Genomic DNA, 57,671 nt, shown 5'->3' on the forward strand with positions numbered 1-57,671 from the left:
TTCAGACTGAAACCGGCAAACACCGGCCCGGCGGCCAGGGTCAGGAGCGATGCCAAGGCAATACCGCGTGAAATCTTCATTCAGACATCCTCTTGCGCTGTGAAAACCACCCGTTGCACGAGCAGTGAAACTGCCGGTTTGACCGGGTATCCGCCGGCATGTTCCGGCGCGGCGCATCCATTTTCGTCCGGCCTGCGTATATAAAACGTGAAATCCCGGACACCTTCGCGATGAATGGCACAACCGCTGTCGCTGAACTAGCCTGTGAACAGTCCGAGCCCAGCCCTCGTCGCTCGACCTTTGCCTGGAGAGTGGTCATTTCCATCGCCGACACCGATCAGTTGCGCCAGCTGTTGGCCCAGTGTGCACTGGGCGATCGTCGCGCCTTCGAAACGCTGTACCGCAGCGTCGGCCCGCGTCTGCATGGCGTCGCCCTGCGGTTTATGGGCCGCACCGATCTGGCGGAGGAAGTGCTGCAGGAAAGCTTCGTGCGCATCTGGAACAACGCCTCGCGCTACGAAGCGCACCTGTCGGCGCCGCTGACTTGGATGATCAACATCACCCGTAATCAGGCCATCGATCAGTTGCGTAAACATCGCGAAAGGCCACTGACCGATCTGGAACAGGACACACTGCCGGACGAAAGCCCCTCGGTTCACGAGCAACTGAACAGCGCCCGTGAGGCCAACGCGCTGAACCGATGCCTCGAAACCCTCGAAAGCATGCAGCGCCAGTCAATCACCGTGGCCTACTTTCAAGGATTGTCGTGCACGGAACTCGCCGAACATCTCGCCACGCCACTGGGGACAGTCAAATCTTGGATTCGCCGTGGCCTCGAACGTCTGCGCCGGTGCCTTGAATCATGAACTACCAGACCCCTGCCCTGCGCCGCGCCCTCGCCGCCGATTACGCGATTGGCCTGATGTCTGCACCTGCGCGGCGGCGCTTTGAACAGTTGCTGCTGGATGACGCGGCATTAAGGGCTGAACTGGCGCAATGGCAGGAAAGCCTCGTCTCTCTCACCGAAGCGCTGCCGGAACATCCGGTGCCCGACCGCGTGTGGCAAGGCATCACCGCGCGCATCGAACCGCAGGTGCTGCATGTGCCTGAGAAACGGCCATTCTGGAACTGGCTGCGACTCACCGCTGCGATCTGCTCCATTGCCGTGCTGGTGCTCCTCGGCTCGCTGTACAACCGCGACGACGCCCGCTACCGCGCCACGCTGCTGACCGCCGATGCGCAACCGGCGCTGAAGGTCGAAGCGCATGCGGATTATCTGCAAGTTGAGCCGCTGACGCTGGCGGCGGTTGATTCGGATCGTAGCCTGGAGCTGTGGGCGATTCCGGCGGATGGCAAACCGATTTCCCTCGGCGTTATTCCGGCGGGCGGCAAAGCCAAGGTTGAGTTGAACGAGGCGCAGAAGGTGTTGATCGGCAAACCGATTGCGCTGGCAGTGAGCCTGGAACCGAAAGGTGGTTCGCCGACCGGGCAGCCGACGGGGCCGGTGCTGTATCAAGGGACGTTGGCGGCCTTGTAAAGCCCCTCACCCTAGCCCTCTCCCAGAGGGAGAGGGGACTGACCGTGGTGTTCTCTCGAGTTTCATCGACCTGAATTACCGAGCCGATTATGGATTCACAGCGGTATTTTCAGGTCGGCGTAAATTGTGAGCATCCCTCGGTCGGCCCCCTCTCCCTCCGGGAGAGGGCTGGGGTGAGGGGTAGCTTTTGACCTTGGCTCTAAACAAAAAAACGGCGCCCCTGAAGTCGCCGTTTTGTATCGAACTTAAGCCTTACGCCGCACTAAACAACTTATGCGGATCAATCACAAACTTCTTCGGCACGCCGGCATCGAACTCGCCATACCCTTCCGGCGCCTGATCGAGGCTGATCACCTGCACGCCCACCACTTCGGCGATGTTGATGCGATCCCACATGATCGCCTGCATTAGCTGACGGTTGTATTTCATCACCGGCGTCTGGCCGGTGTGGAAGCTGTGCGACTTGGCCCAGCCCAGACCGAAGCGAATGCTCAGGCTGCCCATTTTCGCGGCGGCATCGACAGCGCCCGGATCTTCGGTGACGTACAGGCCGGGAATACCGATCTTGCCGGCCACGCGCACCACACCCATCAGTGAGTTGAGTACGGTGGCCGGAGCCTCGGCTTTCACGCCGTCGTGGCCGTGGCCGCGTGCTTCGAAGCCGACGCAGTCCACTGCGCAATCCACTTCCGGCTCGCCCAGCAGTGCGGCGATCTGTTCGTGCAGCGGCGTGTCCTTGGACAGGTCGACGATTTCAAAACCCTGCGCCTTGGCGTGGGCCAGGCGGATGGTGTTGACGTCGCCGACGATCACCACCGCCGCACCGAGCAGACGCGCGGAAGCGGCAGCGGCCAGACCGACCGGGCCGGCGCCGGCAATGTAAACGGTGCTGCCCGGGCCAACGCCGGCAGTGACGGCGCCGTGGTAACCGGTAGGGAGGATGTCGGAGAGGCAGGTCAGGTCGCGGATTTTCTCCATGGCCTTGTCGCGGTCCGGCAGTTTCAACAGGTTGAAGTCGGCGTATGGCACCAGCACGTACTCGGCTTGGCCACCGGTCCAGTCGCCCATGTCGACGTAACCGTAAGCACCGCCGGCACGGGCCGGGTTGACGGTCAGGCACACGCCGGTGTGTTGCTCTTTGCAGGAACGGCAGCGCCCGCAAGCCACGTTGAACGGTACGGAGACCAAGTCACCGATTTTCAGGTTTTCGACGTCGGAGCCTTTTTCGATCACCTCGCCGGTGATCTCGTGCCCCAGCACCAGACCGGTTTGCGCCGTGGTACGGCCGCGCACCATGTGCTGGTCGGAGCCGCAGATGTTGGTGGAAACCACTTTGAGAATGACCCCGTGCTCGATCTTGCGACCGCGCGGGTCCTGCATTTTCGGATAGTCGATTTTCTGTACTTCGACCTTGCCAGCGCCGAGATACACCACACCACGATTGCCAGACATGCTTTCACCTCGCTGTTGTTTTTATGGAACCGCGTTGCCCAGGCAGGCAGCGCGTTGAGTGCTCGGGTACAGATGCTGTTTATGTGTTGCCTGTCAGGGCCTCATCGCTGGCAAGCCAGCTCCCACAAGGTTCGGATTGGATTCAAATCCTGTGTACGACACAAATCCCTGTGGGAGCTGGCTTGCCAGCGATGGCGGCCTAAAGAACGACCGTACGATTGGCGTTGAGAAACACCCTCCGCTCAATGTGATACCCAACCGCCCGCGCCAGCGTCAGGCCTTCAATATCGCGCCCCTTGGCAATCAGATCCTCAGGGTAATGACTGTGATCCACCGCCTCGACACCCTGGGCAATGATCGGCCCTTCATCGAGGTCGTTATTGATGTAATGCGCCGTCGCGCCAACCAGTTTCACGCCCTTGTTGTAGGCCTGGTGATACGGCTTGGCGCCCTTGAAACCCGGCAGCAGCGAGTGGTGAATGTTGATCGCCTTGCCATCGAGCTTGCGGCACAGCTCCGGCGACAGCACCTGCATATAGCGGGCGAGGATCACCAGTTCGGCGCCGGACTCTTCGATCACCTGCCACACCTGACGCTCCTGCGACGGTTTGTCGTTGGGGTCGAGGGGGAAATGGTAGTAGAGAATCTGGTGCCAGTCGGCCAGCGGTTTGAGGTCCGGGTGATTGGAGACCACCGCCGCGACGTCCATCGACAACTGGCCGATGCGCTGGCGGTAGAGCAAGTCGTTGAGGCAGTGATCGGCCTTGGAGACCATGATCACCACTTTCGGCCGGTAGTTCGGCGCGGTCAGTTCGAAGATCATGCCGAAGGCCTGACCACGTTCGGCTAAACCGGCGCGGAAGGATTGTTCGTCGAAGCCGTCGGGCTGACGGAATTCCACGCGAATGAAGAAACGCCCGGAGAGGCGGTCATCGAACGAGTGGTGCTCGGTGACGTAGCAGCCCTGCTCGAACAGAAAACGCGTCACCGCGTCCACGGTGCCGAGGACGCTGGGGCAGTCGGCGGTCAGAATCCATGTGTCTGGGGCGCGGCTCATGGTGCGGTGACTCCTGTTCTTTGTGCGGGGTGTCAGGTTTTTCCCTCACCCTAGCCCTCTCCCAAAGGGAGAGGGGACTGACCGAGGTGTTCATTCGAGCTACGCCGACCTGAAATATCGCGTCGAACTCAAGCTCGAAAAACACACAAATCCGCTCCCTTTCCCCCTCTCCCCCCTGGGGGGAGAGGGCTGGGGTGAGGGGGTGGCTTTTGATCAGGCCTGAACGCTCAACCCGTACTCAGCCGAAGCATCCTGCAACCACAACCACCAGTAATCCGAGAAGCTGCGACGAATCAGCAATTCCCAAGTGTCTTCAGCGGTGTGGCGAATCATCAGCTGCGACTTGGCGAACACCGTGCCCACCGCTTTACCGACCGGGAAGTTATTCGGATGCACGTCATAGCTGGTCGATTTCATCAGCACTTGACGCACGTTCGGGCCGCTCAGTTCGAGCACCTGCTGGCCACCGCTGACGTTGACGATCGCGATGTGCAGATCGCCCAGGGCTTCACGCAGTTTCTGTTCGGCGGCGAATTCTTCACCGCTCGGCACGATCAGTAGCCACTCATCCGGGCCCATCCATTGCAGGCTGGTTTCGCCTTTGACGATCACGCTCAGAGCGCCGGGCAGTTCGATACCCAGGGCCTTGTGCACACCGGCGGCGAACGCGGCATCGTGGCCATCGCCACGAATGGTCAGGTGGCCGAGGAGTTTCTTTTCCCGCACGATCACGCCGGCGTTCTTGCGGCCCTTGCCGACCAGGCTGGCGAGGTCGGCATGGTGCAGCGACGACTCGGCCTTGGCGCCGGTGGTCGGGCGTTGTTGGTAAACATTGGCTGTGGTCATAAAGCACCTTCCTGAATTCTTGATCGTTCCCACGCTCTGCGTGGGAATGCCGCCATGGACGCTCTGCGTCCGCTCTTGGGACGCGGAGCGTCCCGGGATGCATTCCCACGCAGAGCGTGGGAACGATCAGTGTCAGATGTTCTGGCGATCACCCTTCGGATCAAAGAACACCGAAGAAACAATCTCCGCCTCGATCACGCTGCCATCGGCCAGCGGTGCAAACACCCGCTCACCCATGCGCTTCAGACCGCCCTTGACCACACCCATGGCAAACGAATAACCGAGGGAGTTGTGCGCGTAGCTGGACGTCACGTGGCCGACCATGGTCATCGGGATCGCCTGCTTGGTGTTGAACACCAATTGCGCGCCTTCCGGCAGCCAGACATTCGGATCAATCGGCTTCAGGCCGACCAACTGTTTACGCTGATCCTTCACGCAGTCTTCACGGTTCATCCCACGCTGGCCGATCCACGAGAACGGTTTGGTGCGACCGACGCACCAGCCCATGTTCAAGTCATCCGGGGTCATCGAGCCGTCCGTGTCCTGACCGACAATGATGAAGCCCTTCTCGGCACGCAGGACGTGCATGGTTTCAGTGCCGTACGGGGTCAGGTTGTACTGCTTGCCGGCCTCGACGATTTTCTCCAGCACGCCCATCGCATAGTCGGCCTGCACGTTGACTTCGTACGACAGCTCACCGGTGAACGAGATGCGGAACACCCGCGCCGGCACGCCGCCGACCAGACCTTCTTTCCAGGTCATGAACGGGAACGCTTCGTTGCTCAGATCAATGTCGGTCACGGCGCTGAGCAGCTTGCGGCTGTTCGGCCCGGACAGGGTCATGGTCGCCCAGTGGTCAGTCACGGAGGTGAAGTAAACCTTCATGTCCGGCCATTCAGTCTGGTGGTACAGCTCCAGCCACTGCAGCACGCGCGCCGCGCCGCCGGTGGTGGTGGTCATGACGAAATGGTTGTCGGCCAGGCACGCCGTCACACCGTCGTCGAAGACCATGCCGTCTTCTTTGCACATCAAACCGTAGCGAGCCTTGCCCACGTCAAGTTTGGTCCAGGCGTTGGTGTACACGCGGTTGAGGAACTCGCGGGCATCCGGGCCTTGAATGTCGATCTTGCCGAGGGTCGAGGCGTCGAGCAGGCCGACGCTGTCGCGCACAGCTTTGCATTCACGCTTCACGGCGGCATGCAGGTCTTCACCGTTTTTCGGGAAGTACCATGGACGCTTCCACTGACCGACGTCTTCAAACTCGGCACCGTTCTTCACATGCCAGGCATGCAGCGCGGTGTAACGCACCGGCTCGAAGATGTGCCCACAGTGACGACCGGCCACGGCGCCGAAAGTCACCGGCGTGTAGTTCGGACGGAACATGGTGGTGCCCATCTGCGGGATGGTCACGTTCAGCGAGCGGGCCGCGATGGCCAGACCGTTGACGTTGCCGAGCTTGCCCTGATCGGTGCCGAAACCCAGCGCGGTGTAGCGTTTGACGTGTTCGACCGATTCGAAACCTTCGCGGGTCGCCAGTTCGATCGCAGCAGCGGTCACATCGTTTTGCAGATCGACGAATTGCTTCGGCGCCCGTGCGGTGTTCTTTTCATGCGGCACCTGGAACAGCGCCAGCGTCGGCTCTTCTAGACGGCTCAGGGCTTTTGGCAGCACGCCTTCGACGGTCTGGAAACCGGCTTCAGCGGCAGCGCGCACGCCACCTTCAAAACCGTCAGCGAGCGAATCGCCGAGACCGTACACGCCGTTGATGCCACCAACGCACACGCGCTTCTGCGGTGCTTCGCCCGGAACGAAACCGAGGATGTCTTCACGCCAGGTCGGCTTGCCACCGAGGTGCGAGGCCAAGTGAACGACCGGGCTGTAACCGCCGGAACTGGCGATCACATCGCAGTCGAGCCATTCGCCCGGGCTGGTCACGGCGTGCGCTTTGACATCGATCGCGGCAATACGAGCAGCGGTGACGCGCTTGCTGCCACGGGCTTCGATCACGGCGCTGCCGGTGAGAATGCGGATGCCTTTGGCGCGGGCTTCTTCCACCAGCGCACCACGCGGATTGCTGCGCGCATCGGCGATGGCCACCACTTGCAGACTGGCGTCGAGCCAATCCAGTGCCACGCGGTAGGCGTGATCGTTGTTGGTGCTGAGGACAAGCTTCTTGCCCGGTGCTACGCCGTAACGACGCACGTAAGTCGACACCGCACCGGCAAGCATGTTGCCCGGCACATCGTTGTTGCCGTAAACCAGCGGACGCTCGCAAGCACCGGTCGCCAGCACGACACGCTTGGCGCGAACACGGTGAATACGCTGACGCACCTGACCGATGGGCGCACGGTCGCCGAGGTGATCGGTAAGGCGTTCGTGAATGGTCAGGAAGTTGTGGTCGTGGTAACCGTTGACCGTGGCGCGCGGCAACAGCAGCACGTCCGGGGTGTTCTTCAGTTCCGTGATGACGCTGGCGACCCAGTCCATCGCCGGTTTGCCGTCGAGGCTTTCGCGGGAATCGAGCAGGCTGCCACCGAACTCTTCCTGCTCATCGGCCAGAATCACTCGGGCACCGCTGCGCGCAGCGGCCAGGGCAGCGGCCAGACCGGCCGGGCCAGCGCCGACGATCAGCACGTCGCAGTGCTGGTTCATGTAGTCGTAGGTGTCCGGATCATTCTCGGTCGGCGAACGGCCCAGACCGGCAGCCTTGCGAATGTACTTCTCGTAGGTCATCCAGAACGACTGCGGGTACATGAAGGTTTTGTAGTAGAACCCCGGCGGCATCAGCTTGCCGCCGACCTTGCCGAGAATACCCATCATGTCGTTGTTGACGCTCGGCCAGCCGTTGGTGCTGGTCGCAACCAGACCTTGATACAGCGCCTGTTGCGTGGCGCGCACGTTGGGAATCTGCGTGGCTTCGGTAGCACCGATCTGCAGCACCGCGTTCGGCTCTTCGGCACCAGCAGCGAAAATCCCGCGAGGACGCGAATACTTGAAGCTGCGGCCGATGATATCGACGCCGTTGGCGATCAGTGCGGCGGCCAGCGAGTCACCCTCGAAGCCTTTGTAGCTCTGACCGTTGAAGGTGAAGCTCAGCACTTTGTTGCGGTCGATCCGTCCACCATTGGACAGGCGATTGGTCTGGCTCATACCTTCTCTCCCAGCGCCGTCGTGGCTGTTTTCGCCGAATCAGCCTTGTCGGTGAATTGCGGCTTGGTGCCGATCTTGTAGGTTTCGAGAATCTCGTAAGTCACGGTGTCGCGGGTGACGTTGAAGTACTGGCGGCAACCGGCGACGTGATCCCACAGTTCGTGGTGCAGTCCGCGCGGGTTATCGCGGAAGAACATGTAGTCGCCCCACTCCTCGTCGGTGCAGGCGCCTGGATCCAGCGGGCGCGGAATGTGCGCCTGGCCGGATGCGTGGAATTCCTCTTCGGAGCGCAACTCGCCGCAGTGAGGACAGAAGATATGCAACATGGGGATTTCTCCTGTTAGTGGGCGACGGCAGCAGCGCCGTGTTCGTCGATGAGTGCGCCGTTGTGGAAACGGTCGATGGAAAACGGTGCGGCCAACGGGTGCATTTCACCCTTGGCCAGACTCGCGGCAAACACGTTGCCCGAGCCAGGTGTGGCCTTGAAGCCACCGGTGCCCCAACCGCAGTTGAAGAACATGTTCGGTACCGGGGTTTTCGAAATGATCGGGCAAGCGTCCGGGGTGGTGTCGACGATGCCGCCCCACTGGCGGTTCATGCGTACGCGGGACAACACCGGGAACATCTCGACGATGGCCTGAATGGTGTGTTCGATCACCGGGTACGAACCACGCTGGCCGTAGCCGTTGTAGCCGTCGATACCGGCGCCGATCACCAGGTCGCCCTTGTCGGACTGGCTGATGTAACCGTGCACGGCGTTGGACATGATCACGCTGTCGATAATCGGTTTGATCGGCTCGGACACTAGCGCTTGCAGCGGGTGGGATTCGATCGGCAGGCGGAAACCGGCGAGTTTGGCCATGTGCCCGGAGTTACCGGCCGTGACCACGCCGACGCGCTTGGCGCCGATGAAGCCCTTGTTGGTTTCGACACCGATGCACACGCCGTTTTCCTTGCGGAAGCCGATCACTTCGGTCTGCTGGATCAAGTCGACACCGAGGGCGTCAGCGGCACGGGCAAAGCCCCAGGCCACGGCATCGTGACGGGCAACGCCGCCGCGACGCTGAACAGTCGCGCCCAACACTGGGTAGCGAGTATTTTTCGAGCAGTCGAGGTACGGAATCTCGTCAGCGACTTGCTTGGCGTTGAGCAGTTCGCCATCGACGCCATTGAGGCGGTTGGCGCTGACCCGACGCTCGGAATCACGGATGTCCTGCAGGGTGTGGCACAGGTTGTAGACGCCACGCTGGGAGAACATCACGTTGTAGTTGAGATCCTGCGACAGGCCTTCCCACAATTTCATCGCGTGTTCGTACAGGTGCGCCGACTCGTCCCACAGGTAGTTGGACCGCACGATGGTGGTGTTGCGCGCGGTGTTACCGCCGCCCAGCCAGCCCTTCTCGACCACGGCGACGTTGGTGATGCCGTGTTCTTTGGCCAAGTAGTAAGCCGTCGCCAGACCGTGCCCGCCGCCGCCGACGATGACCACGTCGTAGACCTTCTTCGGCGTCGGCGTGCGCCACATGCGCTGCCAGTTTTCGTGGTGGCTGAGGGAGTGTTTGAAGAGGCCGAAGCCCGAATAGCGTTGCATAGTCAGTTACTCCAGAACACTCAGCGATAAACCGGGAAGTCTGCGCACAAGGCCGACACTTGCTGGGCAACATTGGCCTCGACATCGGCATCGCCGAGGTTGTCGAGGATGTCGCAGATCCAGCCGGCCAACACTTCGCACTGGGTCACCTTGAAGCCACGAGTTGTGACGGCCGGGGTGCCGATGCGCAGGCCCGAGGTCACGAATGGCGACTGCGGGTCGTTCGGCACGGCGTTCTTGTTGACGGTGATGTGCGCACGGCCAAGGGCGGCGTCGGCGTCTTTGCCGGTCAGGCCCTGACGGATCAGGCTGACCAGGAACAAGTGGTTGTCGGTGCCGCCGGACACTACATCGTAGCCACGTTTGATAAACACGCTGGCCATCGCCTGAGCGTTGTCGATCACTTGTTGCTGATACGCCTTGAAGCCGGGCTCCAGCGCTTCCTTGAAGCACACGGCTTTACCGGCGATGACGTGCATCAGCGGGCCGCCCTGGGCGCCGGGGAACACGGCAGCGTTGAGCTTCTTCTCGATCTCTTCGTTGGACTTGGCCAGGATCAGCCCGCCACGTGGGCCACGCAGGGTTTTGTGCGTGGTGGTGGTGACCACGTCGGCGTACGGCAGCGGGTTCGGGTACAGGCCAGCAGCGACCAGACCGGCGACGTGGGCCATGTCGACGAACAGCAGCGCGCCGACCTTGTCAGCGATTTGACGGAAGCGCGGGAAGTCCAGGGTCTTCGAGTAAGCGGAGAAACCGGCGACGATCATTTTCGGCTTGGATTCGACGGCGAGACGCTCGACTTCGTCGTAATCGATCAGCCCGGTGTCGGTGTTGATGCCGTACTGCACGGCGTTGTAGAGCTTGCCCGAAGACGACACTTTCGCGCCGTGGGTCAGGTGCCCGCCGTGGGCCAGGCTCATGCCGAGGATGGTGTCGCCTGGCTGGATCAGCGCCAGGTACACGGCGCTGTTGGCCGAAGAACCGGAGTGCGGCTGGACGTTGGCGTAATCGGCGCCGAACAGTTGCTTGGCGCGTTCGATGGCCAGTGCTTCAACTTTATCCACATGCTCGCAGCCACCGTAGTAGCGCTTGCCCGGGTAGCCTTCGGCGTATTTGTTGGTCAGGCCGCTGCCTTGCGCTTGCATCACGCGTTTGCTGGTGTAGTTCTCCGACGCGATCAGCTCGATGTGATCTTCCTGACGTTGCTCCTCGGCATTCATCGCCGCCAGCAGTGCATCGTCGTAACCCTGGATCTGGTCTTGCTTGCTGAACATCGCGTCTCTCCCAGCGGCATCTGTGCGCCATTCGTCTCGGTAAGGCACTGGCAATGAAGGCAGTGCCCTTTGATGCCGATGGTATGACCGGCGCAGACAGCTCAAATGCCTGCGCGCGCCACGCAAAGGTGCGTTTACGACATGGCCTGAAATGCCATTGCCAGACTCGATCTCGAAAACACTGGAGAACCTTGTGGGAGCTGGCTTGCCAGCGATGGCGGCGGCACATCCGGCATTGATGGTGGCTGACCCACCGCTATCGCTGGCAAGCCAGCTCCCACAGGGTTATGCGGCGACCTGGCGGATAAGTAGCAAGAGGAGAAAATGCGCGGGATAAAGGGTATAGGCCCAGCGCCGCATCGGTGTCGGCTGGAGATATCGCCCATGTCGCAACAGGAACATTCCTAGCATTGGCGCAAACAGGCATGTCGCAATACCGAGAATGGCGACGCTACTGCCGAACCTCGCCGAGTCGTACAGCACTTGCCATTGATTCGCTGCGAGGCATATCAAACCCGGCAGGAAGCTGAAGTACCACGGACGGCGAAACACCAACAGCATTGCCAGCGGTAGCAGAATCCCGAAGAAACCGAACATCAGCCGTTCCGGAAACATGGCGGCCAGCACCAGCACAGCAACACCGAGCAATCGCGACATGATCGAGGGATCCTGCCACCCCCGCGCCACCAGCAAGCCCAACGCCAGCGTCGGCATCACGTTCAACGTATCGGGCTCAGGAATGTACAGCCGATAGGGAATCTCACTGACTGCACTGAACAGCATCAACCAGCCCAGATAGCGCCATTCCATCCTCCGCGACCCGGCGCGCGCCAGATTCGCCGCCATCGCCAGGCAAAACCACGGAAACGCCAGCCGCCCAGGCACATACAGCCAATCGGCGGAGAACCCGGCATATCGCAGGTGATCGAGCAACATGCACAGCAGCGCCAGCCACTTGAGCAGATCCAGTGCGCCGTCGCGTTTGCTCAAGTGCATAATCGTCCTACAAACTGGTAATTTCCTGAACGTGACATCCCGTGTGCTCCCCGGAAGATCTTCGGTAAAGTGCGCACCCTCATTGACCACGAGCCTTCACAAGAGTCTCGACCACGGAAGCCGGCCATGACCGACAAGAGCCAACAATTCGCCAGCGACAACTACTCCGGTATCTGCCCTGAAGCCTGGGCTGCAATGGAACAGGCCAACCACGGCCACCAGCGCGCGTATGGCGACGATGAATGGACCGCACGCGCGGCCGACCATTTCCGCCAATTGTTTGAAACCGACTGCGAAGTGTTCTTCGCCTTCAACGGCACCGCCGCCAACTCGCTGGCCCTGTCGTCGCTGTGCCAGAGTTACCACAGCGTGATCTGCTCGGAAACCGCCCACGTCGAAACTGACGAATGCGGCGCCCCGGAATTTTTCTCCAACGGCTCGAAACTGCTGATCGCCGGCACCGAAAACGGCAAGATCACCCCGCAATCGATCCGCGAAGTCGCGCTCAAGCGCCAGGACATTCACTACCCGAAACCGCGTGTGGTGACCCTGACCCAAGCCACTGAAGTCGGTAGTGTCTACACCCCGGAAGAAGTCCGCGCCATCAGCGCCACTTGCAAAGAACTGGGTCTGCACCTGCACATGGACGGCGCGCGTTTCTCCAACGCCTGCGCCTTCCTCGGCTGCTCGCCGGCGGATCTGACCTGGAAGGCCGGTGTCGATGTGCTGTGCTTCGGCGGCACCAAGAACGGCATGGCCGTGGGTGAAGCGATCCTGTTCTTCAACCACAAATTGGCCGAAGATTTCGATTACCGCTGCAAACAGGCCGGACAACTGGCGTCGAAAATGCGTTTCCTCTCGGCACCCTGGGTCGGCATTCTCGAAAACGGTGCCTGGCTGAAATACGCCCGCCACGCCAACCACTGCGCGCAACTGCTGGCCGAGCTGGTCAGCGACATTCCAGGCGTCGAACTGATGTTCCCGGTCCAGGCCAACGGCGTGTTCCTGCAACTGTCGGAACCGGCCATCGCCGCGCTGACCGCGAAGAACTGGCGCTTCTACACCTTCATCGGCAAGGGCGGCGCGCGCTTCATGTGCTCCTGGGACACCGAAGAAGAACGCGTCCGCGAACTGGCCCGCGACATCCGCGAAGTCATGTCCGCCTGATCCCCCTGCACTGATCGTTCCCACGCTCCGCGTGGGAATGCCTCCCGGGACGCTCCGCGTTCCCGCCTCACCACTGTCGACATGCTTAACACCGCTATGACGCAGAGCGTCGACGGCTGCATTCCCACGCAGAGCGTGGAAACGATCTTCGATCGGGAATGATTTTTCCCACCGCAACACCAGACTTCTCTTCTAGCGAGAACATGCCACCCGCCTCATCCTGATCGTTCCCACGCTCCGCGTGGTAACGCACCCCGGGACGCTCCGCGTTCCATCTCCAATGCACCGCAAGATTCAAGGAAGAATCCCATGGGCCGCAGCCGCTACACCCTTACCGAAACCGACAAGCCACATTTTCTGACCTGCACGGTCATGGAGTGGTTGCCGCTGTTCATCCGTCCCTACATCGTCGACCACCTGCTCAACTGCTGGCGTTATCAACAGACCCACCATGACTTGAAGCTGTACGGCTACGTGATTCTGGAAAACCATCTTCACTTCGTCGCTCAGGCGCCCGACCTGAGTAAATGCCTCAGCCAGTTCAAATCTTTCACCGAGCGACAAATCATCGATGATCTGCAAAGCAAAGGTGCAGACAAAGCCCTGCAACGTCTGCGCTTTAGCAAACGTGCGCACAAGCAAGACCGGGTTTACCAGTTGTGGCAGGAAGGCTCCCACGCTGAGATGGTTTATAGCGAATCGGTCATGCGCCAGAAGCTTGAATACATCCACAACAACCCGGTGAAACGCGGGTATGTGGATTTGCCAGAGCATTGGCGTTATTCGAGTGCCAGAAACTACACGGGAATGCCGGGGCTGATTGAGGTTCAGTGCTGGTATTGAAATGGGACGCGGAGCGTCCCGGGCTGCATTCCCACGCAGAGCGTAGGAACGATCAGATCCGACTCCACCCCACTGATCGTTCCCACGCTCCGCGTGGGAATGCCTCTCCGAACGCTCCGCGTTCCAGCCTCACCACTGTCGACATGCTTAACACCGCTATGACCCGGAGCGTCGACGGCTGCATTCCTACGCGGAGCGTGGGAACGATCAAACGCCTTCCTTCTGCCCTGAAAGACTTGGTCTACATTGTCTGTCGAGCCCTCCGCTCACATAACAATAAGCAGGAGCATCGGCATGTCGTTACAAGGCAAAACCCTGTTCATCACCGGCGCCAGCCGTGGCATTGGCCGTGAGATTGCGCTACGGGCCGCCCGGGACGGGGCCAATATCGTGATTGCGGCGAAGAGCGCCGAACCCCACGCAAAGTTACCCGGGACCATTCACAGCGTCGCAGCGGAAGTCGAAGCAGCGGGCGGCAAGGCTTTGGCCCTGCAAGTCGATGTGCGTGATGAAGACGCCGTACGCCAGGCACTGGCTCAGGCCAACGAACATTTCGGCGGCATCGATGCATTGGTGAACAACGCCGGGGCGATCAAACTCACCGGTGTGCAACACATCGAGCTCAAACGCTTCGACCTGATGCACCAGATCAACACCCGCGCGGTGTTGCTGTGCAGCCAGGCCGCCCTGCCTTATCTGAAAAAGTCCGCCGGGCACATTCTCAACCTGTCGCCGCCGCTAAATCTGGCGAGCAAATGGTTTGCACAGTTCAGCCCTTACACCGTGACCAAATACGGCATGAGCATGCTGACGATCGGGATGAGCGAGGAATTTGCCAGTTACGGGATCAGTGTCAATTCGTTGTGGCCGCAGACGATGATTGCGACGGCGGCGATTGAATTTCAGTTGGGTAATCGGGAGTCGTTCAAGCAGGCGCGAACGCCAGCGATCATGGCGGATGCGGCGCATGTGATTCTGGATAGCAGCGGGCGGCAGATTACCGGGCGGTTGTTGATTGATGAGGAGATTTTGCGGGAGAGCGGTGTGACGGAGTTCGGTCAATATCGCTTTGATCGAGAAAGCGACGCGGCACTCATGCCGGATTTGTTTATCGACTGAAAAGCCCCTCACCCTAGCCCTCTCCCGGAGGGAGAGGGGACTGACCGTGGTGTTTATCAGAGCTACGCCGACGTGAAATTCCCCGCCGAACTCACATTTTGAAAAGCCTAAAAATCGGCCCCCTCTCCCTCTGGGAGAGGGCTGGGGTGAGGGACAAGCCGTACGCAAAAATTCGCCCCACTCAAAAATCGATTCGCACATCCCCTTTAGGCACACTGCAGCAAGACAAGATAAAACCTTCCGCCTCATCGTCCTCGGTAATCCCGCCGTTGTGCTCCATCTCCACCTCGCCGCCCAGCTTGAGCACCTTGCACGTCCCGCAAATGCCCATCCCGCACGCCTTCGGAATCATCAACCCCAGCTTGGCCGCCGCCGCATGCACCGTCTCGCCCGGTGCAACACGAATGCTCTTGCCCGACGAAGTGAATTCGACCTGATGCAGATCCGCTGCATCGATTTCTGGCGCATCGGCTGCCTGTTCGGCTTGCTCGACCGCATCGGCACGAGCTTCCGGTGGCGTAGCACCGAAGGATTCCTCGTGATAACGCGACATGTCGTAACCGGCCACTTCCAGCAGGCGCTTGACCGCGTTCATGTACGGCGTCGGGCCGCAGCAGAACACTTCGCGCTCAAGGAAGTCCGGCACCATCAACTCAAGCATCTTGTGATTGAGGTAGCCGCGATACCCGGCCCACGGCTCGCCCAAGCCGTGCTTCTCGCAAATCAGGTGCAGGCTGAAGTTGTCAATCCGCGACGCCATGTGTTCCAGCTCGCGGTGGTAAATGATGTCTTTCGGCGAGCGCGCGCTGTGGATAAAGGTCATGTCGACGTTGGCGTTAGTGTCGTAGAACCAACGCGCCATCGACATGCACGGCGTGATCCCGACGCCGCCGCTGAGGTACAGCACTTTCGGGCTCGGAAAGTCGATGGCATTGAACAGCCCGACCGGCCCGTGCACCGCCAGCTCCTGGCCTTCATGCAGCGTATCGTGCAGCCAGTTGGAAACCTTACCGCCCGGCACCCGTTTGATCGTCACCGAAAAGCTGTACGGCACCGACGGCGAACTGGAGATCGTGTACGAGCGCATGATCGGCTGGCCTTCGATTTCCAGCTCCAGGGTCACGAACTGCCCGGGCTTGAAGAAGAACAGGATCGGCTGATCGGCCATAAAGCAGAAGGTGCGCACGTCCCAGGTTTCCTGGATGACTTTGACGCAACGGACGATGTGTCGGCCATTGGCCCAGGTCTGGGTGGTGACCGGATTCAGGAAGCTGTTGGACATGCTGTTCTCCACGGCCGACTGTCGGCCTCATGTCGGCGATTCTGCGTATAGCGCGAACCGCCCGTTTACCTATCCGCGACATCGGCATACTTATCGCGACCAGCCCCCAACCACCGGGGGTTGCGCGTCGGGAACAGATTGCACCATGTCGCCCATGGATAAGGTTCGCGGCAGCGCCGGCCCCACACTCGCCCCAACACCAATACAGATTCTTTACACCTTGCGTAGCAACCGTTAGCAGCACACCTGATCAGCCACTTTTCGCCGGCCACGCAGATGGCCATGAGGATCACATCGATGGACGTCACCGCAAAAATCAGCCTGGGCGATCCGCTGGAACCCGCACGCAAGGCCACCGCACAAATGCTCCAGGAGCGCGAGCGCACGTTTTCGCTGCCGCAACCGTTCTATAGCGACGAGCGGCTGTTCGATATCGACATGCAGGAGATCTTCCAGAAAGAGTGGTTGATCGCCGGCATGACCTGCGAGATCCCGGCCAAGGGCAACTACCTGACCCTGCAGATCGGCAAAAACCCGATCATCGTTATCCGTGGCGCCGAAGGCGTGGTGCACGCGTTCCATAACGTCTGCCGCCACCGTGGTTCGCGACTGTGCACCAGCGAAAAAGGCAAGGTTGCCAAACTGGTCTGCCACTACCACCAGTGGACGTACGAGCTGGACGGTCGCCTGCTGTTCGCCGGCACCGAGATGGGCGCCGACTTCGACATGAAGCAATATGGCCTCAAACCGGTGAACGTGAAGACTGCTGGCGGCTATATCTTCATCAGCCTAGCGGAGAATCCACCGGCCATTGATGACTTCCTGGCGACGCTGAACCACTACATGGAACCGTACGACATGGAGAACACCAAGGTGGCGATCACCACCACCTTGATGGAAAAGGCCAACTGGAAACTGGTGCTGGAAAACAACCGCGAGTGCTACCACTGCAACGCGTCTCACCCGGAACTGCTGAAAACCCTGCTGGAGTGGGACGACGTCACCGACCCGCGCGCCGATCAAGCGTTCAAGGATCACGTTGCTGCGTCCGCTGCTGCCTGGGAAGCTGAGAAAATCCCTTACGCCCACGCCAGCTTTGGCCTGCGCAACCGCATCGTGCGCATGCCGCTGCTCAAGGGCACCGTGTCGATGACCCTCGACGGCAAACAGGGCTGCGCGAAACTGATGGGCCGGATCAAGAACCCGGATCTGGGTTCGATGCGCATCCTGCACCTGCCGCACTCGTGGAACCACTGCATGGGCGACCACATCATCGTCTTCACCGTGTGGCCGATCAGCGCGCAGGAAACCATGGTCACCACCAAATGGCTGGTGCACAAGGATGCGGTTGAGGGTGTCGATTACGACGTGGAGCGTATGCGTCAGGTGTGGGACGCGACCAACGATCAGGATCGTCGCCTGGCCGAAGAGAACCAGCGCGGGATCAACTCCACCGCCTACCAGCCCGGGCCTTACTCCAAGACCTATGAGTTTGGCGTGGTTAACTTCGTCGACTGGTACAGCGAGCGCCTGTTGAGCAACCTCGGCGCCGAGCCTGCGCCGTACCTAAAAGGTGTCCCGGTCCAGGGCTGATGTCTTCTGCTTGATCGTTCCCACGCTCTGCGTGGGAGTGCAGCCCGGGACGCTCTGCGTCCCAAAAGGCCGAACGCGGAGCGTCCGTTGAGGCGTTCCCACGCAGAGCGTGGGAACGATCAGTCAGTGTGATGACCACCTCACCGATCCATCCTCACCAATAAACTCCTCAAATATCTCCTCCCCCACCAACCTGATTTTCGCGTACCCGTTCAACACCCGCAGCGGATATGCCGGGTCCTTGGCATCCTGCGTCTCCGACCACAACACCCGCGAATGCCCGTCCAGCTCGCTGGCATTGCCATAGGGAATCGCCCCGTGCCCGGCACAACGCGCATGCAAACCACCCTGCTGCGCATACACGATGCCGTTGTGCAGATGCCCCCAATACCAATAATCCGGCTCGCGCCCCAGCGCATCGCACACCGGTTGATACAGCGCGGTCTTGTTGTGCCCGGAAATATCGAAGCCCTGATGATGGCTGAGCACCATGAGCTTTTTGCGTTTTGGCAGGCCTTTCATCCACGCGATCTGCGGCTCGTTCAAAGTGCCGTCCATGTACAAATTCATCGCATCAGACGCGTACGCAGAATCCAGCCCTACCACCAGCCAGTCATCGTTGATCAAGGCGAAGTAACTGGTGCCCTGCTGCCCCGGAAAACGCTTGGCCAGTTCCTTGAAGTAGCCGTGGGCGCCGCTGTACATCTCGTGGTTGGAATTGAGGGTAAACGAGCCATGCGTACCCATCGGCCAACCGGCCATGTCGACGTCTTCCTGGGAATGACTGCCGGCGTAATACACATCGCCCAAATGAATGGTGAAATCGGCCTGGGCCAGTTGCATCTGATTGGCCACCGACACCGCCGGCGCATGACTGTCGAACGGCCCGGTGCCCCAGTCGCCGGCAATCGCCAGGGTCACGTCGCGATCCATTTGCACCACCGCCGGGTCAGTACCGAAGGTCGCGTGATGGCGCAGGTTTTCGATCCACTTCAGCAGCGCCTCGCTCCACAGCAGATCCAGCAGTTCCCACTTGCGACAGCCGAGCAGGCTGCCGTCCTTGAGCACCCGGGTCGCCAGTTGATCGGTGGACTGCGGCAACGGTGCGGCGTTGCCGATGCGCAGGATCGACAGACCGTGGGACAGCTCCCAGGGTACGCTCGGTTCGTCGTCCGGCAACTCGCCGTTCTTCAGCACGTACTGCGCCTGATCATGCCCGCGTTGCAGCAGCTTGATGATCGCCTGAAACTCCTGCGGCTCGAGCTCGCTGATGAGTTTCATCCAGGCCATTTCCATGCGCGTGAACAAGCCGTGAATGCGCACTTTGACCTTGTCGTATTCGTGTTCCCAATGACTGACCAGTGACATGGTGTAATCCTCTCTCCGTAAGGGTTCACAGGGTTTTCATGAATTCGATCAATGCACGCTTGTCGTCGTCCGACAGGGTTGTGCCGTACAGGTGACCGCTGTTGTGGTTGCCCTCCAGCCGCGTGTCGTATTTGAAGTCCGCCGAGGCTTTGGCCTGGGCGCCGCTGGTGACGAAACCGACGTTGACCGGGTCGTAAATATCCGAGCCGGTGATGAACACCTGCGGACGTTTTTCCGGCGGTTGCAGTAAGTCCCATAGGGTCGGCACCGAGCCGTTGTGCAGGTACGGCGCGCGCAACCAGACGCCGTCGGTGGGCGTGTTGCTGTAGCTCTGGGTCTTGCGGTAGGCGCCGAAATCGAACGGCGGTTTTTTGAAGGTGTGGAACGCGGCCACCAGACCGGTGGTGAACGAGTCGAGCCGGTGCGGATCAGTGCCGAGCTGATCGATATTGGTCGTGACCTGCCCGGTATCGGCGCGCCCGAAGTCATGACAAGCCGCGCAGTTGGCCTCCCAGATCGGTTTGCCCTGGGCGACCTTGGCCTGATCCAGCGCCCACGGCCACGCAGGCGCCTTGTGCCCGAGCAGCCAGTTGGTCACGCGGTTGAAGCTCGGCGGCAACACCGATTCTGGCGTTGCGCCCACGGCCATCGCGGCGGCGTAGTTGCGTTCGTGGATCTTGTTGTTATTGCCGTCCCAGTGCAGGTACATCGATTCGCGGGGTTTCTGGTTCCACACTTGCGGCAGGTCGACGGTGCCGATGGTCGAGTCATCCGGGAAGCCGAACACCACCATTTTCGTCGGATTGAAGGTGTCGGTGCGGCCCGGGCCTTGTTGCGGACGCAGCTTTTGCCAGGCGTAAGCCTGCTTCTGCTTGAGCAGTGCGCTTTTGGCCATCGGCATGATCAGGTAGCGGTTGTAGAGCTTCTCAAAGAAGCCCAACTGAAACTTGCTGTTGATCGCCGCCATCACCGCGTCGGTGGTGAATTTCGGATCGCTGGCGCAATCGTAAGCGAACCACTGGAAGGCTTGCAGTTGCAGGGTGTTGGCCGGCGCGCTCGGCACATTGACGGCGACGTCGCTGGCATTGGCGCGGTAGGAGCCGGTATGGCACAGCGCGCAGTTCGGCTCTACCGTCGGGTAGCCGATCTGCCGCTTGGCCATGCCGATCGGCAGATCCTTGCCGTTTTCAAAGAGGAAACCGAAAACCTCCCAGCCACCGGGTTTGGGCATTTTCTCCGGGCACATCTGCGGCAGCACGGCGAACAGGTAATACGGGATGCGCGCTTCGATGCCGAGGCCGATGGCAGCGTACTTGTAGTGGTCTTCGTCGGAGGCATATTGCTGTTCAGGCACGACGCGGAGCATCTGATACCAGGTCTCGTAACCGATGAAACCGAGTACCGCGACGACAATCAGCGTGCCTACCTTGAAGGCGTGACTCTGCCATTGCCGCTGCCATGCCGCGCGCCACTCGCGCCAGCCATCGCAAAGCAATGCCCAAGGGCGGTTCTCCGGTGCGGTGCCGAGGTAGAGCAGAATGCCGAGGATCAGAAAGAAGCTCAGATCGCCCATCAACATCGGCACGAATACCGAGCCTTGAGAGCTGGTGTTGATCAGGTAAATCCAGAAAATCACCGCGATCAATCGCGTCAGCACACACAACCAGGAATGCACCACGTAACGCGGCGCGTTGAAACCCGACGGCATGTAAAACACGCTGATGCCAACCAGCAGCATCCCAGCGTTCTCCAGCCATGGGTCAGAGAGTTGCGGCGGCAGCCCGACCACCGATGTCAGCAACCCCGGCGCGAACAGCGCAGGGAGGGCGAACACCATGTTCATCGCAATGCCTATCCAGATGAAGCGTTGAAACCAGCGGATGTAGCTGTCCATATCAGTTCCCCTGATCGTTCCCACGCTCTGCGTGGGAATGCATCCCGTGACGCTCTGCGTCACACAAGCGGACGCAGAGCGTCCATGGCGGCATTCCCACGCGGACGGTTCGACGCCTCGACGTGGGAACGATCAGTGACTACCCGAGGGCGGTTTTCTCCAGGTGTGCAAGGATGATCGGGTAGACATCGACCACCGCGTTCTTGCCGAACATGCAGTCAATGTGGCCGTAGCCCGGCACCACTTGCCGGCTATAGCGCTCCGGCCCATGCATTTCGCACAAGCGCTGGTAGGTCTTGAGGGTGCTTTCCGGCAGGTAGCACTGGTTGTCGGCACCGCTGATAAAACAGATCGGCATGGTCAGTCGATCAAAGTGCGGCATGTACACATCGTTGCCTTTGAAATCCACCAGGTGCCCTTTGCGCACGATCAGCGCCAGGTGCTCGAAGGTTTCGATGTTCGACTCACCGAACAACTCGTGCAGGTTGTCGTGCAGGGTTTCGTTGAGGGTGTCGTGGCGATACAGCGACGCGTACATGAAGGTGATCCGGTGGCACACCGGATTGGTGCAATAGCCCTGCGCCTCGATCCGCGCGTAGCCGTTGAGGGCCTTGTCGTAGAGTCTGTTGAACCAGTTTTCCTTGCTGTCGGCGTAAGCGGTCATCGACTTGATGCCGATCGCATCGAGCATCCCCGGCAGGTGCAATCCGGCCTTCAGCCCTGTGGCAGTAGCAACTACGGTGTCAGCGGCAATCTGCGAGCAGACCACCGAACGCACACCCTGCAAACCGGCGAGCAACGACATGAAGAAGGTCGTTGCGCCGTAGCAATGCACCACGCACTGCACGTCCTTGGCCTGGGTCTGCTGCTGAATCTGCGCGATGGCAGCCTTGAAATCGTATTGGGCGATCTGGTCGCCGTTCCACTCTTTCTTGCTCGCCGGCAACAGGATACTCACGCGAAAATCCAGCAACCACACGTCGTAGTCGTGCTTGCACAGATATTCCAGCAGATTGGTCTGGATGGTGTCGGTGGAAAAGATATTCGAACCCACGCCCAAGCCATGCACCAGCATCACCGGGCCTTTGCTCCCGGCCTGATACCGGGTCAGGCGCAATTCAACGCCGTCTTCGGTGGGGAAGAAATGCACCGCCGGCGTCGGCGCATCCAAGGGCCGTTTCAACCGTGGCGGCGCGTCGGGATTGAAGTAGATATCGCCGGCAAACACCCCGCCGTAACTTTCCCAGAGGATCCCGGCGAAGAACTTGCCGAACCGCGCCAGGCCTTCAATGCGCTCGCGCTCGTTGCGCGCATTGAGGACTTTCATGGTGGTCATCTGTTTGGCGAAATCGGTCGGATGAATATGCATCACCCCGGAACCGATCACCTCACCGGTCTTGTCCGGCCCGCGATACAGCGTCACGTACAGCGTGCTGGTGTCATGCCAGATATTCAGCACGCCGTTGTCTTCCGGCACGGTTTTGAAGGCGCTGAAGAAATAGTCGTTACCGTCCTCGGCGGTCAGTTTCATGTCGTACTGCATGTGGCGCGTATCGACCTGTTGCTCGAATTGTTCGAACAGGTTGAACACGCCGTTGCTCGCGGTCAGCGGCTGCGGTGACAGCGCTGGGGCGATGACAGTGCCAACGATGGTCGCCGCGTGCTCGGGTTCCTTGATCATGCGGTTGAGGTCGTTGGCGGTGATGGTCAGGGTGAAGTCGATCGGCGAATTGTCCGCCTCGCCGCGTTTGGCCGCTGCTTCGTAGACTTTCAGGTCGGTGCTTTGCGCCTCAGTGAAAGCCCGGGAGAAATAGCCCTTCATGGTTTCGGTGAACTGCACGCCGAGGGTTGGCGGTGCCACTGGTTTACGCGGTGCGGATGGCAGCGTGTAGTCGATCTGCCAGCCACGGTCGGCGGCAAGCAGGCCCATGTTGCGCTCACTCACAGCAGAGATGGTCAGCAGCGGATTGACCGCCAGCGAGGTCGGAATCACCGCACCGTCCGTCACGTACAGGTTGGCGTAAACATCGCTGCCACTGGCACCGCTGAACACCTGCCCCTTGTGATTGACCACGCCTTGCGCCGCGTCTTCACCCATCACGCAACCGCCCAACGGGTGGACTGAAACGATGCTGTGCTTGAGCAATTTGGTCCAGATCGGGTTCTCCACCCACACGCCGCCGAGCGCCTTGGTGCTCTGGTGCAAACGCTCGTTGCCGAGCTTGAAGTTCTCCTGCTCGCCAACGCCCGGCCAGTCGATACGCAGTTGATCCTTGTTGTCGAGGACCATCCGTCCCTGGCCGCTGTCGTGGCTCATGATCAGGTAAGTCTGCATGTTGTGCAGTGCGCCGTAATACGGGCCGCGCAGAAAGCTTTCCGCTTCACGCGCCTTGTATTTGACCTTGCCGCTGAAGCTGTCATCCGTGGCGACGCCTATCATCTCGGCAAACCCGGCCATGGCCGGCACCATCGGCCGGCCGAGCGCGCCGGGGATCGAGCCCTCCTCGATGACCATGCGGCTGCGCCAGTCGCCTTCCGTGCGCATGTCGATCACCGAGGTGATGCACGGGCCGACCGGGTGCAGTTCCTTGGCCGGGTGCGCACCGAAACCGATGCCGTTGATGGTCTGCTCGCAGTTGTGGCCGAAGCCGAGGATGTCGCCGTTGCCGCTCATGTTCTCGCCGAGCTGGGCGGACATCACCACGCCTTTGTCGCGCGTGCGCAGAAGAATTTCCGTGGAGCCGAGGGTGCCGGCGGAGACCACGACGATGTCGGCCTTCACGAACAGCGTCGGCGCGTTGAACATCTCCCGCCCGCTGTCGAGGTACTGGAAGTGCACGATCCAGCCTTCACCATCACGCTCCAGGTGCCGCACTTCGGCCTGGCAGAAAATCTCCGCGCCGTAGTTCCAGGCGTCCGGCAGATAGTTCATCAGCGTGGTGTTCTTGGCCTTGTTGTTACAGCCCGACACGCAGTCGCCGCACTGGTTGCACGGCAGTTGCTCGACGCCGACATGGTTGAGGTTGTTTGGCAGCTTGTCGAAGGTCACGTTGATCGGCGGCTTGTAGAAATGCGCGCCCTGCTTGAGGTATTCCGCGGATTTCTTGTTGGCGTCGAGTTTGGGCAGGTTGGGTGCAGTGCTCGGGTAGGGATTGGGTTTGAGCATTTCCCGGGCGCGGGCATAACCGTCCTTGAGCAACGTATCGCGGTGCTCACGCACCGCTTGCGGCCAGCGCGGATCGTCGAATACGCCCGGCTCCGGTTCGAGGGCCACGTTGGCATTGATCAGCGACGTGCCGCCGAGGCCGCAACCGACCACGACGTTCTGCTGGGCATTCACATGCAAGTCGAACAGCCCGGTGCGCGAGCCGATATGGCCGTCCGGGTCATGCACCTGCAGTTCCTCGGTGGCGGCGATCATGGTGTTGGGGTATTCGCCGGGCTGGATTTCCCGACCGCGTTCGAGCAGGCACACACGTTTGCCGGCACGGGACAGGCGCGAGGCAGCAATGCCGCCGCCGTAGCCTGAACCAATGACAATCACATCGTAGTGTTCCTTGATCTCGCTGATGGGCGTTGCGATCCGTGTCATGAGGTGGTTCCTCTAATCAGGCAGATGGGGCAACTCTGCGGTTGCCTGCAATCAATGGGCGGACGGGCACCTGGCCACCGGATCAAGTCCGGCGACAGCACAGCGGTCTGGCGGGTGGGGCGCGCTACAGGCGAGCGTGCTGATTGGCGGCGCGCCGTAGCGTGCGCTTGCGTGGCGAGGGCGGGGGGCGGTGCGGCTGACTATCCATCATGCGTTCTCCCAGAACCTGATGTGGATAAGTGACGGCTGTCCTTGTGCCATTGCAGTGAAGACAGCGCAGGAATCGAAGTCAAGGCAACGTCTTAGAACTGTATGAAATGTGATCAATTGCCATTTGGACTATGCCGGACGGGGCTTGCGGGGTTTGACGAACAAGTTATCCACATAGCCACCCACAGCAAATGGGGGTAACTGTGGATGATTAAAAAAATAACTTGCTGATTTGTAGAGAAAAATCGTGACTTATCCAGAATGACGGTTTGCCAGACGTATTGGTTGTTTTTTGATCACATTCTTGCAAGCCACGTTCTGTAAGGCCTGTAGGGGATGGCAAACACGTTATCCACAGAAGCGCCAACAGAGATCGGGGGTAACTTTGTCTTGTCTGTGGAAAAGCGTTGAAGGCTGTGTGAAATCGAGGTTTGTGCGGGAGTTTTTCGTTGAAACAGATGATTTGATTGTTTTTTGATCGATCCTTCGCAGGCCACGTTTAGTAAGGGTCTCAGCGGATAGCGAACATCTTATCCACAGAAACGCCAACAGAGATTGGGGGCAACTTGCTGAGTTATCCTGCCGAAAAAGCCCTGAAAATCCGTGACTTAGGCTGGTTGTTTTTTGATCAAAGGGCTGTAGGGCTTGATTGGCGCGGGGTGCAGGGATGGGCGAACACGTTATCCACAGATCCGCCAACAGGGATTGTGGGTAAACAGCCCCCCTCACCCCAGCCCTCTCCCTCCGGGAGAGGGAGCCGACCCAGGTGTATTGGAAATATGCAGCGACTTGCGACTTATGCGGTTTCCTTAGCTTGGCCAGACCTGAGTTCACGCCGATCTCTCAGGTCGATGTAACGCTTGAGTACGCCACCCTAGCCCTCTCCCTCCGGGAGAGGGCTAGGGTGAGGGGCTTTTCAGCGAACCACACCTTCTTCAATCAGCAACTTGAGAATCGCTTCAGCGCCAGCCTGTGCAGTAACACCCTTGAGCACCTGCCCCCCGCCGCCACTGGCCTTGGCCGTCGCGGCCTTCATCCGGTCCGCCCCACTCTTGGCCTTGATCACCTTCAAGCGTTTCGGCCGTGGCTTGGCCGGTTGCAAAGTAGCAACCGCGAGCAACTCATCGTCCACCACTTCGACGTCGTCAGCCTGCAAGACCCCGCGTCGCGCCGGCCCGTAGGCACTCTGCCGAGGTTTCGGCGCGGCGTTATCCACAGTCGCCAGAAACGGCAGCTTCACTTTCAACCGGCGCCGTTGCCCGCGCGGCAACGCTTGCAGCACCAGTGCTGAACCGTCATTGATCGACTCGACCTGCGCCAGTCCCACCACCAGCGGCCAGCCCAGACCTTCCGCCAGCAAGAACGGCAACATCCCCGAACCTTCACCGGTCTCTGCCTGGCTGCCGGTCAGCACCACCTGCGCACCGGCATCACGCAGATACGCGGTCAGCGCCGGCAGCGCATCGGCACCAGCCGGTTGCTCCAGCACATGCATCTGCTCAAGACCCATGCCCAGATAGGCGCGCAACGCCGGCTCCGCAACGTCGCCGGAATGCAGCACTTGCAAGTTATCCCCAGCCAGTTGCAAACCCAGTTCCACGGCGCGCGCGTCCTGATCAGCGCGGCGTGGCCGCCCGGAAGTAGGGTGAGCGCCGATTGAAACCAGACTGATTACTTTCGTGTTCATAGCGTTTCCTTAAGCCGCATCGCGCTTGGCTTCGTTGCGGTAAGCCGCCACCGCCTCGATCAACGCCTGAAGAATCTCTGCGCTCTCGCCGATCACAGAGAGGTCTGCACGCTTGATCATGTCGCAACCCGGATCGAGGTTGATCGCCACCACCTTGTCACAGGCACCAATGCCTTGCAGGTGCTGGATCGCCCCGGAAATCCCCACCGCAACATACACCCGCGCGGTAACCCAGGTGCCGGACGCACCGACCTGGCGATCACGGGCCATGAAGCCATCGTCCACCGCCACCCGCGACGCACCTTCGGTAGCGCCGAGTGCCGCCGCCGTTTCGTGGAACAGTGCCCAGTCCTTGACGCCGTTGCCGCCGGAGAAAATGAACTCCGCTTCGGCCATCGGAATCGCTGCCGGGTCGACCGCAACGGCGCCGAGATCTTCAATCCGCGACAGGCTACGAGCGACACTTGTGGATAACTCCACCGGCAACGCTTCGTGACGGGTTTCACTGACCGGCTCCGCGCATTCGGCCGCCGCCAGAATCAACCGTGCGACGGGACGGGCAAGGTCTTGCAGCCCCGCGCCAGCGCGGCCGATGCATTCCTGATCCTTGACCTGCCAGACCCGTGTCGCCGGGCGCTCGCCCAATGCCGCCGCAAAGCGTCGACCGAGTTCACCGCCACCGCTGCGGCTGTCCGGCAGCAACCAATGACGCGGGTTGAACTGGTTATCCACAGCGCGCAAACCTTGCACCCGTTGCTCCGGTGCATAACCACTAAAGGCTTCGCCCTCGAGTACCAGCAAGCGATCGACGCCAGCGGTCGCGAAAGCGTTTTCCTTATGCTCGCCAAAGACCACCGCCAGCACCGCGCCGTCATTGCCGGCGAGCTGATGAGCGAGGCCGAGCAAGTCGCGATCGTGGCTGCTCAGGCGGCCGCCGACCATGTCCGGAACCACACTGATATAGAACGCCGGCGCGGGCACCTGATGCAGCGGCAATTGCACTTCCACAGCCGCCGAGCGTTTGACCGCCCCGCCCTGTTGCGCGCCGCTGCGGTCGATACGCTTGATGCCGTTGGGGCCGATAAAACCGATGCCATGCAGATTCTTGCGAATGACGCCGTTGGGCCCCATCCAGCTGTGTTGCGCCGGTTGCATGGCCGCGTGCAGCGGGTGCAGGCGGTTACGCGCAATCCATTCGGCGCGCGGGTCGCGGCGGATAATGTCGCTCATCAGTGGGCCTCCGCAGGTTCACGTTTGGCCGGAGTGGCAGGCTTGCTTGGCGCGGCGTCTTCGAGCAGCGCGTCGGCGACCAGTTCGGCGATGTCCTTGATCAGCGGCCGCGGTTCGACCACGCCTTCGAGCATCGCCGTGCACTGTGGACAACCCACCGCCACCAGTTCGGCGCCGGTCTCGCGGATGTCTTCCATGCGCATATCAGGAATCCGTTGCTTACCCGGAATGTCGGTGATCGGCGCCCCGCCACCGCCGCCGCAGCAGCGCGAACGGAAGCCGGAACGTTGCATCTCTTTGACTTCAATACCGAGGGCACGCAGCACTTCGCGCGGCGCTTCGTACTCGCCGTTGTAACGACCGAGGTAGCACGGGTCGTGATAGGTCACGCTGTTGCCTTTGTGCTGACCGAGGTTCAACGCACCGGCCTGAATAATTTCCGCCATGTAGGTGCTGTGGTGTTGCACCAGATAGTTGCCGTCGAACGCGCCGTACTCGTTTTTCAACACATGGAAGCTATGCGGATCGCAGGTAACGATGCGGTTGAAGCTGTATTTGGCCAGGGTCTGGATGTTGCGCTTGGCGAGCAACTGGAAGGTTGCTTCATCGCCGAGACGGCGGGCCACGTCGCCACTGTCACGTTCTTCCAGCCCCAACACGGCGAAGTCGATTTTCGCCGCTTTCAGCACTTTGACGAACGCGCGCAAAGTGCGCTGGTTGCGCATGTCGAAGGCACCGTCGCCGACCCAGAACAGTACGTCGGTGGATTTCTTCTCGCTAAGCAGATTGAGGTTCAGATCCGCCGCCCAGTTCATCCGCCCGCCCGGGGCGAAACCGCCTGGGTTGTCGGTGGCGATCAGGTTTTCGAGGACCTCGGCGCCCTTATTCGGGGTCGCGCCTTTTTCCAGGGTCAGGTGCCGGCGCATGTCGACGATGGCGTCGACGTGCTCGATCATCATCGGGCACTCCTCGACGCAGGCACGGCAGGTGGTGCACGACCACAGGGTTTCGGCGTCGACCAGACCGTTAACGATCGGTTGATGTGGATTACCGCTGTGTTCGCCCACTGGTTTGCCGGGATACGGGCTGCCGGCGAACTTCGCATCGGTGCCACCGGCGAGACCGACGACCATGTCCTGAATCAGTTTCTTCGGGTTCAGCGGCTGACCGGCAGCGAACGCCGGGCACGCCGCTTCGCACTTGCCGCACTGCACGCAGGCGTCGAAACCGAGCAACTGGTTCCAGGTGAAATCCTTGGGTTTCTCTACCCCTAATGGCGCTGAAGGATCATTGAGATCCAGCGGTTTGAGGCCGGTGGAACGACCACCACCAAAACGTTCAGCGCGACGGTGCCACGCCAAGTGCAAGGCACCGGCAAAGGCGTGTTTCATCGGCCCGCCCCAGGTCATGCCGAAGAACAGTTCCGACACGCCCCACAACACGCCGATCCCGAGGATGACCGCGAGTATCCAGCCGCCAAAGTTTTCCGGAAGAATCCCGGCCACCGGCAAGGTCAGCAGAAAGAACGACGCCGAGAACGCCAGCAGGCTTTTCGGCAGGCGCATCCACGGGCCTTTCGACAGCCGCGCCGGCGGGTTGCGCCGACGCAGATAAACGAAGATCGCACCGACGAACATCACCGCCGTCATCAGCAGCAAGGCGTAACCGAGTATGCGGTTATGCAGGCCGAAACCGTGCACCAGCAGCGCCAGCACAATCGACGCCACCGCACCGCCGGCCGTGGCCACGTGGGTGTTGGCGATGTATTTGTCCCGCGCCACGACATGGTGCAAATCGACCATGTAGCGCTTGGGCATGGCGAACAGGCCGCCGATCAGATCGACCTTCGAGGCCCGGCCCCGGCGCCACATCGCTACCCGCCGCAACGCGCCGAGGACACCAAGCCCGATAGCTGCGAACAACAGGATTGGAAGAAGGGTGTTCAACATGGTGAAGCTCCCACCAGTACAACCTGGAGAAACACGGCGTTCAATGATCGTTCCCACGCTCTGCGTGGGAATGCATCCCGGGACGCTCCGCGTCCCAAGCGGACGCAGAGCGTCCATTGCGGCATTCCCACGCAGAGCGCGGGAACGATCGGTTCACTAGCCCTTAGAAATCCTTGCAGAGCCGCAGGGCGTCGTAGATCGCGGCGTGGGTGTTGCGCTGCGCCACGCAGTCGCCGATGCGGAACAGCAAGTAGCCGTCGCCGGTGGTGCTCAGCGAAGGTTGCGGCTGGATCGCGAACAACGCTTCAACGTCGATCTGGCCCTTGTTGCGCGAACCCTCTTTGAGCGCGTAGTAGATTTCTTCATCCGGACGCACGCCGTTCTCCACCACCACCTGGTCGACCACCCGCTCCTCTTTGGCGCCGGTGTATTCGTTTTCCAGCACCGCGACCAGTTTGTCGCCTTCGCGGTAAACCTTCTCCAGCATCATGTCGCCGGTCATGATCACTTCTTTCGGGTACATGCTGCGGTAGTAGGTCGGGAACGACGTACCGCCGATGGCCACGCCCGGTTTGATGTCGTCGGTGACAATCTCGACCTGGCTGCCTTTGTCGGCGAGGAAGTCAGCAACCGACATCCCGGTGAACTCGCAAATGGTGTCGTAGACCAGCACGTTCTTGCCCGGCGCGACCTTGCCGTCGAGCACGTCCCAGCTGCTGACCACCAGCCCTTCGGCGGCGCCCCAGTGTTCGTTCTGTTCCAGGTACGGATGCCCGCCGACCGCCAGCACCACCACGTCCGGACGCAAGTCCATGATGGTGTCGGCATCAGCTGCCGTGCCCAGGCGCAAATCGACTTTCAGCCGCGCCAGTTCCAGTTGGAACCAACGGGTAATACCGGCGATCTGGTCACGCTGCGGCGCTTTCGATGCGGTGGTGATCTGTCCGCCGATGAATTCCTTCTTCTCGAACAGGGTCACGTCGTGGCCACGCTCGGCAGCAACCCGTGCCGCTTCCATCCCGGCAGGGCCGGCACCGACGATCACCACTTTGCGCTTCGGCCCGGTGGATTTCTCGATGATGTGCGGCACGCCCATGTATTCACGGGACGTTGCAGCATTCTGGATGCACAGCACGTCGAGGCCTTGATACTGGCGGTCGATGCAATAGTTGGCGCCGACGCACTGTTTGATCTGGTCGATCTGGCCCATCTTGATCTTGGCGATCAGGTGCGGGTCAGCAATGTGCGCGCGGGTCATGCCGACCATGTCGACGTAACCGCCTTCAAGGATGCGCGTGGCCTGGTTCGGATCCTTGATGTTCTGTGCGTGCAGCACCGGCACCTTGACCACTTCCTTGATCCCGGCGGCCAGATGCAGGAACGGCTCCGGTGGATAACTCATGTTCGGAATCACGTTGGCCAGGGTGTTGTGAGTGTCACAACCCGAGCCGACAACACCGAGGAAGTCGAGCATGCCGGTGTCGTCGTAGTACTTAGCGATCTGCTTCATGTCCTCGTGGGACAAGCCGTCCGGGTGGAACTCGTCACCGCAGATACGCATGCCCACGCAGAAGTCGTCACCGACCTCGGCGCGCACGGCTTTCAGCACTTCCAGACCGAACTTCATCCGGCCTTCGAAGGTGCCGCCCCATTCGTCGGTACGCTTGTTGACGCGCGGGCTCCAGAACTGGTCGATCATGTGCTGGTGCACCGCTGACAGCTCAACGCCGTCGAGACCACCGGCCTTGGCCCGACGCGCCGCCTGGGCATAGTTGCCAATCACCCGCCAGATTTCTTCCGGCTCGATGGTTTTGCAGGTGGCGCGGTGTACCGGTTCACGGATGCCCGAGGGCGACATCAGCGTCGGCCAGTTGAAGCCGTCCCAGCGCGAGCGCCGGCCCATGTGGGTAATCTGAATCATGATTTTAGCGCCATGCTTGTGCATGGCATCGGCCAGGTTCTGGAAATGCGGAATGATGCGGTCGGTGGACAAATTCACCGAGCTCCACCATTCCTGCGGGCTGTCGATGGCGACCACAGAGGAGCCGCCGCAAATCGCCAGGCCGATGCCGCCCTTGGCTTTCTCTTCGTAGTATTTGACGTAGCGGTCGGTGGTCATGCCGCCGTCCGTTGCGTAGACCTCAGCGTGCGCGGTGCTGAGCACGCGGTTGCGGATGGTCAGTTTACCGATCTGGATCGGCTGGAACATTGCTTCGAAAGCCATGGCGGGTTCCTCGACTTACAACGGCTTGACGGTGAACAGGCCGTCGTCGTGGCCTTCTTCGGAGCCACCGTAGACTTGCTCGGCGACGGTGCGAATCTTGCTGCCGCGAGCCTCAAGAATCTGATCCATGGCCCCGGCAAACCAACCGGTAAACATGTAATCGACTTTGCGCCCGACCTTGCCGTAGACGTAGACGAATGCCGAGTGTTCGAGCTTGACGCTGGCAGTGCCTTTGTCGAGGTCGATGTCCTGAATCTTGAACAGGCCCCAGCCGCGCTGCGACAGGCGCTTCATGTAATGCTCGAATACCGCGACGCCTTCCAGGCCGTGGCATTCAGCTTCTTTCTCGCACCAGTGCCAGGCGGACTTGTAGCCGGCCTTGTAGAGGATCTCGGCATAAGCTTCAGCGCCCAAAACCTCTTCGATGCCCATGTGGTTGTTGACGAAGAAGTGACGCGGTACGTACAGCATTGGCAGGGCGTCGGAGGTCCAGACACCGGTCTCGCTGTCGACTTCGATTGGCAATTGCGGGGCGATCTTGGCCATGGAAACTTAACTCCAGAAAAATTCGTGGTTGGTGCCGAGCAAAGCTTTTGCTCTGCTCTTATAAACAAGCCGTATGAATGACTTTGGAGCCGTAGCGAGCACGTCGAGAGCAAGGAAGGACCGGAGCGACAAGCGAGACAGTACGGGACGTACGGCGAGTTTGGCGCGAGGACCTGACGCAGCTATCGGCGAGCGGAGTAGGCTCCAGAGTTATTCATTCGCCCCAGACGTCTTTGAGGACGTTCACCCAGTTTTCGCCCATGATCTTGCGCACGACGCGCTCGGAGTGGCCGCGCTTGAGCAGGGTTTCGGTCAGGTTCGGGAACTCGCCGACGGTGCGGATGCCCAGCGGGTTGATGATCTTGCCGAAGCTGGTCAGACGGCGGGCGTAGCCCTTGTCGTGGGTCAGGTATTCGAAGAAGTCCTGACCGTGACCCTGGGTGAAATCGGTGCCGATGCCGATGGAATCTTCGCCAACGATGTTCATTACGTATTCGATGGCTTCGGCGTAGTCGTCGATGGTCGAATCGATGCCCTTGGCGAGGAACGGCGCGAACATGGTCACGCCGACGAAACCGCCGTGGTCGGCAATGAACTTCAGTTCTGCATCGGACTTGTTGCGCGGGTGCTCTTTGAGACCCGACGGCAGGCAGTGGGAATAGCAGACCGGTTTTTTCGATTCGAGGATGACTTCTTCGGAAGTCTTGGAACCGACGTGGGACAAGTCGCACATGACGCCAACGCGGTTCATCTCGGCGACGATTTCGCGACCGAAACCCGACAGGCCGCCGTCACGCTCGTAGCAACCGGTGCCGACCAGATTCTGGGTGTTGTAGCACATCTGCACGATGCCGACGCCGAGCTGTTTGAACACCTCGACATAGCCGATCTGGTCTTCAAACGCGTGAGCATTCTGGAAGCCGAAGAGGATGCCGGTCTTGCCTTGTTCCTTGGCGCGACGGATGTCGGCAGTGGTGCGCACTGGCATCACCAGGTCGCTGTTTTCGCGGATCAGCTTCTGGCTGGCAGCGATGTTGTTCACGGTCGCCTGAAAGCCTTCCCACACCGACACAGTGCAGTTGGCCGCCGTCAGACCGCCCTTGCGCATGTCTTCGAACAGCTCGCGGTTCCATTTGGCAATGATCAGACCGTCGATAACGATGCTGTCGGCGTGTAATTCGGCTGGGCTCATCAGGCGTCCCCTTATTGGCGATTCATGCGCCGAATCGTCTGCCGGCGCTTTGGGGCCAGCATATGCCTCGGTGCCGGGGCGACCGGGTGCAAAAACGACAGGGGAATTGCCGAAAGCGTCAATCCGCGACAAAGGGTCGCCAGGCGCCCCGATCAGCTACCTGTTCAAGCCCGCCAGCTTGAGCCAGAATCTGGCCCATCTTGGAAACACCACTGGATTAGAGCGGCGACAACAATGAAATCGATCTTCCTGGCTTTGGCTTTGCTTGCGACCGGCGTACACGCCGCTGAAGAGTCCGACAACAACCCGTGCGACGCCGTCGAAAACGACGTCCAGACCCTGGAATGCTCGACCTACAGCCGCACTACTGCAGAAGACCTGCTCAAGGACAACTACGCCAGCCTCAACGAACGCATGCAGACGGCGTATGGCAAGAACCCGACGCAATTGGCGGACATTACCGCCAAGATCAAGACGGCTCAGCAGCAGTGGTTGAAGACGCGGGACGCGGATTGTGCGGTGGAGGCGTTCCCGGCTACGGCGGGGAGCAAGGCGTTCACGATTGCGCAGAATGATTGCGTGGCGCGGATGAGTGATGAACGGTCGGAGTTTTTGGAGTCGATTGGGCAGGAATAGTCCTCAAAATTTGAAGGAAAATTGGCACTGCTTTCTGCAATTGCCTCGTGAATCTCTTCTTCTTACGGCACATGCCGACTTCGCCTACACCTATTGCGTGAAAGCCCCGATCTACGGGCGCTTCACGCAATATCCTGACAACTGTTCTTGATTGGCCGCCTTGAAAATATAAGCAAAGATTCGCGAATCTTATAAAAGACTTATATTCTTCCATGAACAGCATCCACTGGACACGAAAGGCCGTTAAGCAACTCCTGAAATTGCACTGCGCTCATCAAGGACAGGTTCGTGATGCCATCACGGCGCTCGCTAACATGCCTAATGTCGGCAACGTCAAATCATTGGTTGGACATGAATATGCTTACCGATTGCGAGTCGGCAACTATCGGGTCATGTTCGACTGGGACGGCGCAATCAAAGTGGTCAGTATTCAAGAGGTCAAAAAACGCGATGAACGCACCTACTGACATCCAAATCATCAACGACGCCGAGGGCAAACCGGCCTTCGTGGTCATTCCCTATGCGCAATATGTCGCGCAGAAAATGCAGCCCGATCTGATTCCCCATGAAGTGGTCAGTCGGATGGTCGACGGAGCGACACCGATCCGTGCCTGGCGCGAATACCTAAACCTGACTCAGGAAGAAGTCGCCAAACGCATGGGCATTTCGCAACCGGCGTTTGCTCAACAGGAAACGGTGTCCAAGCCACGAAAAGCAACTCGCGAAAAGATTGCGGCGGCCTTTGGAATCACCTCTGAGCAGCTTGAGCTCTAGCCGGTAACGGCGTGTTTGCCTGCTGCAAAAGCCAGGCATTCACACCGCCACCCGATGCCAGCATCAGTCGTGAAATGGAGAACGAGGTTTCACATGATCGAGGATCAGACGTGGCGCCTCATACTCATACCCCAAGTCAGTAATGTCGCTCACATTCCGAGCAGACTGCGCAAACGGCTCGAGCACATCATCGTAGTTATGTCCCTTCGGACCATTGATCAGCGGCGCGTAATGCGGCGCCCAACGTTCGTTGCTCTGGAGCATCAGCGACTGCCAGTCTGCCCACACTTTGTCGACAAAGCAGTGATGAAGGAAGAACACCGGATCATCTGGAGAGGTCATCGGCAACATATTGCCGCCCACCCAGAGGTGGACGCGATTATGCAGTTGTGAACCCGCAGTGGTTACCTGCGGATCACCGCGCTGGGTGATCCAGCCTTCCAGACGATTTCGGAAGCCGCGCACAGTCGGGCCTGAATCATAAGGCGGGGTGTCGTAAAGACTTTCACGCAAGGCCATTTGCAGATCTTCCGGGGTCGGCAATGAGTTCACGACCAGCCCGAACTGGCGCTTCAAACCAGGACCTGGCAAATCGTCATCCGGATAGGAGGGAACCGGCCATTGTCCATGCTTAAAGGCAAACCGACCGGTTGCGACACGCCAGTCATCGCCTTCAACACCATTACCGCCCATGAAATCCTCAGCCCATACCGGAGAGTTGAGCGGGTCGGCAGCATCTTCGGTCCAGTTCCAGTACGGAATCGTGATGGAGGGGTCAATCGCCTGAAGGTCATTTTCGAACTTCAGCAAAAACGCGCGGTGCCATGGCAGGAATGAAGGCCCCCGATGGGCGCCATTGCGGTAGTTTGGATCGTTTGGTTCATGTGGCAGAACTGTAGGCTTCATGACTTGGTGATGCAGGTGTACATACTCGTCATATTGACCTGACTGTTTGAGCTGGAGGCAGGCGGCGACGAAGTTGGTTTTTTCGTTTTGGGTCAATGAGCGAATGTTCTTGCGTAGTTTCATGTCTTCAGTCCCTTGAGCGAGGTCACGAATGGGAAAGGACGATAATCGTCCCAATCCCCCGGCAACCAAGCTAGGCGCCTGCCGGAAGGCCGTCTACTGTCAGAAATTACAGGTCAGTAACGAATTCCGACCAGCGGTATTGCACCGCTGGGGCACCGACGCGAGTGACTTGACCGCCCGACTGCGTCAACATGACTGCCATCCAATTCGCTCATAAGGTCACTCGCCCATGAACATCTGCGGCATCGAAATCAAAGGCAGCGAAGCGATCATCGCCGTGGCCGCTCTCGACGGTTCGACCTTGAGCCACATTCCCCTTGCCACCAAGAAAATCGCCCTCGAAGACGATGACGAAGCGGCCAACGTGAAGTTGTTCGCGGCGCAGGTGGCGTCGTTTGTGCGGGAGAATTCGGTTGACCGGATTGCGATCAAGAAGCGCAGCAAGAAGGGTGAGTTTGCCGGCGGGCCGACCACTTTCAAGATTGAGGGGATTTTGCAGCTGCTGGATGGCTGTGAAGTGACGTTGTTGTCGCCGCAGACGATCAATGCGCAGGCGAAGAAGCATAATTTCGAACTGCCGGGGACGCTGAACAAGTATCAGCATGAGGCTTATAAGGCTGCGTGTTCGGCGTTGGTGAAGAAGTAACGCGATCAAACTGTAGGAGTGAGCCTGCTCGCGATGACGAAGTGTCAGTCGACATCAGTGTTGTCTGACTTACCGCTATCGCGAGCAGGCTCACTCCTACAGGGGTTTTGGGTACATCCATTCAGGCCTGGGCGGTACGGCGGTCTTCGCGGGGACAGCGGGCGAATTTTGCGCGGTAACTGCGGGTGAAGTACGACGGCGATTCGAAGCCGCAGGCGATGCTGACTTCGAGCACGCTCATGTCAGTCTGGCGCAGCAGTTGCCGGGCCTTTTCCAGGCGCAGACGCAGGTAGAAATTGCTCGGCGTGTCGTTCAGGTGCAGCCGGAACAAGCGCTCCAGTTGCCGCCGCGTGACCTTGATCGATTCCGCCAATTGCAGCGTAGTCAGCGGCGGTTCGCTGTGCTGCTCCATCTCGCCAATCACCTGCACCAGTTTCTTGTTGCTGATCCCGTAACGCGTGGCCACTTCCATGCGCTGGTGATCTTTTCGCGGTCGAATTCGCCCCAGCACAAATTGCTCGCTGACCTGAATCGCCAGTTGCGCCCCATGGGCCTGGGCGATCAGATCGAGCATTAAATCGATGGAGGCGGTGCCGCCCGCTGAGGTGATGCGCCGACGGTCGATCTCGAACAGCTCCTGAGTGACGCTGAGCTGTGGATAAGATTCCTTGAACGCATCGATCGCTTCCCAGTGCAGCGTCAAGCGATGGCCGTCGAGCAAACCGGCTTCGGCGAGGACGAAGCTGCCGGTGTCAATGGCACCAAGGGTCACGCCTTCGTTATCCAGCCGCCGCAACCAGTGTTCAAGGGTTGGCGTGGCGAACTTCAGTGGTTCAAACCCGGCCACCACCAGCAGCGTCGCGCCTTTCTTCAACGGCTCCAGCGCCGCGTCGGCGTTGACCGACATGCCGTTGCTCGCCAGCACCGCCCCGCCATCGGCACTCAACACATGCCAGCGGTACAACTCGCCACGAAAGCGGTTGGCCACACGCAGCGGTTCAATTGCGGAAATAAAACCGATGGCGGAGAACCCCGGCATCAGCAAGAAGTAGAAATCCTGGGACATGTGCGCACTCGATTCGCGGGTAACGAGAGGGAGGGTAGCGTGGCTCGTTGATACGCCGATTGTCGTCGGCGTTCAAGGGCACAGGTCGCTACAGTGCAAATGCCAGTCGCCGCAGTGCGCTTTCACCGGCCCACAGCTGCGTAACTTTGCATCACCGGCGCATCAGACACCGGAACTCACAATAAACGACCTGCCGAGGAACCCGACATGAAACGACTGATCAGCAGCTGTGTTCTTGCACTCAGCGGTACCGCTTTCTTGAGCGCCAGCGTCATGGCGGCCGAACCCGCCTCGTGCCAGAACGTGCGCATGGGCGTGGTCAACTGGACCGACGTGATCGCCACCAGTGCCATGACCCAGGTCCTGCTCGACGGCCTCGGCTACAACACCAAACAAACCAGTGCGTCCCAGCAAATCATCTTCGCCGGGATCCGCGATCAGCGCCTGGACCTGTTCCTCGGTTACTGGAACCCGCTGATGACCCAGACCATCACCCCGTTCGTCGACGCCAATCAGGTCAAAGTCCTCGAAGCGCCAAGCCTGAAAGATGCCCGTGCGACCCTCGCCGTGCCGACTTATCTGGCCGACAAGGGCCTGAAAACCTTCGCCGACATTGCCAAGTTCGAAAAAGAACTGGGCGGCAAGATCTACGGCATCGAGCCAGGCTCGGGCGCCAACACGCAGATCAAGGCGATGATCGCCAAGAACCAGTTCGGCCTCGGCAAGTTCCAGTTGGTCGAGTCGAGCGAGGCCGGCATGCTCGCCGCCGTCGACCGCGCCGTGCGCCGCAAAGAGGCCGTGGTGTTCTTCGGCTGGGCGCCGCACCCGATGAACGTCAACGTCAAGATGACTTATCTGACCGGCAGCGACGACGCCCTCGGCCCGAACGAAGGCATGGCCACCGTGTGGACAGTGACCGCGCCGAAATACGCCGAGCAATGCCCGAACATTGGTCGCCTGCTGACCAATCTGACGTTCACCGCCGAGGACGAGAGCCGGATGATGCAGCCGCTGCTCGACCACAAGGACGCCTTCGAATCGGCCAAGCAATGGCTCAAGGATCACCCGGAAGACAAGCAGCGCTGGCTGGAAGGTGTGACCACGTTCGATGGCAAACCGGCGGCTGAAAACCTGCAGCTGACCAGCAAATAACCCTCTCATTTAAAAGCCCCTCACCCTAGCCCTCTCCCAAGGGGAGAGGGAACTGAACGACGCTTCGCAGCCCGGAAAAGGGCTGCGGACAGACCCATCACGCCTGAAGGAAACCGCACCATGAACCACGACGTCATCATCACCTGCGCACTCACCGGTGCTGGCGACACGACCGCCAAGAGCCCACACGTGCCGGTCACCCCGAAACAAATCGCTGCGGCGGCCGTTGAAGCGGCCAAGGCTGGCGCCACGGTTGTGCACTGCCATGTGCGCGATCCGCAGACCGGCAAGTTCAGCCGCGACGTGGCGCTGTACCGCGAAGTGATGGAGCGCATCCGCGAGGCCGACGTCGACATCATCGTCAACCTCACCGCCGGTATGGGCGGCGACCTGGAGATCGGCGCGGGCGAGAACCCGATGGAGTTCGGCCCGAACACCGATCTGGTCGGCCCGCTGACCCGTCTCGCCCACGTTGAAGAGTTGCTGCCGGAAATCTGCACCCTCGATTGCGGCACGCTGAACTTCGGCGATGGCGACACCATTTATGTCTCCACTCCGGCGCAACTGCGTGCCGGCGCCAAGCGCATTACCGAGCTGGGCGTGAAGGCCGAGCTGGAGATTTTCGACACCGGTCACCTGTGGTTCGCCAAGCAGATGATCAAGGAAGGTCTGCTCGATAACCCGTTGTTCCAGCTGTGCCTGGGCATCCCGTGGGGCGCGCCGGCGGATACCACCACGATGAAAGCCATGGTCGACAACCTGCCCGCCGATGCGGTGTGGGCCGGGTTTGGCATTGGCCGTATGCAGATGCCAATGGCAGCGCAAGCGGTGCTGTTGGGCGGCAACGTGCGGGTCGGGCTGGAAGACAACCTGTGGCTGGACAAGGGCGTGCTGGCGACCAACGGCCAACTGGTCGAACGCGCCACCGAAATCCTCAGCCGCCTCGGCGCCCGGGTGCTCACCCCGGCCGAGGGCCGCAAGAAAATGGGCCTGACCCAGCGCGGTTAACCCTCAGCTCAAAAAATGGGGCTCTAACTGCCCCCCAAATTTCACCTGTAGGAGCTGCCGAAGGCTGCGATCTTTTGATTTTGTTTCTCAAGATCAAGATCAAGATCAAAAGATCGCAGCCTTCGGCAGCTCCTACAGGGATTACCTTCCACGGGAAAATTCCTATGAGCTTTATCACCGAAATCAAAACCTTCGCCGCGCTGGGCAGCGGTGTCATCGGCAGTGGCTGGGTCGCGCGCGCCCTCGCCCATGGCCTCGATGTGGTGGCCTGGGACCCGGCACCGGGCGCCGAAGCGGCGCTGCGTAAACGCGTAGCCAATGCCTGGGGCGCACTGGAGAAAAACGGTCTGGCGCCGGGCGCGTCGCAGGATCGTCTGCGCTTTGTCGCGACCATCGAAGAATGCGTACGCGATGCCGACTTCATTCAGGAAAGCGCCCCGGAACGCCTGGAACTGAAACTCGAGCTGCACAGCAAAATCAGCGCCGCGGCCAAGCCTAATGCGTTGATCGGTTCGAGTACCTCGGGCCTGCTGCCAAGTGAGTTCTACGAGAGCTCAACGCACCCCGAACGTTGCGTGGTCGGCCACCCGTTCAACCCGGTTTATCTGCTGCCGCTGGTCGAAGTCGTGGGTGGCAAGAACACCGCGCCCGAGGCCGTTCAGGCAGCGATGAAAGTCTACGAATCCCTCGGCATGCGTCCGCTGCACGTGCGCAAAGAAGTGCCCGGTTTCATCGCCGACCGCTTGCTCGAAGCGCTGTGGCGTGAGGCGCTGCACCTGGTCAACGATGGTGTCGCGACCACTGGCGAGATCGATGATGCGATTCGCTTTGGCGCCGGCCTGCGCTGGTCGTTCATGGGTACGTTCCTGACTTATACCTTGGCCGGGGGTGATGCCGGCATGCGCCACTTCATGTCGCAATTCGGCCCGGCGTTGCAGTTGCCGTGGACGTATCTGCCAGCGCCGGAACTGACTGACAAGTTGATTGATGATGTGGTTGATGGCACCAGTGATCAGCTTGGTCGTCACAGCATTTCGGCGCTGGAGCGCTATCGTGATGATTGCTTGCTGGCGGTGCTTGAGGCGGTGAAGACCACAAAGGAAAAGCATGGGATGGCGTTCAGCGAGTGATATGTCTGCCGTGACATTGCAGTCCCTCACCCTAGCCCTCTCCCGGAGGTAGAGGGGACTGACCGTGTTGATTGTTCGAGTTACGCCGACTTGCACCACCGAGCCGAACTCAAGTTTTGAATAGCATAAAGATCGGCTCCCTTTCCCCCTCGCCCCCTTGGGGGAGAGGGCTGGGGTGAGGGGGTAGCTCTTGATCCTAACGACCCGCCCACTGCCGGAACCCAATCATGCCCACTCTCACCACCTACCAAACCACAATCATCCCCGACTGGGTCGACTACAACGGCCACCTGCGCGACGCCTTCTACCTGCTGATTTTCAGCTACGCCACCGACACCCTGATGGACCGCCTCGGCATGGACAGCAACAACCGCGAAGCCAGTGGCAACTCGCTGTTCACCCTCGAACTGCACCTCAATTATCTGCACGAAGTGAAACTCGATACCGAGGTGGAAGTACGCACGCAAATCATCGCCCACGACAGCAAACGCCTGCACCTCTATCACAGCCTGCACAAGGTCGGTGACGAGCAGGAACTGGCCGGCAACGAACAAATGCTCTTGCACGTCGACCTCGCCGGCCCGCGTTCGGCAACGTTCAGCGCGGACACCCTGAGCCGCCTGCAAAGCATCGTCGCCGAGCAGAAAGACTTGCCCGCTCCCGCTTACATCGGCCGCGTTATCGCACTGCCACCCGCCAGGTAATCCATCGATCACAAGGAGCCGCCATGAACACCGCTGCCGCTGTTGCCGATTTCCGTACTTATCCGTTGATCAGCGCGCTCGGTGGCGTGCAGACCCTGGCGGATCGCGTTGCCATCGCATGGGCTGACGGTCGCATCAGCCCGTTTCACCACGTCTGGTTGCGGGATAACTGCCCGTGCCCGCAGTGCGTCTACAACGTTACCCGCGAGCAGGTGTTCGAGATTGTCGATGCCGCTGAAGACCTCAAGCCTGCCGCCGCCCATATCGATACCGACGGCTGCCTGCGCATCGACTGGCAGGACGGTCACCTCAGCCGTTTCGATCCCGGCTGGCTGCGCGCTCATGCCTACGACGATGATTCCCGCGCCGAACGTCTGGCTGGCAAACCCAAGCCTTATCTGTGGCGCAGCGACTCGCAGCTGCCGGTGTTCGAATACGCGGCACTGATGAACGACAACGCCGCCCTGCTGCAATGGCTGCTTGCCGTACGCGACATCGGCCTGACGCAAGTGCGCGGCGTGCCTACCGAGCCCGGTTCACTGAAGCTCATCGCGCAACGCATTTCCTTCATTCGCGAGAGCAACTTCGGTGTGCTGTTCAACGTGCAATCCAAAGCCGATGCCGACAGCAATGCCTACACCGCTTTCAACCTGCCGTTGCACACCGATCTACCGACCCGCGAGCTGCAACCGGGGCTGCAGTTTCTGCATTGTCTGGTGAATGACGCCGAGGGTGGCGAGAGCATTTTTGTCGATGGTTTTGCGATTGCCGATGCGTTGCGCAGTGAAGACCCGGAGGCGTTTCAGGCGCTGTGTGAAATCCCCGTGGAGTTTCGCAACAAGGATCGCCATAGCGACTATCGCTGCCTGGCGCCGATCATTGCTTTGGACGCCTTGGGACGTGTGGCGGAAATTCGCATGGCAAACTTTCTGCGCGGAGCGTTCGATACGTCGGTAGAGCAGATGCCACGGTTGTATCGGGCTTATCGACGCTTTATCGCGATGACACGCGAGCCACGGTTTCGGCTGATGCAGCGGCTTAATTCCGGTGAGCTGTGGTGCTTCGATAATCGCCGTACGTTGCACGCGCGTAATGCCTTCGATCCGGCGACCGGGGCGCGGCATTTTCAGGGCTGCTATATCGACCGGGATGAGTTGTTGTCGCGGATCCTCGTGTTGCAAAGATAGACCGCGTCATCGTTCATCGCGGGCAAGCCCGCTCCCACAGGGTTCGGCGGCGTTTCACAAATATGCGACCAGACTCAAAACTTGTGGGAGCTGGCTTGCCAGCGATGACGTCGGCAGGAACAACAAATTTCTAACTGATTCACAGACAAAAAAAGCCCCGATACCAGCCGTGACTGGATCGGGGCTCAAGCTACTGTTGAGGAGCTGCCAAGCGAGGGTGACCAAACCTTCGTGTTGCAAGCTGAGTTCAGTGTGCCCACTCCCTTGAGCGGCGAGTTAGCCGAAAACGACCTGTTCATAGCCGTCGCAGCCACTGCGACAAAACGCCCTTGCCGTGCCCCGACGTGGCTACCAGAATCGAGCCACGACCTCCGTTACCGAAGAAGGATGCGCGTCATGATGTATGCCGATTTGATCGATCAGGAAGATTTGTTGGGCCAGCTCAAGGCGTTGGGTATTCAAGTGCCCAGTGGCACTACTGCCGATAAGGCTTGCGAGTGCGCGGTGCGCGGTCTGGATAATGTTCGCGCGTTTGAACTGCGCAAAATGGTCAAGGACATGTACACCAGCGGCGCCAGTATCCAGCCGGCGGTGCGCCAGGCGATCGACAAACAATTACTGCCGGCATTGGCGGACTATCAGCAAAGCCATAGCGCCTGACGTTGCTCACCTGATCGTTCCCACGCTCTGCGTGGGAATGCCTCAACGGACGCTCCGCGTTCGGCCTTTTGGGACGCAGAGCGTCCCGGGCTGCGTTCCCACGCAGAGCGTGGGAACGACCCTCATCAGAGCCTTACGCTGGCAAACGTCGACTCATTCCGAGCCTGACTCAACGCCGACATCGGCCCCGACAGCGGCGACATCACGATGGCCTGCGGCAGTGGCAACATCGCCACTTGTTGAGTGGTGTTGGAACCCACACGCTCGTCACGCGGCGGAATGCCGAAGTATTCGCGATAGCACTTGGAGAAGTGCGGCGTCGAGACGAAACCACACACGGACGCCACTTCGATGATCGACATCGGCGTTTGCTTGAGCAACTGCCGGGCGCGGATCAGGCGCAGCTTCAAGTAGTAACGCGACGGCGAGCAGTGCAGGTATTTCTGGAACAGGCGCTCCAACTGTCGACGCGACACGGCGACGTACACCGCCAGTTCATCGAGGTCGATAGGCTCTTCCAGATTGGCTTCCATCAGCGCGACGATTTCCTGCAGCTTCGGCTGGTTGGTGCCGAGCATGTGCTTGAGCGGCACACGCTGGTGATCCTGTTCGTTGCGGATTCGTTCGTAGACGAACATCTCCGAGATCGCGGCGGACAGTTCACGGCCGTGATCGCGGCTGATCAGGTGCAGCATCATGTCCAGCGGCGCGGTACCGCCGGAGCTGGTGAAACGGTTACGGTCGAGGGTGAACAAACGGGTGCTCATGGCCACGCGCGGGAAGGCTTCCTGCATCGCCGCCAGACATTCCCAGTGCACGCTGCAATCGAAACCATCGAGCAACCCGGCGCAGGCCAAAGCCCAACTGCCGGTGCACACGGCGCCGAGGCGCTTGGACTGACGCGCCTGGCTTTGCAGCCAGGAAACGTGTTCACGGGTAACGGTGCGTTGAATGCCGATGCCGCCGCAGACAATCACAGTGTCCAGTGGCGGGGCTTTGTGCATGGAAGCGTCGGGAGTGATTTGCAGACCGTCACTGGCCCACACCTGGCCGCCATCGACAGTGAGGGTACTCCAGCGATACAGCTCGCGACCGGACAATTGGTTGGCCATGCGCAGGGGTTCTACTGCGGACGCCAGAGAAATCAGCGTGAAATTGTCCAGCAGCAGAAAGCCGATGGATTGAGGCGCACGGTTCTGGGGTTGGGCCCCGGAGTTGAACGACGTCATCGCGGTATCTCCTCACACAAAGCGGGTGATGGCCTCAGGCGGAGGCTCTTGTTATTGCCAGCGTTCTCGCGTGGGAGACGGGCTTTGTTATGACAGAGCAAATGCCATGCCTAAAATTGAATGGCTGTTCAATAACTCCTGAAAACGACGTCGCGACGTGTCTATACGAGCCGTCCGACGAAAGGTGTTTCGAAGTGCCATCAGCGTTGCTGAACGCCCTGCCCCCAGGGGTGTGAGCAAATCGGTAGCACTTGTGGGAACTGGCCTGCGCGCGATTGTCGGACAGTGTCACCGCAAGCACGGGTGACGGACGGTAGGAGAGCTGAGCGCGTGTAACAGGTGGGAAAGACTCTTATCTGATTGCGACGCGCTAAAAGGTGGCGTGATTTATTGTCTGTGTTCACTTGGTGAGCAGTTTTGACTGGTCTGGCGCTATCGCGAGCAGGCTCACTCCTACAGGGGAACGCGTTCCAAATGTAGGAGTGAGCCTGCTCGCGATTGAGGCGACTCGGTCTCAGCACTCCACAGCGCTGACCGCCAACCCACCACGCGATGTCTCTTTATATTTGTCATGCATATCAGCGCCGGTATCACGCATGGTGCGGATCACCCGATCCAGCGAGATAAAGTGCTGACCATCGCCACGCAGTGCCATCTGCGCCGCGTTGATCGCCTTGACCGCGGCAATCGCATTACGCTCGATGCACGGCACTTGCACCAGACCACCGACCGGATCGCAGGTCAGCCCGAGGTTGTGTTCAAGACCAATCTCCGCTGCGTTGCACAACTGCTCCGGCGTGGCACCAAGAATCTCCGCCAGCCCCGCCGCCGCCATCGCACACGCCGAACCGACTTCGCCCTGGCAACCCACTTCGGCGCCCGAGATCGAAGCATTCTTTTTGCACAGAATCCCCACCGCCGCTGCACCGAGGAAGTAATCGACCACGTTGGCGTCAGTCACCGCTTCACTGAACTTCATAAAGTAGTGCAATACCGCCGGAATGATCCCTGCGGCGCCATTGGTCGGCGCCGTGACCATGCGCCCGCCCGCCGCGTTTTCTTCATTAACCGCCAGAGCGAACAGGTTGACCCACTCCATCGCGCTCAACGTTGAACCGATCACATTGGGCTTGCCCAGTTCCTGCAGGCTGCGATGCAGCTTTGCCGCGCGCCGACGCACATTCAGTCCGCCGGGCAAGATGCCTTCGTGTTTCAGGCCCTGCTCGACGCAATCCTGCATCGCCCGCCACAACTTCATCAGCCCGGCGCGGATCTCTTCTTCACTGCGCCAGACCTTTTCGTTGGCCATCATCAATTCGGCGACGCGCAGGTTGTTTTTCTTGCACAACTCCAACAGTTCAACCGCACTGGAAAAGTCGTAGGGCAACTCAGTGCGATCCAGATCGACCACGCCGCTGGACGCCTGCGCTTGATCCACGACAAAACCGCCGCCCACCGAATAGTAGGTGTCGCGATGCAGTTCGCCGTGATCACCCTCGGCAACGATAGTCATGGCATTGGGGTGGAATGGCAGGTTCTCGTCGATCAGGCGCATGTCCCGTGCCCAGACAAACGGCACCGACAAACGACCATCCAATAACAGTGTGTGAGTTTCACGCAGGGCCTGTATGCGCGGGCCGATCTGCGACGGGTCGATTGCGTCCGGCCACTCGCCCATCAAACCCATGATCACCGCGTTGTCGCTGCCGTGACCAATGCCCGTGGCCGACAGCGATCCGAACAATTGCACTTCTATACGGCGCACCTGTTCCAACTGGTGCTTGTCCCGTAGCGACTCGACGAACAACGCCGCGGCGCGCATGGGCCCGACGGTGTGGGAACTGGAAGGGCCGATGCCGATTTTGAACAGGTCGAAAACGCTGATAGCCATTGCTGCAGAGCTCCTGAGGATGCCGGTCCGGGGCGTGAAGCGCCCGCTGGCGGAGCTGCTACGCTCAAGCTGCGATCCGCCGGAATGCCCGCATCATCAGGCTTTTGTCGGAGCGCACGGCGTCTGACACCGACGCACTCATGTCCACCAGCGCCGCGCCGTTTTCGCCCCGGTTTTTCGCCGTTTTTGTGCGGTTCAGATGGCCATTCGGGGCTGAAAAAAGCTGTAAACGACGTCACTGACACTGGATGCGACCATCCCTGTACTGGATACGACCCCCCCTGTAGGCGTCAGATTTTCACTGGTACATGATCGTTATGACTCGATTGCAAGGCGCCGTGGTAGAGCTGTCTCCAGAACGCCATCCAACCGCAACCTATAAGTGCGGTGGTCCACAGTCGGAACACTGCCAAAAAAAACACCAAGGAGTCCATCCATGAAAGGTTCCCCGTCGTTGTTGTTGGCCGCCATGCTGAGTCTGCCGTTACTGGCGCAAGCTGCAGAACCGGCACAGTGCAGTACCGTTAACTTCTCCGATGTCGGCTGGACCGACATCACCGCTACCACCGCTACCACCTCTGTTGTGCTCAACGCCCTCGGCTACAAGACCAAGACCACCATGATCTCCGTGCCCGTGACCTACAAGTCGCTGGCCGACGGCAAGAACATGGACGTGTTCCTCGGCAACTGGATGCCGACCATGGAAAACGACATCAAGGCTTACCGCGACGCCGGCACCGTGGAAACCGTGCGCACCAACCTCAAGGGCGCCAAGTACACCCTCGCCGTGCCGCAAGCCCTGTATGACAAAGGTCTGCATGACTTCGCCGACATCGCCAAATTCAAGAAAGAACTCGACGGCAAGATCTACGGCATCGAGCCTGGCAACGACGGCAACCGTCTGATCCAGAGCATGATCGACAAGGACGCCTTCGGCCTGAAAACCGCCGGTTTCAAAGTCGTCGAATCGTCGGAAGCGGGCATGCTCTCGCAGGTGGATCGCGCGCAAAAACGCGACACCGCCGTGGTATTCCTCGGCTGGGCGCCGCACCCGATGAACAAGCGCTTCAAGATTCAATACCTGACCGGTGGCGATGATTTCTTCGGCCCCGATTTCGGTGCTGCGACCGTGGCGACCAATACCCGCAAGGGTTATGCCGAGGAATGCAGCAACGTCGGTCAGTTGCTGAAGAACCTGGAGTTCACCGTCGACATGGAAAGCGAACTGATGGGCAACATCCTCGACGACAAGATGAAGCCTGACGCGGCCGCCAAGGCCTGGCTGAAAAAGAATCCACAAGTGCTCGATACCTGGCTCGCTGGCGTAACCACCATTGACGGTAAACCTGGCCTGGAGGCCGTTAAAGCCAAGCTTCAGTAATCGCTTATGCCGGGTGGGCTCGCCCACCCGGGCTGTTTATTTCCTTGCATGCGGACGTTCACTACCATGCTGATTGATCAGAAAATACCTTTAGGCCAGTACATCGCGGGCTTCGTTGAATGGTTGACGCAACACGGCGCCAACACCTTCGACGCAATCGCCGTGACACTGGAAACGATGATCCACGGCGTGACGTTCGCGCTGACCTGGTTCAACCCACTGGTCTTGATTGGCCTGATCGCCCTGCTCGCGCACCTGATCCAGCGCAAATGGGGATTGACCGCTTTCGTGATCGCCTCCTTCCTGCTGATCCTCAATCTGGGGTACTGGCAGGAAACCATGGAAACCCTCGCCCAGGTCATGTTCGCGACCCTGGTCTGCGTGGTCATCGGCGTGCCGCTGGGCATCGTCGCCGCACACAAACCGATGTTCTACACTGTCATGCGTCCGGTACTCGATCTGATGCAGACCGTACCGACCTTCGTTTACCTCATTCCTACCCTGACCCTCTTCGGGCTGGGTGTGGTCCCGGGCCTGATCTCCACGGTGGTGTTCGCCATCGCTGCGCCGATCCGCCTGACCTATCTGGGCATCCGCGATGTCCCGCAAGAACTGATGGACGCCGGCAAGGCCTTCGGCTGCTCGCGTCGCCAACTGCTCTCACGGATCGAACTGCCTCACGCCATGCCGAGCATCGCGGCCGGCATCACCCAGTGCATCATGCTGTCGTTGTCGATGGTGGTGATCGCGGCACTGGTAGGCGCCGACGGACTCGGCAAACCGGTGGTCAACGCACTGAACACTGCTGATATCGCCCTGGGCTTCGAAGCGGGCCTGGCGATCGTACTGCTGGCGATCATGCTCGACCGTATCTGCAAACAACCCGACGCCAAAGTAGGGGGTGACGCATGAGCATAATTCGCTTCGAAGACGTCGACGTAATCTTTTCCAAAGATCCACGCGAGGCACTCAAGCTGCTGGATCAGGGCATGACCCGCAACGAAATCCTGAAAAAGACCGGACAGATTGTCGGCGTGGAAAAAGCCACGCTGGACATCAACAAAGGCGAGATCTGCGTGCTGATGGGCTTGTCCGGCTCGGGCAAGTCGAGCCTGCTGCGCTGCATCAACGGCCTCAACACCGTGAGCCGCGGCAAGCTGTTCGTCGAGCATGAAAACCGTCAGATCGACATCGCCTCCTGCACCCCGGCCGAGCTGAAAATGATGCGCACCAAACGCATCGCCATGGTGTTCCAGAAGTTCGCCCTGATGCCGTGGCTGACGGTGCGCGAGAACATCAGTTTCGGTCTGGAAATGCAGGGTCGACCGGAGAAGGAACGCAAGAAACTCGTCGATGAAAAACTCGAACTGGTCGGCCTGACCCAATGGCGCAACAAGAAGCCTGATGAACTCTCCGGCGGCATGCAGCAGCGTGTCGGTCTGGCACGAGCGCTGGCGATGGACGCCGACATTCTATTGATGGACGAACCGTTCTCGGCCCTCGACCCGCTGATCCGTCAGGGTCTGCAGGATGAACTGCTGGAACTGCAACGCAAGCTGAGCAAGACCATCGTGTTCGTGAGCCACGACCTCGACGAGGCGCTCAAATTGGGTAGCCGCATCGCGATCATGAAAGACGGCCGGATCATCCAGTACAGCGTGCCGGAAGAGATCGTGCTGAACCCGGCGGACGACTATGTGCGCACCTTCGTCGCACACACCAATCCGCTCAACGTGCTCTGCGGCCGCAGCCTGATGCGCACGCTGGACAAGTGCAAACGCATCAACGGTTCGGTGTGTCTCGATCCGGGCGGCGATTCGTGGCTGGACCTGGCCGAAGGCAACACCATCAAGGGTGCGCGGCAGAATGGTTCGGTGCTGAACCTGCAGAACTGGGCACCGGGGCAAGCGGTGGAAGGACTGGAGCGCAAGCCGACGCTGGTGGATTCGAACATCGGCATGCGCGATGCGTTGCAGATTCGTTATCAGACCGGCAACAAGCTGGTGTTGCACGATAACAATCATGTGGTGGGGATCCTGGGCGACAGCGAGTTGTATCACGCGTTGCTGGGCAAGAACCTCGGTTAAGGGGGATAAAAAAAGGGATCGCGGTGAGCGATCCCTGATCGTTCCCACGCTCCGCGTGGTAATGCAGCCCGGGACGCTCCGCGTCCCACAACAGCGGACGCGGAGCGTCCATTGAGACATTCCTTTGCTGAGCGGGGGAACGATCATGCAAAAGGGGCTCAATCGAGCCCCTTTTGTTTTAGCGGTTTAGCTGTACACCCGGCCAAGGAGCTGCCGATGGCTTTCAAACTGATCGAGCACATCGCGTGTGATCTGATCCTGCGTGAAGCCCATCAGGTCGTAATCCTGGCTGCCGTTGTGCAGATACACTTCAGCGCGGTAGTAACGCTGACGCGCTTCATCGGACTGCGCCGATTCGGTCGGGGTCGCCAGATAGCCATCCAGGCTCACTTCGTAAACGAAAGGGTTGCCCTCTTCCATCTCGACGCGCACGCCCATGCAGCGCTTGGATTTACCCAGCAGCGTCTGCACTTCCAGACCCTGCGCACGCATCTGCGCGGTGGCATCTTCCAGCGCCGGGCTGACCTGCTTATCCATGAAACGCTGCACCACCGATTGGCTCGGTTGCAGGTCCAGTTGCGTCAGACGCTCGCTGAAACCACGACGACCGCGCTCCGCCAGCTGCGCCTGCTCCTGTTCGATCTGCACGTCCTGACGCATGGCCTTGTGCAGGCCGAACATGAAGAACACCAGCACCACCGAGAACGGCAGACCCGCCAGCACCACCATGGTTTGCATGGCTTCGAAGTTACCGGCAAACAGCAGACCAATGGTCACCAGGGTGATCACCACCGACCAGAAGATCCGCAGCCAGTGCGGCGCATCTTCATCGACGTTGCCGCCCTTGCAGGACAGATTCGCCATCATCACCGCGCCGGAGTCAGCTGGGGTCAGGAACAGTACGAAGCCAACAAAAATCGACACACCGATAACGACTTTCGACGCCGGGTAGTGTTCAAGCAACTGATAAATCGCCATCGACGGCTGTTCCAGTGCCGTCTTGCCAAGCTCCACAGCCCCCTGGTTCATCACCAGATCCAGCGCCGAGTTACCGAAGATCGACAGCCAGGCCAAGGTGAAGCCCAGCGGAATCAGCAGCACGCCGGCGACCAGTTCACGCACGGTACGACCACGGGAAATACGCGCGATGAACATGCCTACGAATGGCGCCCAGGAAATCCACCAGGCCCAGTAGAACAGGGTCCACAGGCCCATCCAGCGCTCGGACTTGGCGTTGTCGCCTTCGTACACATAAAGGTCGAAGGTTTTCAGTACGATGCCATTGAGGTAGTCGCCGATGTTCTGCACGAAGCCGTTGAGCAGGTGCAAAGTCGGGCCAAACAACAGCACGAAAATCAGCAGACCGCTGAACAGTACGATGTTCAGGTTGGACAGACGACGGATGCCGTTTTCCACGCCGGACACGGCAGCGATGGTCGCCACGGTGCTCATCACGATGATCACGATCAACAGGTTAGTGTTGCTGTGTTCCATGCCGAACAGGTTTTCCAGGCCCGAGGACACTTGCAGCGAACCAATCCCCAGGTTGGTCACCAGACCCAGCAGGGTCACGAACATGCCGAAGCCGTCCACCGCGTGACCGGCCGCGCCTTTGACCCAACGCTCACCGACCAGCGGATACAGCGCCGAACGCAGGGCCAGCGGCTGGTTGTGACGGTAGGCAAAGTAAGCCACCGCCAGACCGACCAGTGCGTAGATCGCCCAGCCGTGCAGGCCCCAGTGCAGGAACGTCAGCTGCACCGCCTGACGCGCGGCCATGTTGGTGGCCGCTGCGCCTTCCGGCGGATTGAAGTAGTGATCCAATGGCTCGGATGCGCCGAAGTACAGCAGCGAAATACCGATACCCGACGAGAACAGCATCCCCGCCCAGGCACCGTAACTGAAATCCGGGGTGTCGTCCTTGCTGCCCAGTTTGAGTTTGCCGTACGAGGAAAACGCCAGGCCCACGACAAATACCAGGTAGGCGGCGATCACCACCATGTAGTACCAGCCGAAGCTGCGCGACAACCAGGCCTGAGCGATACCCAACAGTCTGCCGGCCTCTTGCGGGGCGATAATCAGAATGGCGGTCAACAACAGAATCAGCGCGGTAGAGGTGTAAAACACCCAACCGTTGACCGTCACCTTCTCGGGCGGGGTCTTTATAAGCGAGGCAGAACTCATGGCACAAATGCTCCAGGCAGTGCGAGAGAAGAACACAAGGCAACACGGAACCCGACCAATCGGTTAGTTGGCAGCCGACCGGCGGGTGATATAAAGACACCCCGAAAAATGCCCGAACCTGCCGAAATGGCGCTGCGAATCGCTTTCGTGGCCGAAGGTGGACGGACGTTCATCCGAAACCTGGCCCTGAGCGTCTTGCCCTTTCAACACGTCCATCGAATCGCGAACCGCGCCATGCCCCACGCAGGTTTCGAGCTGTTTCGGATGTCGGTTTTATCGCCACTTACACGTAGGAAAAATCTGTAGGCAGCGACGATTTGTCGCAGATCTTATTCTTTGTTGATTGAACGTTCAATCAAAACAAAATAGACTGGCCGCTAATCCGATAGGCGTGATTCGCCGCTCGGAAGGCCTAAGGAGATGTGCAAGATGCCCAAGGTCGGTATGCAACCCATCCGCCGCCAACAACTGATCGAAGCCACTTTGCAGGCGGTCGATCAGGTCGGAATGGGGGACGCCAGCATTGCGCTGATCGCCCGTTTGGCCGGTGTCTCGAATGGCATCATCAGTCATTACTTTCAGGACAAGAACGGCCTGATTGCCGCCACGATGCGGTATCTGATGACCGCCCTCAGCGAGAGCGTCACCGCGCGCCGGCAGGCGCTGGCAGATGACAGCCCACGGGCGCATCTGCAGGTGATCATCGAAGGCAACTTCGACGCCAGCCAGGTCAATGGCCCGGCAATGAAAACCTGGCTGGCCTTTTGGGCCACCAGCATGCACCAGCCGTCTTTGCACAGGTTGCAGCGGATCAACGATCACCGTCTGTATTCCAACCTGTGCTGCCAGTTCCGCCGTGTGCTGCCGCTCGAAGATGCGCGCAGCGCAGCGCGGGGGCTGGCAGCGTTGATTGACGGCTTGTGGTTGCGCGGCGCGCTGTCGGGAGACGCTTTCGATACCGCGCAGGCGCAACAGATCGCTTACGAATACATGGATTTCCAATTGGCCAAGAAGGTGAGCTAGAGCACACAGAAAACGCTCGGCCCCTGAACGCCACCGCAGCCTCACCGCGGTGGTCAACGCCAACCACCAATGCACTTGCGAGGACACTATGGCCCGTTTCGAACTGCAAAAACTTTACATCGATGGCGCGTACTCCGACGCCGGCAGCGATGCCACCTTCGAAGCCATCAACCCGGCTAACGGTGAAGTCCTCGCACTGGTGCAACGTGCGACCAAGGAAGACGTCGAGCGCGCCGTGGTCAGCGCTGAAAAGGGCCAGAAAATCTGGGCTGCGATGACCGCCATGGAGCGTTCGCGCATTCTGCGTCGTGCCGTCGACATCCTGCGCGAGCGCAACGATGAACTGGCCGCGCTGGAAACCCTGGACACCGGCAAATCCTTCTCCGAAACCAAGTACGTCGACATCGTTACCGGCGCTGATGTGCTGGAATACTATGCAGGCCTGGTGCCAGCGATCGAAGGCGAGCAGATCCCGCTGCGCGACACTTCTTTCGTCTACACCCGTCGCGAGCCGCTGGGCGTTGTCGCCGGTATCGGCGCGTGGAACTACCCGATCCAGATCGCCCTGTGGAAATCCGCTCCAGCGCTGGCCGCTGGTAACGCGATGATCTTCAAGCCAAGCGAAGTGACCTCGCTGACCACCCTGAAACTGGCCGAGATCTACACCGAAGCCGGCGTTCCAAACGGTGTGTTCAACGTCCTGACCGGCAGCGGCCGTGAAGTCGGCACCTGGCTGACCGAGCACCCGCGCATCGAAAAAATCTCCTTCACCGGCGGCACCGACACCGGCAAGAAGGTTATGGCCAGCGCTTCGGCTTCGTCGCTGAAAGACGTAACCATGGAACTGGGCGGCAAATCCCCGCTGATCATCTGCGACGACGCCGATCTCGATCGCGCTGCCGACACCGCGATGATGGCCAACTTCTACAGCTCCGGTCAGGTCTGCACCAACGGCACTCGCGTGTTCGTTCCGGCGCACCTGAAAGCCGCTTTCGAAGCCAAGATCGTTGAGCGCGTTGCACGCATCCGCGTCGGCAACCCGGAAGACGAAAACACCAACTTCGGCCCACTGGTCAGCTTCGCGCACATGGAAAGCGTGCTGGGCTACATCGCCAAAGGTAAAGAACAAGGCGCCCGCGTGCTGTGCGGCGGCGACCGTCTGACCGACGGCGAATTCGCCAAAGGCGCGTTCGTGGCACCTACCGTGTTCACCGATTGCACCGACGACATGACCATCGTTCGTGAAGAAATCTTTGGCCCAGTGATGGCGATCCTCTCCTACGAGACCGAAGAAGAAGTGATCCGCCGCGCCAACGACACCGACTTCGGTTTGGCCGCCGGTATCGTCACCAAAGACCTGAACCGCGCACACCGCGTGATTCATCAACTGGAAGCCGGTATCTGCTGGATCAACGCCTGGGGCGAGTCCGACGCAAAAATGCCGGTCGGCGGTTACAAGCAGTCGGGTGTTGGTCGTGAAAACGGCATCAGCTCGCTGAACAACTTCACCCGCATCAAATCGGTACAGGTCGAGCTGGGCGATTACGTTTCGGTGTTCTAACCCGAGATTTGCATTGCCCGCGAAGGCCTCTTCGCTGGCAAGCCAGCTCCCACAGTTTTGGGGTCGTCCATCAAATCTGTGGCAGCCCCCAATCTTTGTGGGAGCTGACTTGCCAGCGATTCGAGTGCGCAGCACTCGCCGAGGTCAGACCTGACCATATCTAAAGAGGGTGCATTCAATGTCCCAAGAATTCGATTACATCATCATCGGTGCCGGCTCGGCCGGTAACACCCTGGCGACCCGTCTGACTGAAGACGAAGGCGTCACCGTTCTGCTGCTCGAAGCCGGCGGCCCTGACTACCGTCTCGACTTCCGCACGCAAATGCCCGCTGCCCTGGCATTCCCGCTGCAAGGTCGTCGCTACAACTGGGCCTACGAAACCGATCCAGAGCCACACATGGACGGTCGCCGCATGGAATGCGGTCGCGGCAAAGGCCTCGGCGGTTCTTCGCTGATCAACGGCATGTGCTACATCCGTGGTAACGCTATGGACTACGACGGCTGGGCGAAACTGCCAGGCCTGGAAAACTGGTCGTACCTCGACTGCCTGCCGTACTTCCGCAAAGCGGAAACCCGCGACATCGGCCCGAACGACTACCACGGTGGCGAAGGTCCGGTCAGCGTGACCACGCCGAAGGCGGGCAATAACCCGCTGTTCCACGCCATGGTTGAAGCAGGCGTGCAGGCCGGTTACCCGCGCACCGAAGACCTCAACGGTTACCAGCAGGAAGGCTTCGGCCCGATGGACCGCACCGTGACGCCGAACGGCCGTCGTGCATCTACCGCCCGTGGCTACCTCGACACCGCTAAAAAGCGCTCGACCCTGACCATCGTCACTCACGCCCTGACCGACAAGATTCTGTTTGAAGGCAAGCGTGCGGTCGGCGTGCGTTACCTGGTCGGCGACGCCGAAGAGCGCGTTGAAGTCAAAGCGCGCAAAGAAGTGCTGCTGTGCTCCGGCGCCATCGCTTCGCCGCAGATTCTGCAGCGCTCCGGTGTCGGCCCTGCCGAACTGCTGAAATCCCTCGACATCCCGGTCGTTCACGACCTGCCGGGCGTCGGTGAAAACCTGCAGGATCACCTTGAGCTGTACCTGCAATACGCGTGCACTCAGCCGGTTTCGCTGTACCCGTCGCTGCTCTGGTACAACCAGCCAGCCATCGGTGCCGAGTGGTTGTTCAACGGCACCGGCATCGGCGCCAGCAACCAGTTCGAAGCCGGCGGTTTCATCCGTTCGCGTCCGGAATTCGAATGGCCGAACATCCAGTACCACTTCCTGCCAGTCGCGATTAACTACAACGGCAGCAACGGTGTGAAAGAGCACGGTTTCCAGGCGCACATGGGTTCCATGCGCTCGCCAAGCCGTGGTCGCATCCAGGCCAAGTCGAAAGACCCGCGCCAGCACCCGAGCATCCTGTTCAACTACATGGCTACCGAACAGGACTGGCAGGAATTCCGTGACGGCATCCGCCTGACCCGCGAAATCATGCAGCAGCCGGCACTCGACGCTTTCCGTGGCCGTGAAATCAGCCCGGGCATTGAAGTGCAAACCGATGAGCAGCTGGACAAGTTCATCCGCGAGCACGCCGAAACCGCGTTCCACCCGTCCTGCTCGTGCAAGATGGGCACCGACGAGATGGCTGTAGTGGATGGCGAAGGTCGCGTGCACGGCATGCAGAGCCTGCGTGTGGTCGATGCCTCGATCATGCCGATCATCACCACTGGCAACCTCAACGCGCCAACGATCATGATCGCCGAGAAAATCGCCGACAAGATCCGTGGCCGCCAGCCGCTGCCGCGCAGCACCGCGCCGTACTACGTCGCGGGTGATGCGCCGGTGAAGGGCAAACCGATGCGTGATATCACCCCGGCTGCGCAGTAGCCTGAAGTGATCGTTCCCACGCTCTGCGTGGGAATGCATCCCGTGACGCTCTGCGTCACACAGCGGACGCAGAGCGTCCATGGCGGCGTTCCCACGCAGAGCGTGGGAACGATCTCCTGCCTCGCACAGTAAATCCCCCTACACCCCCTCTTCACTTGATCCTACCCCCACGCAGGCCTACTCTAGACCTCGCGCAACCGTTTCACCCCCTCCCCGCCGCTGCTCTACCGCTTCCCCCTGACAAGGAGGTTCCCGAATGTTCGATTTCCACCCCCAGCTCAAGCAGCGCTTTGCTGCCTTGCGCACGGGCGCTGAGTTTTTTTCCCTGCGGTATGTACGCGAGTCCGGGCAATATCTGTCGGTGCGCAAGAATGTCGCCGAGCCGCCGAGCCTGAGCCGCGACGAAGGCGCGATGCTCACCGTTCGCGTCAACGGCGTTGAAGCCTATGCCGCGACCAATGACCTGTCGCAACAAGGTCTGCAAGCCGCCCTCGAACGCGCCGAGCAGCAAGCCCGTCGCCTCAAGCCGCACGCCTTGCTCGACCTGCGCGATCAGCCGGTGTCCAGCGATCGCGCTGATTACTTTTCACCCAATCTCAACCAAGCCTTCCCGTCCCTGAGCGAATGTTTTGAGCTGCTCGG

Annotated in this window: 47 protein-coding genes (2 of these 47 cut by a window edge); 23 read left to right on the plus strand and 24 right to left on the minus strand. The window is 60.1% G+C overall.

Features of this window, described 5'->3' with window-relative positions; all coding sequences use genetic code 11:
* Positions 1 to 80, minus strand: partial view of a DUF2780 domain-containing protein gene (locus tag CKW14_RS23745; protein WP_095050275.1) — the start only. 478 nt of this gene lie to the left of the window's left edge; only the first 80 of its 558 coding nucleotides appear in the window; its start codon is at positions 78 to 80; its stop codon lies beyond the left edge, outside the window.
* Positions 81 to 230: 150 nt separating this feature from the next.
* Here CKW14_RS23745 and CKW14_RS23750 point away from each other — a divergent pair, with 150 nt between their 5' ends.
* Positions 231 to 866 carry an RNA polymerase sigma factor gene (locus CKW14_RS23750; protein ID WP_095050274.1) on the plus strand — a complete coding sequence of 212 codons (636 nt, stop codon included), beginning with the start codon at positions 231 to 233 and terminating at the stop codon, positions 864 to 866.
* Positions 863 to 1,537: an anti-sigma factor domain-containing protein gene (locus CKW14_RS23755; RefSeq protein ID WP_095050273.1), complete on the plus strand. Its 675-nt coding sequence runs from the start codon at positions 863 to 865 to the stop codon at positions 1,535 to 1,537. The genes CKW14_RS23750 and CKW14_RS23755 overlap by 4 nt, the downstream gene beginning before the upstream one ends.
* Positions 1,538 to 1,789: 252 nt before the next feature.
* On the opposite strand, the gene fdhA is transcribed toward CKW14_RS23755, so the two are convergent.
* The 8 genes from fdhA to CKW14_RS23795 form a co-directional block, all read right to left on the minus strand.
* Positions 1,790 to 2,989: a formaldehyde dehydrogenase, glutathione-independent gene (gene fdhA, locus CKW14_RS23760; RefSeq protein ID WP_093429915.1), complete on the minus strand. Its 1,200-nt coding sequence runs from the start codon at positions 2,987 to 2,989 to the stop codon at positions 1,790 to 1,792.
* 199 nt (positions 2,990 to 3,188) lie between these two features.
* Positions 3,189 to 4,046: a formyltetrahydrofolate deformylase gene (purU, locus tag CKW14_RS23765; protein ID WP_095126235.1), complete on the minus strand. Its 858-nt coding sequence runs from the start codon at positions 4,044 to 4,046 to the stop codon at positions 3,189 to 3,191.
* Between the two features lie 213 nt (positions 4,047 to 4,259).
* The gene (locus tag CKW14_RS23770; RefSeq protein WP_008086919.1) at positions 4,260 to 4,892 is read right to left on the minus strand and encodes a sarcosine oxidase subunit gamma; all 633 of its coding nucleotides are present in this window, start codon (positions 4,890 to 4,892) and stop codon (positions 4,260 to 4,262) included.
* A gap of 132 nt (positions 4,893 to 5,024) precedes the next feature.
* Positions 5,025 to 8,042: a sarcosine oxidase subunit alpha gene (locus CKW14_RS23775; protein ID WP_095126236.1), complete on the minus strand. Its 3,018-nt coding sequence runs from the start codon at positions 8,040 to 8,042 to the stop codon at positions 5,025 to 5,027.
* Positions 8,039 to 8,368, minus strand: coding sequence for a sarcosine oxidase subunit delta (locus tag CKW14_RS23780; protein ID WP_007913119.1), 330 nt, complete (start codon positions 8,366 to 8,368; stop codon positions 8,039 to 8,041). Before CKW14_RS23780 ends, CKW14_RS23775 begins: the two co-directional genes overlap by 4 nt.
* Positions 8,369 to 8,382: 14 nt before the next feature.
* Positions 8,383 to 9,633 carry a sarcosine oxidase subunit beta gene (locus CKW14_RS23785; protein WP_034155011.1) on the minus strand — a complete coding sequence of 417 codons (1,251 nt, stop codon included), beginning with the start codon at positions 9,631 to 9,633 and terminating at the stop codon, positions 8,383 to 8,385.
* 20 nt (positions 9,634 to 9,653) lie between these two features.
* The gene (locus CKW14_RS23790; protein ID WP_007913117.1) at positions 9,654 to 10,907 is read right to left on the minus strand and encodes a serine hydroxymethyltransferase; all 1,254 of its coding nucleotides are present in this window, start codon (positions 10,905 to 10,907) and stop codon (positions 9,654 to 9,656) included.
* Positions 10,908 to 11,192: 285 nt separating this feature from the next.
* Complete coding sequence (locus CKW14_RS23795; RefSeq protein ID WP_095050271.1) at positions 11,193 to 11,903, minus strand: TraX family protein; 711 nt, start codon at positions 11,901 to 11,903, stop codon at positions 11,193 to 11,195.
* Positions 11,904 to 12,029: 126 nt separating this feature from the next.
* Here CKW14_RS23795 and CKW14_RS23800 point away from each other — a divergent pair, with 126 nt between their 5' ends.
* From CKW14_RS23800 to CKW14_RS23810, 3 genes are all read left to right on the plus strand, one after another.
* Positions 12,030 to 13,070 carry a low specificity L-threonine aldolase gene (locus tag CKW14_RS23800; protein WP_093429910.1) on the plus strand — a complete coding sequence of 347 codons (1,041 nt, stop codon included), beginning with the start codon at positions 12,030 to 12,032 and terminating at the stop codon, positions 13,068 to 13,070.
* A 309-nt stretch (positions 13,071 to 13,379) separates the two neighbouring features.
* Positions 13,380 to 13,913 (plus strand): transposase, encoded by a 534-nt coding sequence (locus tag CKW14_RS23805; protein ID WP_095050270.1) that lies wholly within the window; start codon positions 13,380 to 13,382, stop codon positions 13,911 to 13,913.
* A gap of 294 nt (positions 13,914 to 14,207) precedes the next feature.
* The gene (locus tag CKW14_RS23810; protein WP_095050269.1) at positions 14,208 to 15,032 is read left to right on the plus strand and encodes an NAD(P)-dependent oxidoreductase; all 825 of its coding nucleotides are present in this window, start codon (positions 14,208 to 14,210) and stop codon (positions 15,030 to 15,032) included.
* Positions 15,033 to 15,213: 181 nt separating this feature from the next.
* Here CKW14_RS23810 and gbcB read toward each other — a convergent pair whose 3' ends face one another.
* Positions 15,214 to 16,314, minus strand: coding sequence for a glycine-betaine demethylase subunit GbcB (gene gbcB, locus CKW14_RS23815; RefSeq protein ID WP_007911227.1), 1,101 nt, complete (start codon positions 16,312 to 16,314; stop codon positions 15,214 to 15,216).
* 297 nt (positions 16,315 to 16,611) lie between these two features.
* On the opposite strand from gbcB, the gene gbcA reads away from it, so the two are divergent.
* Entirely contained in the window at positions 16,612 to 17,907 is a 1,296-nt protein-coding gene (gbcA, locus tag CKW14_RS23825; RefSeq protein WP_095050268.1) for a glycine-betaine demethylase subunit GbcA, read from the plus strand.
* 123 nt (positions 17,908 to 18,030) lie between these two features.
* Here gbcA and CKW14_RS23830 read toward each other — a convergent pair whose 3' ends face one another.
* The 9 genes from CKW14_RS23830 to CKW14_RS23870 form a co-directional block, all read right to left on the minus strand.
* A complete protein-coding gene (locus tag CKW14_RS23830) occupies positions 18,031 to 19,275 on the minus strand; it encodes a metallophosphoesterase (RefSeq protein WP_095050267.1) in 1,245 nt (414 codons plus the stop codon).
* Positions 19,276 to 19,300: 25 nt separating this feature from the next.
* Positions 19,301 to 21,169 carry a hypothetical protein gene (locus tag CKW14_RS23835; protein ID WP_095050266.1) on the minus strand — a complete coding sequence of 623 codons (1,869 nt, stop codon included), beginning with the start codon at positions 21,167 to 21,169 and terminating at the stop codon, positions 19,301 to 19,303.
* 139 nt (positions 21,170 to 21,308) lie between these two features.
* The gene (locus tag CKW14_RS23840) at positions 21,309 to 24,761 is read right to left on the minus strand and encodes an alpha/beta fold hydrolase (RefSeq protein ID WP_095050265.1); all 3,453 of its coding nucleotides are present in this window, start codon (positions 24,759 to 24,761) and stop codon (positions 21,309 to 21,311) included.
* A 1,126-nt stretch (positions 24,762 to 25,887) separates the two neighbouring features.
* Entirely contained in the window at positions 25,888 to 26,658 is a 771-nt protein-coding gene (locus CKW14_RS23845) for an electron transfer flavoprotein subunit beta (RefSeq protein ID WP_095050264.1), read from the minus strand.
* A gap of 9 nt (positions 26,659 to 26,667) precedes the next feature.
* Entirely contained in the window at positions 26,668 to 27,888 is a 1,221-nt protein-coding gene (locus CKW14_RS23850; RefSeq protein WP_095050263.1) for an electron transfer flavoprotein subunit alpha/FixB family protein, read from the minus strand.
* Entirely contained in the window at positions 27,888 to 29,837 is a 1,950-nt protein-coding gene (gene dgcB, locus CKW14_RS23855; protein WP_095050262.1) for a dimethylglycine demethylation protein DgcB, read from the minus strand. Before dgcB ends, CKW14_RS23850 begins: the two co-directional genes overlap by 1 nt.
* Positions 29,838 to 30,000: 163 nt before the next feature.
* Positions 30,001 to 32,061 carry a dimethylglycine demethylation protein DgcA gene (gene dgcA / locus CKW14_RS23860; RefSeq protein ID WP_095050261.1) on the minus strand — a complete coding sequence of 687 codons (2,061 nt, stop codon included), beginning with the start codon at positions 32,059 to 32,061 and terminating at the stop codon, positions 30,001 to 30,003.
* Between the two features lie 15 nt (positions 32,062 to 32,076).
* Complete coding sequence (locus CKW14_RS23865; RefSeq protein WP_008083165.1) at positions 32,077 to 32,607, minus strand: DUF5943 domain-containing protein; 531 nt, start codon at positions 32,605 to 32,607, stop codon at positions 32,077 to 32,079.
* A gap of 214 nt (positions 32,608 to 32,821) precedes the next feature.
* Positions 32,822 to 33,799 carry a dipeptidase gene (locus CKW14_RS23870; RefSeq protein ID WP_095050260.1) on the minus strand — a complete coding sequence of 326 codons (978 nt, stop codon included), beginning with the start codon at positions 33,797 to 33,799 and terminating at the stop codon, positions 32,822 to 32,824.
* A gap of 234 nt (positions 33,800 to 34,033) precedes the next feature.
* Between CKW14_RS23870 and CKW14_RS23875 the strand changes: the two genes are divergently transcribed.
* The 3 genes from CKW14_RS23875 (at position 34,034) to CKW14_RS23885 (ending at position 35,209) form a co-directional block, all read left to right on the plus strand.
* Positions 34,034 to 34,435, plus strand: a complete 402-nt coding sequence (locus CKW14_RS23875) for a lysozyme inhibitor LprI family protein (protein WP_077574880.1) — start codon at positions 34,034 to 34,036, stop codon at positions 34,433 to 34,435.
* Between the two features lie 212 nt (positions 34,436 to 34,647).
* A complete protein-coding gene (locus CKW14_RS23880; protein WP_095050259.1) occupies positions 34,648 to 34,902 on the plus strand; it encodes a type II toxin-antitoxin system RelE/ParE family toxin in 255 nt (84 codons plus the stop codon).
* Positions 34,886 to 35,209, plus strand: coding sequence for a helix-turn-helix domain-containing protein (locus CKW14_RS23885; RefSeq protein WP_095050258.1), 324 nt, complete (start codon positions 34,886 to 34,888; stop codon positions 35,207 to 35,209). The genes CKW14_RS23880 and CKW14_RS23885 overlap by 17 nt, the downstream gene beginning before the upstream one ends.
* A 63-nt stretch (positions 35,210 to 35,272) precedes the next feature.
* Here the strand turns inward: CKW14_RS23885 and CKW14_RS23890 are convergent, their stop codons facing one another.
* Positions 35,273 to 36,238: a tyrosinase family protein gene (locus tag CKW14_RS23890; protein WP_095050257.1), complete on the minus strand. Its 966-nt coding sequence runs from the start codon at positions 36,236 to 36,238 to the stop codon at positions 35,273 to 35,275.
* 229 nt (positions 36,239 to 36,467) lie between these two features.
* Between CKW14_RS23890 and CKW14_RS23895 the strand changes: the two genes are divergently transcribed.
* Positions 36,468 to 36,884: a DUF3010 family protein gene (locus tag CKW14_RS23895; RefSeq protein WP_095050256.1), complete on the plus strand. Its 417-nt coding sequence runs from the start codon at positions 36,468 to 36,470 to the stop codon at positions 36,882 to 36,884.
* Between the two features lie 121 nt (positions 36,885 to 37,005).
* Here the strand turns inward: CKW14_RS23895 and CKW14_RS23900 are convergent, their stop codons facing one another.
* The gene (locus CKW14_RS23900) at positions 37,006 to 37,950 is read right to left on the minus strand and encodes a GlxA family transcriptional regulator (RefSeq protein WP_095050255.1); all 945 of its coding nucleotides are present in this window, start codon (positions 37,948 to 37,950) and stop codon (positions 37,006 to 37,008) included.
* A 207-nt stretch (positions 37,951 to 38,157) separates the two neighbouring features.
* Between CKW14_RS23900 and CKW14_RS23905 the strand changes: the two genes are divergently transcribed.
* The 6 genes from CKW14_RS23905 (at position 38,158) to CKW14_RS23930 (ending at position 43,791) form a co-directional block, all read left to right on the plus strand.
* On the plus strand, positions 38,158 to 39,102 hold the full coding sequence (locus CKW14_RS23905) for a choline ABC transporter substrate-binding protein (protein WP_095050254.1): 945 nt from the start codon (positions 38,158 to 38,160) through the stop codon (positions 39,100 to 39,102).
* A gap of 120 nt (positions 39,103 to 39,222) precedes the next feature.
* Entirely contained in the window at positions 39,223 to 40,110 is an 888-nt protein-coding gene (locus CKW14_RS23910; RefSeq protein ID WP_016983621.1) for a 3-keto-5-aminohexanoate cleavage protein, read from the plus strand.
* Positions 40,111 to 40,274: 164 nt separating this feature from the next.
* Positions 40,275 to 41,240 carry an L-carnitine dehydrogenase gene (locus tag CKW14_RS23915; protein ID WP_095050253.1) on the plus strand — a complete coding sequence of 322 codons (966 nt, stop codon included), beginning with the start codon at positions 40,275 to 40,277 and terminating at the stop codon, positions 41,238 to 41,240.
* Between the two features lie 227 nt (positions 41,241 to 41,467).
* The gene (locus CKW14_RS23920; RefSeq protein ID WP_095050252.1) at positions 41,468 to 41,944 is read left to right on the plus strand and encodes a thioesterase family protein; all 477 of its coding nucleotides are present in this window, start codon (positions 41,468 to 41,470) and stop codon (positions 41,942 to 41,944) included.
* A gap of 23 nt (positions 41,945 to 41,967) precedes the next feature.
* Positions 41,968 to 43,131: a gamma-butyrobetaine dioxygenase gene (locus CKW14_RS23925; protein WP_095050251.1), complete on the plus strand. Its 1,164-nt coding sequence runs from the start codon at positions 41,968 to 41,970 to the stop codon at positions 43,129 to 43,131.
* 396 nt (positions 43,132 to 43,527) lie between these two features.
* Positions 43,528 to 43,791: a hypothetical protein gene (locus tag CKW14_RS23930; RefSeq protein WP_095050250.1), complete on the plus strand. Its 264-nt coding sequence runs from the start codon at positions 43,528 to 43,530 to the stop codon at positions 43,789 to 43,791.
* A 125-nt stretch (positions 43,792 to 43,916) separates the two neighbouring features.
* On the opposite strand, the gene CKW14_RS23935 is transcribed toward CKW14_RS23930, so the two are convergent.
* Both CKW14_RS23935 and CKW14_RS23940 read right to left on the minus strand, forming a co-directional pair.
* The gene (locus tag CKW14_RS23935; RefSeq protein ID WP_007949927.1) at positions 43,917 to 45,020 is read right to left on the minus strand and encodes a GlxA family transcriptional regulator; all 1,104 of its coding nucleotides are present in this window, start codon (positions 45,018 to 45,020) and stop codon (positions 43,917 to 43,919) included.
* 514 nt (positions 45,021 to 45,534) lie between these two features.
* Positions 45,535 to 46,911 (minus strand): L-serine ammonia-lyase, encoded by a 1,377-nt coding sequence (locus CKW14_RS23940; protein WP_034153599.1) that lies wholly within the window; start codon positions 46,909 to 46,911, stop codon positions 45,535 to 45,537.
* A gap of 436 nt (positions 46,912 to 47,347) precedes the next feature.
* Here CKW14_RS23940 and CKW14_RS23945 point away from each other — a divergent pair, with 436 nt between their 5' ends.
* The 3 genes from CKW14_RS23945 (at position 47,348) to choV (ending at position 50,379) form a co-directional block, all read left to right on the plus strand.
* Positions 47,348 to 48,292, plus strand: coding sequence for a choline ABC transporter substrate-binding protein (locus CKW14_RS23945; protein WP_007918300.1), 945 nt, complete (start codon positions 47,348 to 47,350; stop codon positions 48,290 to 48,292).
* A gap of 66 nt (positions 48,293 to 48,358) precedes the next feature.
* The gene (gene choW / locus CKW14_RS23950; RefSeq protein WP_016983941.1) at positions 48,359 to 49,204 is read left to right on the plus strand and encodes a choline ABC transporter permease subunit; all 846 of its coding nucleotides are present in this window, start codon (positions 48,359 to 48,361) and stop codon (positions 49,202 to 49,204) included.
* The gene (choV, locus tag CKW14_RS23955; protein WP_016772804.1) at positions 49,201 to 50,379 is read left to right on the plus strand and encodes a choline ABC transporter ATP-binding protein; all 1,179 of its coding nucleotides are present in this window, start codon (positions 49,201 to 49,203) and stop codon (positions 50,377 to 50,379) included. The genes choW and choV overlap by 4 nt, the downstream gene beginning before the upstream one ends.
* 186 nt (positions 50,380 to 50,565) lie before the next feature.
* Here choV and betT read toward each other — a convergent pair whose 3' ends face one another.
* Complete coding sequence (gene betT, locus CKW14_RS23960) at positions 50,566 to 52,563, minus strand: choline BCCT transporter BetT (RefSeq protein ID WP_095126237.1); 1,998 nt, start codon at positions 52,561 to 52,563, stop codon at positions 50,566 to 50,568.
* Between the two features lie 429 nt (positions 52,564 to 52,992).
* Between betT and betI the strand changes: the two genes are divergently transcribed.
* The 4 genes from betI to CKW14_RS23980 form a co-directional block, all read left to right on the plus strand.
* A complete protein-coding gene (gene betI / locus CKW14_RS23965; protein ID WP_008085771.1) occupies positions 52,993 to 53,586 on the plus strand; it encodes a transcriptional regulator BetI in 594 nt (197 codons plus the stop codon).
* A gap of 88 nt (positions 53,587 to 53,674) precedes the next feature.
* On the plus strand, positions 53,675 to 55,147 hold the full coding sequence (gene betB / locus CKW14_RS23970; RefSeq protein ID WP_077574839.1) for a betaine-aldehyde dehydrogenase: 1,473 nt from the start codon (positions 53,675 to 53,677) through the stop codon (positions 55,145 to 55,147).
* 178 nt (positions 55,148 to 55,325) lie between these two features.
* Entirely contained in the window at positions 55,326 to 57,029 is a 1,704-nt protein-coding gene (gene betA / locus CKW14_RS23975; RefSeq protein WP_095126238.1) for a choline dehydrogenase, read from the plus strand.
* A gap of 256 nt (positions 57,030 to 57,285) precedes the next feature.
* Positions 57,286 to 57,671, plus strand: partial view of a TldD/PmbA family protein gene (locus CKW14_RS23980; RefSeq protein WP_095126239.1) — the beginning only. Its footprint extends 1,057 nt past the window's final position; only the first 386 of its 1,443 coding nucleotides appear in the window; the start codon lies at positions 57,286 to 57,288; its stop codon lies beyond the right edge, outside the window.

Origin of the sequence: Pseudomonas sp. Irchel s3a12 (genome assembly GCF_900187485.1) — a bacterium.
Taxonomy (GTDB): Bacteria; Pseudomonadota; Gammaproteobacteria; order Pseudomonadales; family Pseudomonadaceae; genus Aquipseudomonas; species Aquipseudomonas neuropathica.

Bases quoted from the DNA above. Each gene is read 5' to 3' on its own strand.
- CKW14_RS23750 (WP_095050274.1), top strand. From the start codon at position 231: ATGAATGGCACAACCGCTGTCGCTGAACTAGCCTGTGAACAGTCCGAG.
- CKW14_RS23755 (WP_095050273.1), top strand. From the start codon at position 863: ATGAACTACCAGACCCCTGCCCTGCGCCGCGCCCTCGCCGCCGATTAC.
- fdhA (WP_093429915.1), bottom strand. From the start codon at position 2,989: ATGTCTGGCAATCGTGGTGTGGTGTATCTCGGCGCTGGCAAGGTCGAA.
- purU (WP_095126235.1), bottom strand. From the start codon at position 4,046: ATGAGCCGCGCCCCAGACACATGGATTCTGACCGCCGACTGCCCCAGC.
- CKW14_RS23770 (WP_008086919.1), bottom strand. From the start codon at position 4,892: ATGACCACAGCCAATGTTTACCAACAACGCCCGACCACCGGCGCCAAG.
- CKW14_RS23775 (WP_095126236.1), bottom strand. From the start codon at position 8,042: ATGAGCCAGACCAATCGCCTGTCCAATGGTGGACGGATCGACCGCAAC.
- CKW14_RS23780 (WP_007913119.1), bottom strand. From the start codon at position 8,368: ATGTTGCATATCTTCTGTCCTCACTGCGGCGAGTTGCGCTCCGAAGAG.
- CKW14_RS23785 (WP_034155011.1), bottom strand. From the start codon at position 9,633: ATGCAACGCTATTCGGGCTTCGGCCTCTTCAAACACTCCCTCAGCCAC.
- CKW14_RS23790 (WP_007913117.1), bottom strand. From the start codon at position 10,907: ATGTTCAGCAAGCAAGACCAGATCCAGGGTTACGACGATGCACTGCTG.
- CKW14_RS23795 (WP_095050271.1), bottom strand. From the start codon at position 11,903: ATGCACTTGAGCAAACGCGACGGCGCACTGGATCTGCTCAAGTGGCTG.
- CKW14_RS23800 (WP_093429910.1), top strand. From the start codon at position 12,030: ATGACCGACAAGAGCCAACAATTCGCCAGCGACAACTACTCCGGTATC.
- CKW14_RS23805 (WP_095050270.1), top strand. From the start codon at position 13,380: ATGGGCCGCAGCCGCTACACCCTTACCGAAACCGACAAGCCACATTTT.
- CKW14_RS23810 (WP_095050269.1), top strand. From the start codon at position 14,208: ATGTCGTTACAAGGCAAAACCCTGTTCATCACCGGCGCCAGCCGTGGC.
- gbcB (WP_007911227.1), bottom strand. From the start codon at position 16,314: ATGTCCAACAGCTTCCTGAATCCGGTCACCACCCAGACCTGGGCCAAT.
- gbcA (WP_095050268.1), top strand. From the start codon at position 16,612: ATGGACGTCACCGCAAAAATCAGCCTGGGCGATCCGCTGGAACCCGCA.
- CKW14_RS23830 (WP_095050267.1), bottom strand. From the start codon at position 19,275: ATGTCACTGGTCAGTCATTGGGAACACGAATACGACAAGGTCAAAGTG.
- CKW14_RS23835 (WP_095050266.1), bottom strand. From the start codon at position 21,169: ATGGACAGCTACATCCGCTGGTTTCAACGCTTCATCTGGATAGGCATT.
- CKW14_RS23840 (WP_095050265.1), bottom strand. From the start codon at position 24,761: ATGACACGGATCGCAACGCCCATCAGCGAGATCAAGGAACACTACGAT.
- CKW14_RS23845 (WP_095050264.1), bottom strand. From the start codon at position 26,658: ATGAACACGAAAGTAATCAGTCTGGTTTCAATCGGCGCTCACCCTACT.
- CKW14_RS23850 (WP_095050263.1), bottom strand. From the start codon at position 27,888: ATGAGCGACATTATCCGCCGCGACCCGCGCGCCGAATGGATTGCGCGT.
- dgcB (WP_095050262.1), bottom strand. From the start codon at position 29,837: ATGTTGAACACCCTTCTTCCAATCCTGTTGTTCGCAGCTATCGGGCTT.
- dgcA (WP_095050261.1), bottom strand. From the start codon at position 32,061: ATGGCTTTCGAAGCAATGTTCCAGCCGATCCAGATCGGTAAACTGACC.
- CKW14_RS23865 (WP_008083165.1), bottom strand. From the start codon at position 32,607: ATGGCCAAGATCGCCCCGCAATTGCCAATCGAAGTCGACAGCGAGACC.
- CKW14_RS23870 (WP_095050260.1), bottom strand. From the start codon at position 33,799: ATGAGCCCAGCCGAATTACACGCCGACAGCATCGTTATCGACGGTCTG.
- CKW14_RS23875 (WP_077574880.1), top strand. From the start codon at position 34,034: ATGAAATCGATCTTCCTGGCTTTGGCTTTGCTTGCGACCGGCGTACAC.
- CKW14_RS23880 (WP_095050259.1), top strand. From the start codon at position 34,648: ATGAACAGCATCCACTGGACACGAAAGGCCGTTAAGCAACTCCTGAAA.
- CKW14_RS23885 (WP_095050258.1), top strand. From the start codon at position 34,886: ATGAACGCACCTACTGACATCCAAATCATCAACGACGCCGAGGGCAAA.
- CKW14_RS23890 (WP_095050257.1), bottom strand. From the start codon at position 36,238: ATGAAACTACGCAAGAACATTCGCTCATTGACCCAAAACGAAAAAACC.
- CKW14_RS23895 (WP_095050256.1), top strand. From the start codon at position 36,468: ATGAACATCTGCGGCATCGAAATCAAAGGCAGCGAAGCGATCATCGCC.
- CKW14_RS23900 (WP_095050255.1), bottom strand. From the start codon at position 37,950: ATGTCCCAGGATTTCTACTTCTTGCTGATGCCGGGGTTCTCCGCCATC.
- CKW14_RS23905 (WP_095050254.1), top strand. From the start codon at position 38,158: ATGAAACGACTGATCAGCAGCTGTGTTCTTGCACTCAGCGGTACCGCT.
- CKW14_RS23910 (WP_016983621.1), top strand. From the start codon at position 39,223: ATGAACCACGACGTCATCATCACCTGCGCACTCACCGGTGCTGGCGAC.
- CKW14_RS23915 (WP_095050253.1), top strand. From the start codon at position 40,275: ATGAGCTTTATCACCGAAATCAAAACCTTCGCCGCGCTGGGCAGCGGT.
- CKW14_RS23920 (WP_095050252.1), top strand. From the start codon at position 41,468: ATGCCCACTCTCACCACCTACCAAACCACAATCATCCCCGACTGGGTC.
- CKW14_RS23925 (WP_095050251.1), top strand. From the start codon at position 41,968: ATGAACACCGCTGCCGCTGTTGCCGATTTCCGTACTTATCCGTTGATC.
- CKW14_RS23930 (WP_095050250.1), top strand. From the start codon at position 43,528: ATGATGTATGCCGATTTGATCGATCAGGAAGATTTGTTGGGCCAGCTC.
- CKW14_RS23935 (WP_007949927.1), bottom strand. From the start codon at position 45,020: ATGACGTCGTTCAACTCCGGGGCCCAACCCCAGAACCGTGCGCCTCAA.
- CKW14_RS23940 (WP_034153599.1), bottom strand. From the start codon at position 46,911: ATGGCTATCAGCGTTTTCGACCTGTTCAAAATCGGCATCGGCCCTTCC.
- CKW14_RS23945 (WP_007918300.1), top strand. From the start codon at position 47,348: ATGAAAGGTTCCCCGTCGTTGTTGTTGGCCGCCATGCTGAGTCTGCCG.
- choW (WP_016983941.1), top strand. From the start codon at position 48,359: ATGCTGATTGATCAGAAAATACCTTTAGGCCAGTACATCGCGGGCTTC.
- choV (WP_016772804.1), top strand. From the start codon at position 49,201: ATGAGCATAATTCGCTTCGAAGACGTCGACGTAATCTTTTCCAAAGAT.
- betT (WP_095126237.1), bottom strand. From the start codon at position 52,563: ATGAGTTCTGCCTCGCTTATAAAGACCCCGCCCGAGAAGGTGACGGTC.
- betI (WP_008085771.1), top strand. From the start codon at position 52,993: ATGCCCAAGGTCGGTATGCAACCCATCCGCCGCCAACAACTGATCGAA.
- betB (WP_077574839.1), top strand. From the start codon at position 53,675: ATGGCCCGTTTCGAACTGCAAAAACTTTACATCGATGGCGCGTACTCC.
- betA (WP_095126238.1), top strand. From the start codon at position 55,326: ATGTCCCAAGAATTCGATTACATCATCATCGGTGCCGGCTCGGCCGGT.